The 57,671-nt window shown below is 39.0% G+C and carries 47 protein-coding genes, 2 pseudogenes and 1 riboswitch (2 of these 50 cut by a window edge); of the genes and pseudogenes, 22 read left to right on the top strand and 27 right to left on the bottom strand.

All coding sequences use genetic code 11. The features are described from left to right. On the top strand, positions 1-1,775 hold the 3' portion of the coding sequence (locus FC093_RS09400; protein ID WP_137261521.1) for a TIM-barrel domain-containing protein. Its footprint begins 1,096 nt before the window's first position; 1,775 of the gene's 2,871 nt are visible here — the last part of the coding sequence; its start codon lies beyond the left edge, outside the window; its stop codon occupies positions 1,773-1,775. Between the two features lie 97 nt (positions 1,776-1,872). Here FC093_RS09400 and ligD read toward each other — a convergent pair whose 3' ends face one another. From ligD to miaB, 11 genes and pseudogenes are all read right to left on the bottom strand, one after another. Further along, positions 1,873-3,720 (bottom strand): DNA ligase D, encoded by a 1,848-nt coding sequence (gene ligD, locus FC093_RS09405; protein WP_137261522.1) that lies wholly within the window; start codon positions 3,718-3,720, stop codon positions 1,873-1,875. A 17-nt stretch (positions 3,721-3,737) separates the two neighbouring features. Beyond that, entirely contained in the window at positions 3,738-4,412 is a 675-nt protein-coding gene (locus tag FC093_RS24220; protein WP_240743252.1) for a DNA polymerase ligase N-terminal domain-containing protein, read from the bottom strand. Then, complete coding sequence (ku, locus tag FC093_RS09415) at positions 4,409-5,182, bottom strand: non-homologous end joining protein Ku (RefSeq protein ID WP_137261523.1); 774 nt, start codon at positions 5,180-5,182, stop codon at positions 4,409-4,411. The genes FC093_RS24220 and ku overlap by 4 nt, the downstream gene beginning before the upstream one ends. Positions 5,183-5,512: 330 nt before the next feature. Beyond that, complete coding sequence (secG, locus tag FC093_RS09420; protein WP_137261524.1) at positions 5,513-5,860, bottom strand: preprotein translocase subunit SecG; 348 nt, start codon at positions 5,858-5,860, stop codon at positions 5,513-5,515. Next, complete coding sequence (locus tag FC093_RS09425; protein WP_137261525.1) at positions 5,860-6,801, bottom strand: hypothetical protein; 942 nt, start codon at positions 6,799-6,801, stop codon at positions 5,860-5,862. The genes secG and FC093_RS09425 overlap by 1 nt, the downstream gene beginning before the upstream one ends. A 20-nt stretch (positions 6,802-6,821) precedes the next feature. Beyond that, positions 6,822-7,346 (bottom strand): LptE family protein, encoded by a 525-nt coding sequence (locus FC093_RS09430; protein ID WP_240743253.1) that lies wholly within the window; start codon positions 7,344-7,346, stop codon positions 6,822-6,824. Between the two features lie 79 nt (positions 7,347-7,425). Further along, a complete protein-coding gene (locus FC093_RS09435; protein ID WP_137261526.1) occupies positions 7,426-8,703 on the bottom strand; it encodes a sigma-54 interaction domain-containing protein in 1,278 nt (425 codons plus the stop codon). A 136-nt stretch (positions 8,704-8,839) separates the two neighbouring features. Next, positions 8,840-9,034, bottom strand: a complete 195-nt coding sequence (locus FC093_RS24590) for a DNA polymerase beta superfamily protein (protein ID WP_137261527.1) — start codon at positions 9,032-9,034, stop codon at positions 8,840-8,842. Next, positions 9,009-9,158, bottom strand: a pseudogene (locus FC093_RS24595) (DNA polymerase beta superfamily protein); the annotation flags it as partial. The pseudogene FC093_RS24595 and the gene FC093_RS24590, both read right to left, overlap by 26 nt. Positions 9,159-9,187: 29 nt before the next feature. Continuing rightward, positions 9,188-9,346: pseudogene (locus FC093_RS24600) on the bottom strand (DNA polymerase beta superfamily protein); the annotation flags it as partial. Positions 9,347-9,494: 148 nt separating this feature from the next. Further along, complete coding sequence (gene miaB, locus FC093_RS09455) at positions 9,495-10,946, bottom strand: tRNA (N6-isopentenyl adenosine(37)-C2)-methylthiotransferase MiaB (RefSeq protein ID WP_137261529.1); 1,452 nt, start codon at positions 10,944-10,946, stop codon at positions 9,495-9,497. Positions 10,947-11,070: 124 nt separating this feature from the next. On the opposite strand from miaB, the gene FC093_RS09460 reads away from it, so the two are divergent. Further along, the gene (locus FC093_RS09460; protein WP_137261530.1) at positions 11,071-12,018 is read left to right on the top strand and encodes a DUF3078 domain-containing protein; all 948 of its coding nucleotides are present in this window, start codon (positions 11,071-11,073) and stop codon (positions 12,016-12,018) included. Positions 12,019-12,088: 70 nt separating this feature from the next. Here FC093_RS09460 and FC093_RS09465 read toward each other — a convergent pair whose 3' ends face one another. Beyond that, positions 12,089-12,610 carry a hypothetical protein gene (locus FC093_RS09465; RefSeq protein ID WP_137261531.1) on the bottom strand — a complete coding sequence of 174 codons (522 nt, stop codon included), beginning with the start codon at positions 12,608-12,610 and terminating at the stop codon, positions 12,089-12,091. A 401-nt stretch (positions 12,611-13,011) separates the two neighbouring features. Continuing rightward, positions 13,012-13,791, bottom strand: coding sequence for a (Fe-S)-binding protein (locus tag FC093_RS09470; protein WP_137261532.1), 780 nt, complete (start codon positions 13,789-13,791; stop codon positions 13,012-13,014). Positions 13,792-14,724: 933 nt separating this feature from the next. On the opposite strand from FC093_RS09470, the gene FC093_RS09475 reads away from it, so the two are divergent. Together FC093_RS09475 and FC093_RS09480 are read left to right on the top strand one after the other, a co-directional pair. Continuing rightward, positions 14,725-14,916: a hypothetical protein gene (locus FC093_RS09475; protein WP_170971042.1), complete on the top strand. Its 192-nt coding sequence runs from the start codon at positions 14,725-14,727 to the stop codon at positions 14,914-14,916. A gap of 209 nt (positions 14,917-15,125) precedes the next feature. After that, entirely contained in the window at positions 15,126-16,712 is a 1,587-nt protein-coding gene (locus FC093_RS09480) for a peptide chain release factor 3 (RefSeq protein WP_137261534.1), read from the top strand. A gap of 89 nt (positions 16,713-16,801) precedes the next feature. Here FC093_RS09480 and FC093_RS09485 read toward each other — a convergent pair whose 3' ends face one another. Continuing rightward, positions 16,802-17,629: a LamG domain-containing protein gene (locus tag FC093_RS09485; protein ID WP_137261535.1), complete on the bottom strand. Its 828-nt coding sequence runs from the start codon at positions 17,627-17,629 to the stop codon at positions 16,802-16,804. Positions 17,630-17,652: 23 nt separating this feature from the next. Beyond that, positions 17,653-18,999 (bottom strand): adenylosuccinate lyase, encoded by a 1,347-nt coding sequence (gene purB, locus FC093_RS09490; protein WP_137261536.1) that lies wholly within the window; start codon positions 18,997-18,999, stop codon positions 17,653-17,655. Between the two features lie 109 nt (positions 19,000-19,108). On the opposite strand from purB, the gene FC093_RS09495 reads away from it, so the two are divergent. The 7 genes from FC093_RS09495 to FC093_RS09525 all read left to right on the top strand — a co-directional run bounded on the left by FC093_RS09495 (position 19,109) and on the right by FC093_RS09525 (position 30,551). Further along, entirely contained in the window at positions 19,109-19,852 is a 744-nt protein-coding gene (locus FC093_RS09495; protein WP_137261537.1) for a menaquinone biosynthetic enzyme MqnA/MqnD family protein, read from the top strand. Positions 19,853-20,326: 474 nt separating this feature from the next. Further along, complete coding sequence (locus tag FC093_RS09500; protein WP_137261538.1) at positions 20,327-25,264, top strand: T9SS type B sorting domain-containing protein; 4,938 nt, start codon at positions 20,327-20,329, stop codon at positions 25,262-25,264. Between the two features lie 130 nt (positions 25,265-25,394). Further along, positions 25,395-26,150, top strand: coding sequence for a class I SAM-dependent methyltransferase (locus FC093_RS09505; RefSeq protein ID WP_137261539.1), 756 nt, complete (start codon positions 25,395-25,397; stop codon positions 26,148-26,150). Positions 26,151-26,206: 56 nt separating this feature from the next. Continuing rightward, the gene (locus FC093_RS09510) at positions 26,207-27,214 is read left to right on the top strand and encodes a TIGR00180 family glycosyltransferase (RefSeq protein WP_137261540.1); all 1,008 of its coding nucleotides are present in this window, start codon (positions 26,207-26,209) and stop codon (positions 27,212-27,214) included. A 39-nt stretch (positions 27,215-27,253) separates the two neighbouring features. Then, entirely contained in the window at positions 27,254-28,477 is a 1,224-nt protein-coding gene (locus FC093_RS09515) for a class I SAM-dependent methyltransferase (protein WP_137261541.1), read from the top strand. Positions 28,478-28,561: 84 nt separating this feature from the next. Beyond that, positions 28,562-29,491, top strand: coding sequence for a glycosyltransferase family 2 protein (locus FC093_RS09520; RefSeq protein WP_137261542.1), 930 nt, complete (start codon positions 28,562-28,564; stop codon positions 29,489-29,491). Positions 29,492-29,627: 136 nt separating this feature from the next. Beyond that, positions 29,628-30,551 carry a PKD domain-containing protein gene (locus FC093_RS09525; RefSeq protein WP_137261543.1) on the top strand — a complete coding sequence of 308 codons (924 nt, stop codon included), beginning with the start codon at positions 29,628-29,630 and terminating at the stop codon, positions 30,549-30,551. Between the two features lie 67 nt (positions 30,552-30,618). Here FC093_RS09525 and FC093_RS09530 read toward each other — a convergent pair whose 3' ends face one another. The 4 genes from FC093_RS09530 to FC093_RS09545 are packed head-to-tail and all read right to left on the bottom strand — an operon-like array spanning position 30,619 to position 36,207. Further along, positions 30,619-31,782, bottom strand: coding sequence for a glycosyltransferase family 4 protein (locus FC093_RS09530; protein WP_170971043.1), 1,164 nt, complete (start codon positions 31,780-31,782; stop codon positions 30,619-30,621). Between the two features lie 4 nt (positions 31,783-31,786). Beyond that, on the bottom strand, positions 31,787-32,485 hold the full coding sequence (locus FC093_RS09535) for an NAD-dependent epimerase/dehydratase family protein (RefSeq protein WP_137261545.1): 699 nt from the start codon (positions 32,483-32,485) through the stop codon (positions 31,787-31,789). Between the two features lie 59 nt (positions 32,486-32,544). Next, positions 32,545-33,681, bottom strand: a complete 1,137-nt coding sequence (locus tag FC093_RS09540) for a glycosyltransferase family 4 protein (protein ID WP_137261546.1) — start codon at positions 33,679-33,681, stop codon at positions 32,545-32,547. Between the two features lie 27 nt (positions 33,682-33,708). Beyond that, positions 33,709-36,207 carry a YfhO family protein gene (locus FC093_RS09545; RefSeq protein WP_137261547.1) on the bottom strand — a complete coding sequence of 833 codons (2,499 nt, stop codon included), beginning with the start codon at positions 36,205-36,207 and terminating at the stop codon, positions 33,709-33,711. Between the two features lie 146 nt (positions 36,208-36,353). Between FC093_RS09545 and FC093_RS09550 the strand changes: the two genes are divergently transcribed. Continuing rightward, positions 36,354-37,097, top strand: coding sequence for a DNRLRE domain-containing protein (locus FC093_RS09550; RefSeq protein WP_137261548.1), 744 nt, complete (start codon positions 36,354-36,356; stop codon positions 37,095-37,097). A 71-nt stretch (positions 37,098-37,168) separates the two neighbouring features. Here the strand turns inward: FC093_RS09550 and FC093_RS09555 are convergent, their stop codons facing one another. Continuing rightward, a complete protein-coding gene (locus FC093_RS09555) occupies positions 37,169-37,423 on the bottom strand; it encodes a hypothetical protein (protein ID WP_137261549.1) in 255 nt (84 codons plus the stop codon). A 53-nt stretch (positions 37,424-37,476) separates the two neighbouring features. Between FC093_RS09555 and FC093_RS09560 the strand changes: the two genes are divergently transcribed. Continuing rightward, entirely contained in the window at positions 37,477-38,289 is an 813-nt protein-coding gene (locus FC093_RS09560) for a queuosine precursor transporter (RefSeq protein WP_137261550.1), read from the top strand. Between the two features lie 291 nt (positions 38,290-38,580). On the opposite strand, the gene FC093_RS09565 is transcribed toward FC093_RS09560, so the two are convergent. Next, positions 38,581-39,297: a class I SAM-dependent methyltransferase gene (locus tag FC093_RS09565; protein ID WP_137261551.1), complete on the bottom strand. Its 717-nt coding sequence runs from the start codon at positions 39,295-39,297 to the stop codon at positions 38,581-38,583. Positions 39,298-39,630: 333 nt separating this feature from the next. Here FC093_RS09565 and FC093_RS09570 point away from each other — a divergent pair, with 333 nt between their 5' ends. The 4 genes from FC093_RS09570 to FC093_RS09585 all read left to right on the top strand — a co-directional run bounded on the left by FC093_RS09570 (position 39,631) and on the right by FC093_RS09585 (position 43,506). Continuing rightward, complete coding sequence (locus FC093_RS09570; protein ID WP_137261552.1) at positions 39,631-41,163, top strand: hypothetical protein; 1,533 nt, start codon at positions 39,631-39,633, stop codon at positions 41,161-41,163. A 9-nt stretch (positions 41,164-41,172) separates the two neighbouring features. Then, entirely contained in the window at positions 41,173-42,153 is a 981-nt protein-coding gene (locus FC093_RS09575; RefSeq protein ID WP_137261553.1) for a DUF6427 family protein, read from the top strand. 126 nt (positions 42,154-42,279) lie between these two features. Next, the gene (purQ, locus tag FC093_RS09580) at positions 42,280-42,960 is read left to right on the top strand and encodes a phosphoribosylformylglycinamidine synthase subunit PurQ (RefSeq protein ID WP_137261554.1); all 681 of its coding nucleotides are present in this window, start codon (positions 42,280-42,282) and stop codon (positions 42,958-42,960) included. Positions 42,961-43,053: 93 nt separating this feature from the next. Continuing rightward, positions 43,054-43,506 (top strand): protein-disulfide reductase DsbD domain-containing protein, encoded by a 453-nt coding sequence (locus tag FC093_RS09585; protein WP_170971044.1) that lies wholly within the window; start codon positions 43,054-43,056, stop codon positions 43,504-43,506. Positions 43,507-43,589: 83 nt separating this feature from the next. On the opposite strand, the gene FC093_RS09590 is transcribed toward FC093_RS09585, so the two are convergent. From FC093_RS09590 to FC093_RS09615, 6 genes are all read right to left on the bottom strand, one after another. Continuing rightward, entirely contained in the window at positions 43,590-45,026 is a 1,437-nt protein-coding gene (locus tag FC093_RS09590) for a TolC family protein (RefSeq protein WP_137261556.1), read from the bottom strand. 64 nt (positions 45,027-45,090) lie between these two features. Beyond that, on the bottom strand, positions 45,091-45,783 hold the full coding sequence (locus tag FC093_RS09595; RefSeq protein ID WP_137261557.1) for an ABC transporter ATP-binding protein: 693 nt from the start codon (positions 45,781-45,783) through the stop codon (positions 45,091-45,093). A 452-nt stretch (positions 45,784-46,235) separates the two neighbouring features. Continuing rightward, positions 46,236-46,658: a DUF6934 family protein gene (locus tag FC093_RS09600; RefSeq protein WP_137261558.1), complete on the bottom strand. Its 423-nt coding sequence runs from the start codon at positions 46,656-46,658 to the stop codon at positions 46,236-46,238. Between the two features lie 51 nt (positions 46,659-46,709). Beyond that, positions 46,710-47,891, bottom strand: coding sequence for a type 1 periplasmic-binding domain-containing protein (locus tag FC093_RS09605; protein WP_137261559.1), 1,182 nt, complete (start codon positions 47,889-47,891; stop codon positions 46,710-46,712). A gap of 45 nt (positions 47,892-47,936) precedes the next feature. Further along, positions 47,937-49,472: a glutamine-hydrolyzing GMP synthase gene (guaA, locus tag FC093_RS09610; RefSeq protein ID WP_137261560.1), complete on the bottom strand. Its 1,536-nt coding sequence runs from the start codon at positions 49,470-49,472 to the stop codon at positions 47,937-47,939. Between the two features lie 395 nt (positions 49,473-49,867). Beyond that, positions 49,868-50,473 (bottom strand): superoxide dismutase family protein, encoded by a 606-nt coding sequence (locus FC093_RS09615; protein WP_137261561.1) that lies wholly within the window; start codon positions 50,471-50,473, stop codon positions 49,868-49,870. A 489-nt stretch (positions 50,474-50,962) separates the two neighbouring features. Here FC093_RS09615 and FC093_RS09620 point away from each other — a divergent pair, with 489 nt between their 5' ends. From FC093_RS09620 to FC093_RS09640, 5 genes are all read left to right on the top strand, one after another. Beyond that, complete coding sequence (locus FC093_RS09620) at positions 50,963-51,904, top strand: ABC transporter ATP-binding protein (protein ID WP_240743254.1); 942 nt, start codon at positions 50,963-50,965, stop codon at positions 51,902-51,904. 22 nt (positions 51,905-51,926) lie between these two features. Beyond that, positions 51,927-53,261 (top strand): ABC transporter permease, encoded by a 1,335-nt coding sequence (locus FC093_RS09625; protein WP_137261562.1) that lies wholly within the window; start codon positions 51,927-51,929, stop codon positions 53,259-53,261. A gap of 172 nt (positions 53,262-53,433) precedes the next feature. Next, positions 53,434-53,627: riboswitch (cobalamin riboswitch) on the top strand. A gap of 114 nt (positions 53,628-53,741) precedes the next feature. Continuing rightward, complete coding sequence (locus FC093_RS09630) at positions 53,742-54,713, top strand: ribonucleoside-diphosphate reductase small subunit (protein ID WP_137261563.1); 972 nt, start codon at positions 53,742-53,744, stop codon at positions 54,711-54,713. A gap of 33 nt (positions 54,714-54,746) precedes the next feature. Next, on the top strand, positions 54,747-57,137 hold the full coding sequence (locus FC093_RS09635) for a ribonucleoside-diphosphate reductase subunit alpha (RefSeq protein ID WP_137261564.1): 2,391 nt from the start codon (positions 54,747-54,749) through the stop codon (positions 57,135-57,137). Between the two features lie 211 nt (positions 57,138-57,348). Next, positions 57,349-57,671, top strand: the 5' portion of a protein-coding gene (locus FC093_RS09640; protein WP_137261565.1) for a nucleoside deaminase. Its footprint extends 151 nt past the window's final position; 323 of the gene's 474 nt are visible here — the first part of the coding sequence; the start codon lies at positions 57,349-57,351; its stop codon lies beyond the right edge, outside the window.

A 57,671-nucleotide genomic window follows, 5' to 3' on the forward strand; every position in this document is an offset into this window, starting at 1 on the left:
CAGCGAAAAACACCTTCGGCTTTTCATCGGAAGCCGGCAAACAAATGGACTATTATTTTGTGTATGGCCAGAATATGGATTCGGTTATTACCGGCTATCGCCTGCTCACCGGCAAGGCTACGATTGTGCCTAAGTGGGCAATGGGTTTTTGGCAAAGCCGCGAGCGATACAAAACCGAAGAAGAGATCTTGAATACGATTGCTGAGTTTAGAAAACGCCGGATTCCGATAGATAATATTGTACAGGACTGGAGCTATTGGAAGCAGGAAGAATGGGGCAGCCAGCAATTTGATGAATCGCGCTTTCCGAGTCCTGACAGCATGATTGCGCAACTGCATAATAAATACCACGCGCACTTTATGATTTCGGTGTGGCCTAAGTTTTACGAAGGCATTCCCAACTATACAGCAATGAATGAAAAAGGTTATTTATACAAAAGAAATGTAGCCGATCGCCAGCGTGACTGGATTGCACAAGGGTATGTTTCTACTTTTTACGATGCTTTCAATCCGGCTGCACGTTCGGCATTCTGGAGTTTAATTAATAAAAATCTATATAGCAAAGGCATTGATGCCTGGTGGATGGATGCGAGCGAACCGGATATTTTGTCGAATGTGTCGCCCGAAAAAAGAATACTGGAAATGACACCCGTGTCTTTAGGTCCGGCTGCCGAATACCTGAATGCGTACCCGCTGGAAAATGCAAAAGGTATTTTTGAAGGACAACGTTCTGTTGATCCGAATAAGCGGGTGTTTTTATTAACGCGTTCAGGCTTTGCTGGTTCGCAACATTATGCTGCGGCAATCTGGAGCGGCGACATTGCTGCCCGCTGGAGCGATATGAAGGCGCAGATTTCGGCTGGTATCAATTTCTCCATGTCGGGCATTCCTTACTGGACAATGGATATCGGTGGTTTTGCCGTAGAAAGAAGATATGAGCACCCGAATGCTACCGATTTAAAAGAATGGCAGGAGTTGCAAACACGCTGGTACCAGTTTGGCACTTTTTGCCCGCTGTTCCGGTCGCACGGGCAATATCCTTACCGCGAAATATTTAATATTGCTGATGAAGAAAGTACGGCTTATCAAAGCATGTTGTATTACGATAAATTGCGCTATCGTTTGATGCCTTACATCTATTCATTAGCCGGTGCAACGCATTATAAAGATTATACTATCATGCGTGGGCTAGTAATGGATTTTGCAAAAGATACCGCTGTTACCAACATTGGCGATCAGTTTATGTTTGGTCCTGCTTTACTCATCAATCCGGTTTATACATATAATGCAACAAACCGTAAATTGTATTTGCCAGCAGGGCAAGGCTGGTACGATATATATTCTTCTAAATATTACACCGGCGGACAATGGATAACTGCCGATGCGCCGTATGAAAGAATGCCCTTGTTTGTAAAAGAAGGTTCCATTGTACCAACCGGTCCGGCATTGCAATACACCAGCGAAAAGAAAGCAGACCCAATTACGCTGTTTGTTTACACCGGTAAAGATGGCTCGTTCAGTTTGTATGAAGATGGCGATACCACGTATGATTATGAAAAAGGCGCTTATTCCATCATTCCATTTACCTACAACGAAGCTACAAAAACATTAACCATCGGCAAGCGCGAAGGTACGTATGATGGCATGCTTACGAACAGAACTTGCAATGTGGTTTGGATAAATAAAAACAGCAATCGGGCACTTGACTTTGATAAAAAGCCGGATGCAAGTGTTCAATATAACGGGAATACGGTGAGTCTTAAGATGAGGAAGTAAGAAAATAAACAACAAGCTGCAAGTAAAAGCTCCGGCTGTAAAAGTCCGGAGCTTTTATATTTGCGAAACTTCGCGCCTTCGCGGTTAAAATTCCATTCTATAATTTCTCTATCTTCTTTATGCAACCTTCCAGGTTGATGCCCTTTCCGAGAACAGGCTTAAATAAATCGCCTTTTTGCTCAATGCGCTGCAACGCATTTTTAATAGTAAAATCAGCTATTTGCAAGCCCGGCTTAACTTCCCTCCACTCCAACGGCATACTTACAGTAGCACCCGGCTTTGGACGTGCGCTGTACGGTGCAGCTAAAGTTTGTCCTTTTTTGTTTTGCAAAAAATCAATGTATAGTTTATCATGCCGTTTGTTTAACGAGCGTTCTACCGTTGCAATTTCAGGTATTTGCTGTGCGGCCAGGTTGGCTATCAGTTCAGCAAATAAGCGGCTTTCATCATACGTATATTTTGCATGGAGTGGAATATAAATGTGCAATCCCGTAGAACCCGATGTTTTGCAATAAGCAGCTGCACCCACTTTATCAGTAAGCTCTTTTATTATATTGGCTGTTGTGATCACCTCTTCAAAACTATTCTTCTCCGAAGGATCCAGATCAAGCACTACATAATCAGGATTATCTAAATGATTGATGGTAGAATTCCAAGGGTTAATTTCTATACAACCTAAATTGGCCATGTACAGCAACGTATCTTTATCATTACATAACAAATACTCAATTTCTTTTTCATTATTGTCTGCCGGAAGTATGATTGTTTTTGCCCAATCCGGTGCAATCTCTTTTACATCTTTTTGAAAAAAGCTTTGTCCGGCAATGCCGTTGGGAGTGCGCTTCATGCTTTGCGGGCGGTTGCGGAGATAAGGAATGATGTAATCATAAACCGCATTGTAATAGTTAATCAAATCGCCCTTGGTTATTTGCTCGTCCGGCCAATAGATTTTGTCCAAATGCGTTAGCTCCACTTTTGTCTTAACAGGCGGTGTGACCGTTGCATGTTCTGCAGGTGTACTTTGTTTATCGTTTTTATTTGCTGCAGAAGTGTTGCCTTTTTTCATATCTTCTGTGGTTTTATCTTCTCGTAAACCCTGAAACACCGGATGCCGCACAATGCCTTCGCGCGTCAACTCGCTGTAGCGGATGTTAGCTACAAAATGTGGCTTTAGCCATATAACGCCATTGTTTACCGGCACCCATTTGCCAAAAGGATTTTCATGAGTAATATATGATTGAAATTTATTGAATAATTCTTTCAGTAAAGCTTTATCAAAACCGGTTCCTGAATGTCCGACATAGACTAATTTTCCATTCTCATATTTACCAAGCACCACAGCACCAAAAAATTGGCGTGCGCCCTTCGGCGCTGTGTAGCCTGCAATCACTACTTCTTCTGTACGTTGATGTTTTATTTTCAGCCAATTGTTAGTACGCGTGCCCGGTATATAAACGCTCGTTTTCAGTTTGGCTATCATGCCTTCCATGTTGCGCTGCTGCATTACCGTAAAGAATGCTTCGCCATCATTTTCCACATGATCGCAATAACGGATAACATCACTTTCGGGCAACACTTTTTTTAGCAAAGCTTTGCGTTCAAGCAATGGCAAGTCCATCACTTCTTTGCCTTTGTACTGCAAAATATCAAACACATAATAGTACATCGGCAGGTGCTCATAATGACTATAATACTGCAGCTTTTGAAAATTGGGATTGCCGTTTTCATCAAACACTACAATTTCACCATCCAATACCATTTTGGTTGTAATAGCACGTACCGCATTATAAATTTTAGGATATTTTTCTTCAAAAGAAACTGCATTGCGCGAGTACAGCAATGGATGCTTTAAACCACATTTGGCAATAGCACGATAGCCATCCCATTTTATTTCGAATATCCATTGATTATTAGAGAAAGGCAATCGTGTTTCACCAGCCAGCATGGGCGTTATCGCATTCTCTACAATGCTTTTTTTTTACTTTCAACCTTCAAGGCCGGGGCTTCGATTCTTTTGGGTGAAGCAGTTTTGGCTGGTTTTTTTTGGGGCGAAATGGCTTTTACCTTTTTTGCTCCGGAAGCATTTAATTGTTGGTTGATAGGAGAAGAGGCATCTGTATCATCTTCGCTGTTGTAAGGCATATCCGATGCAAATGCATCTTTTTCTTTTATCAGCATCCAGGCGTTGGGCGCACCTTTTTTCATCTTTATTAAAGCAAACCTGCCTTGCAGTTTATTACCGTGCAAAATGAATTTTAATGCACCTTTTTGAATGGCGTGCAATCCATCGCCATCATTTTCGGGCGAGAGTTCATACGTACCTTTATCCCAGATTTCTACAATGCCGGCGCCATAATTTCCTTCGGGAATAATCCCCTGAAAATTGGCATAATCAACCGGATGGTCTTCTACCATCATTGCCAACCGCTTATCTTTTGGATACAACGATGGACCTTTCGGTACAGCCCAGCTTTTTAAAACACCCTCCATTTCCAGGCGAAAGTCGTAGTGCAGGCGGGTGGCGCTGTGGCGCTGTATTACGAAAATGTGTTTGCCTTTCTTCTTGGTTTGGGCAGTTACAGGCTCGGGCGTATTGCCAAAATTGCGTTTCTTTTTGTACTCTGCCAGGCTCATCATGATGCTTGTTTACGTTTAGAAAGAGAGGCTTTTAATTGCGCCATTATATCGGTGGTTGGTTCAGATACTACTTGCATTTTAGGCTTTGGCAGTTTGGTGCCCTCTGCTTTAGCTTTGATAACTTCCATCAGTTTATCGGTGTAAGTATCTCTGTATGCCGAAATATTAAATGGCTCTTCCATCTGTTCAATCAACGCCATTGCCATTTTTAGCTCGCCCGCTTTTACAGGCTCGTTTTGCGGAATGTCTAACTCTTTGGTATCACGTATCTCTTCCTGAAATCGGATGCTTTGCAGCATAATGGCATTCTTATATGGCTTCATCACCGCCAAATGCTCTTTATTCCGCAGCACGAAAGAGCCTACACCCACCATTTTCGTTCTTTCCAAAGCCTCGCGCAGTAGAGCATACATCTTTTCGCCTTCTTTATCCGGCTCTACATAGTAAGGCGTTTCATAAAAAATACTGTCAATTTCGGCTTCTTTTACAAACTGGAAAATTTCGATATGCTTTGTTTTTTCGGGCATTGCATTTTCAAAATCTTCATCACTCAGCTCTACATATTTGCCTTCATAATCGTAAGCTTTTACAATATTATCCCAGTCCACTTCTTTGCCGGTATTTTCGTTTACCCGTTTAAAATGAATGTGTGCTTTGTCTTTCTTATCCAGCATATCGAGGTTGAGCGTGCTGTCTTGTACGGCGCTGTACAATTTAATGGGAATATTGACCAAGCCAAAACCTATAGCACCTGTCCAGATGGAGCGCATACGATAAAATTTATACAGGAATTTTATCAACTATTGCACCAGAATGATTGTTAATTATGCTTGTATGCGGGGGAAGAAGTAGTAAAGTTAAAACACCAGGCGATACTCTTTATTTTTATAGAACAGGCTGAAGAAAAGGCTTGAGCTTTTAAGAAGCGAGTACGTGCGTTTTAAACCAGAGGTAAATGTAGTTAAGCATGGAGGAACACAAAGAAAAAGGTTCCAAACCTTTCAAAAGTTCGGAACCGAAAATCGTATTTTAATTACTCTTGATTTCCTTCAATCAGGCGGATCAGAATATAATCAGTAAATTCCCTATCCAAAAAGATACTATTTCTTAGTTGTATCAGTAGCCTGCGGTAAAACCGGCGTAGTCATAGGCGCTGTTTTTTGCTGTGCAGGTGTATTGGTGTTGATGTTATTCAACATATTATCATTAGCACTACTGCTGCCGCCCTGGAAAAACAAAACCGATACGACACACAACAAAGCAATAAGTCCGGCAAACAGCCATGTACCTTTTTCCAGTACGTCGGTAGTTTGTTTTACACCCATAAACTGGTTACCCATACCGCCAAAAGTGCCCGACAAACCACCGCCTTTAGGGTTTTGCACCAGTATAATCAAACCTAATATCACACACACAATCACGATAAGTATAAAGAATAAAGTAGGCATTATAACGCTTTTAATTGATTGATTTTCGCCGCAAAATAAGCAGTTTTAGCGGGATTAAGCAAACTTAATTTTTCATAAACTTCTATTGCTTTGTCCAGTTTGCCTTGTTTTACCAGCACTTCGGCCATGGCTTCGGTATCTACCGCTTCGGGCTGGTTGGAGTTATCGGCAATAGATTGCACATAATTTTCCATATCGGGGTCGCTGCCCAAATCGGTTGGGTAGTTGCTGATGCGCTTCATTTGCTTGAGCCAATCAGTAAAAGTGTGCACTTTTTTGGTAAATGCATCCAGCACCTGCGTATCCACTTTAATACCCTGCGAGGCAAAATAATCTATTGTATGGTAAGGCTCGGTGCTGATAGGTACATCGGTTTCTTCCTGCACCGGTGCTTTAAACGCTTCTACCTGCTGCTGCAATACATCAGCAATTTTTGCAGCAGCATTGGCTGCATTCTCGTCAATATTTTCTAATTCTTCTTCATCTAATGGCGGCAGTTCCGGTTCGTCTTTTACATCATTCATTTGCAATGCAAAATCATTCAACACATCTTCTGCCGGTAAAGTAATGAGATTGGCATTTTCTAATAGCTCTTCTTCAGATTTATTTTTTCTTACTATCGCTATATCGGCAATATCAATACTATTCGCTTTAACTGTTATCGCCAACTTATCAGTTTCATCAGCGATCATTAACTTATCCTCTTTGCAATATAATTGTCCTTGCAACCATTTAATATTCTGAAAAAAAACAGCACAATGCTGTAGCTGAGCGTCAAATTGACCGGGCTGCTGCTGTCTTATTTTTTTTGTTAATAATAATTGTGCAAGCGAAAAATAGGGATATTGAAGCGTAATGGCTCTCCACTCATCAACTGTCGTTTCCTGCAATGACGGTTTGCCGGTAAGTGATTGAACAAGATTGTTTTCTGCAGCATTCATGCGATGAAAATACTATAGTACTACCAGTTAGAAAAAATATGATTGAAAATTTGATCGGTAAGATTCTTCATGATGTCGGGAAATAAGGTATTAACTGCCTGATCTAAAGATTGCGTTGCTGCAAAAGGAAAGTCGCCACTTACATCAAACTCATCTGTTTTGTTTTGCAGCGTATTTCTAAAAACAATATGTACGCCAACAGTAAGCTGGTTTTGGCTGGCTTGCCTGCCCGAAATACCTACATACGACACCGAATAGTTGGTAACGGCACCGCTGATTTGGTAATGTGCATCGTCGCTGGTGGTGCGGGTAAGCTTTGTTTGATTGGAAATTTTTTGCTGCAACGCTTCGGTAAGCCGCGGACTTAACTGCGGATTGACAATACGCGCTTTGTTTTCGATATAACTTATCTTAACGGTTTTTACTTCGGGTGGAATGCTTACATCTTTAAATGTATAAATGCCGCAAGAGGAAAAAAGCAAGATGCAAGGAACAAGAAACAAAAGGCAAACAAAGCACAAGTTATTGATTGTAAGTGTTCTCATACTTTCATTTACCTTTTTTTGTTTGTTATTTTTTATGCCTTTTAGCCTGCTGCCTGCAGCTAATAAATTGTAGCTTTTCTTAATCATTAATATCATATTCTTTTAGCTTGCGATATAAAGTACGCTCGCTGATGCCCAAATCGGAAGCGGCATCTTTTCGCTTGCCTTTATGTTTTTTCAGCGCTTTGATAATGAGTTCTTTTTCTTTGTCCATTATATTTAGCGTTTCTTCCACTTCTTCATGCTGGTGAATATCACCATCAGAATAAATAACCGGATGTGCACTATGTGCTACCTGCTGCAAAACCGACGTAGGCTGCATAATGGCCGGGGGCGGGTGATGCGCAACTTCATTAGGATGCCCGTTGTACTCGTGCAGCAACGTTTCTTTTGCATAATCAGATGCATGAGCAGTTAACGAAGGATTTTGCAAAATCTCTACAAACATCTTCTTCAATTCTGTTACATCCTTCTTCATATCGAAGAATAGTTTATAAAGGATTTCCCGCTCGTTGGCAAACTCGCTGGCCGTAGCCGAAGCTGGCGGCGTAGCAAGCACCGGCAGCCGATTCATTACCTTTTCGGGAAGAAATTTCCGGAGGTCGCCTGCCGATATATGCGGATCGGGCGAAAGCACCGAAATCTGCTCTGCAATATTCTTCAATTCCCTCACGTTGCCTGGCCAAGGATAGTTAATTAATAAATTTTTAGCTTCGTCATCCAACTGCACCACCGCTGTTTTGTAACGTTCGGCAAAATCGGTCACAAATTTTCTGAACAGCAATAAAATATCTTCCTTTCTATCGCGCAGGGCGGGCACACGTATAGGAACGGTGCTTAAGCGATAGTACAAATCTTCACGGAATTTGGCGTTTTGAGTAGAATCATAGAGGTCGCGGTTGGTAGCTGCAATCACGCGCACATCGGTCTTTTGCACTTTGGAAGAACCTACGCGGATGAACTCGCCGGTTTCCAGTACACGCAGCAATCTTGCCTGGGTGCCAATGGGCATTTCACCAATTTCATCCAGAAAGATAGTGCCACCGCTTACGGTTTCAAAATAACCCTTGCGGCTTTCTACGGCGCCGGTAAAAGACCCTTTTTCGTGACCAAACAATTCGGAGTCTATGGTACCTTCGGGTATAGCGCCGCAGTTAACGGCAATAAAGGGGTTGTGCTTGCGCGATGACAGCGCATGAATGATATGCGAAAAAGCTTCTTTGCCTACACCGCTTTCGCCTACTATCAGCACCGTTAAATCGGTAGCAGCTACCTGCACCGCCACATTCAATGCGTGATTAAGCGCGGGCGAATTGCCTATAATGCCAAATCGGTTTTTTATTGATTGTAAATCCATTTATACATTCTTATTCCAGACTTCAACAAGTGTTTTTCTACAAATTGTATTCAAATTCATTAAAGTCTGGTGTGTTTTTAAAAGCAAGTTTTTAGGTAATCCGTAAAGAAATTTACTTTCTTTTCAAATAAATTCATCAATGGTTGTAATTCTTATGCCGTATCAAACTCATCACCGTTTTTCTTTTGTGTAATAACTCCCTTATCGTGCCTTTTACTTCACCTTCAAGAATTATATCCAATTCCGTTGGTGCCATTGTATTTGTGCGCATTATCCATACGCAGGCAAGTAAAGGACCTAATACATACAAATACTTTTTTAAGCCGGACAAATTCCTTTTTTAAATATGCTTTATAATTTTCCTGTGCCATGTGCAAATAATGGTAAAGGCACGAGCTGGGATTGAAATATCGTTCTGCTGCATTTTTAAAAGATTTGCTGTAGATAAAGCTTATTTATAAACAATCAGGCTACGCAACCATTCTTACAGGCGTGGATTTGGTTTCCTAAATAATAGCGCTTTCTTTAATTCCCAACCAACAAGGACCATATCATCAGGTAACACTAATCCTTTGTTGTCCTTATGTTCTTCAACCGATACATACCAATCATAATTAGGAACATACATAAACCGAACATTCCAATCACTACTTTGATAAAAGACTTAGGCACAACTAACCCGATTCAACAACATAAAGAACTTTGATATTTCTTGTTTCTTCTAAAGTACGACGTTCAATTTTTCCAACCTACCATTTGAACAGGTAGGGTATAAATATCTGCCATACTTGCTATATTATTTGGCCCAGCAATGTAGCCTGTGTACAACTATTCACTTTTACCTGTACATAATCACCTTTCTTATAGCGGTGAGCCTCTTTGGGAAAAACCACTACTTTATTTTGCGTATTGCGGCCCATCCAGTCCATTTCGCTGCGCTTACTTTCGCCTTCTATCAATACGGTAAATACTTTGCCAATATCGCGCTGATTGCTTTCGAGCGATAAGCGGTTTTGGAGTTTTACAATTTCCTGCAAACGCCTTTTTTTCACTTCTTCGGGCACATCGTCTTTATAGCGGCGGGCTGCTAAAGTACCGGGGCGTTCGCTGTAGAAAAACATATAACTCATGTCGTACTTCGCAAACTCCATCATTAAAAGTGTATCCTGGTGTTCTTCTTCAGTTTCGGTACAAAAGCCGGCAATCACATCGCTGCTGATGCCGCAACCGGGAATAATGTTTCTTATCTGTTCCACTTTTGCCATGTACCATTCACGGGTATATGTACGATTCATTAATTGCAGAATGCGGGTATTGCCACTTTGTAACGGAAGGTGAATGTATTTACAGATGTTATCGTATTTCGCCATTGTGCGCAATACCTCTTCGGTAATATCTTTTGGATGAGACGTACTAAAGCGTACGCGCAATGTGGGATGAATTAGTGCTACCATTTCTAATAGTTTGGCAAAAGTAACTGCATTGGCAACTGCGCCGTTGAGCGCACTGCCGTTACTGACACTTTCATCTACCCAATAATAGCTGTCCACATTTTGCCCCAGCAGCGTTACTTCTCTATATCCTTTCTCAAACAAGTCCTGTGCTTCGCGAACAATAGAATGAGCATCGCGGCTGCGCTCTCTGCCACGCGTAAACGGCACTACGCAAAAGCTGCACATATTGTTGCAGCCACGCATAATAGATACAAATGCCGTAACGCCATTGCTGTCTAATCGTACCGGCGAAATATCGGCGTAGGTTTCTTCCCTGCTAAGTAAAACATTCACGCCTTTTTGCCCGGTTTCTGCTTCTTCTATCAGACCGGGAAGGCTGCGATACGCATCGGGGCCAATCACAATATCCACAAGCTTTTCTTCTTCCAGCAATTTTGCTTTCAGTCTTTCTGCCATGCAACCTAATACACCAATGAGCATACCGGGGTTTTGCTCTTTTACGCGCTTAAACTCCGTTAAACGTTTGCGAATGGTTTGTTCTGCCTTTTCGCGGATAGAACAGGTATTAATTAATACTACATCAGCTTCTTCGTAGTTTCGGGTGGCGCCAAAGCCCTCTTTATTTAATATAGAAGCTACAATTTCACTATCGCTGAAGTTCATCTGGCAGCCGTAGCTTTCTATATAAAATTTTTTTTCAAACCCATTTATATCATTGGCAAAAGGTGCATAGGCTTCGCCCTGCCTTAGTTCATCATGCACTTTTGTTTCCAGTTGCAAAGTCTCCATGCTGTATCCAAATATTTAAGTGGGCAAAAGTAAATAAAAAGGTTGGTGTCAGATTGACAGAACCTTAACAGTTGTTTTAAATAGTTGCAAAAGTATATTTGCGCTTCTTTGAGAAGATTGCAATATGAATAAATTCACACTTATTACCTTTTTATTTTTAGCAGTACATCAACTAACGATTGCACAGGATATTCCTGTAAAAGTACTGCCTAACGAAATTTTCAGGAACGTAAAGAAAGATGCAAACGACACTTCGCAATGGAAATGGAAACGCGGTGGTGTATTAAATGCCAACCTCGCACAAGGCTCGCTGAGCAACTGGAGTGCAGGCGGTGATAATTTTTCGCTGTCGTTCAATACGTATGTAAACTACTCGCTGTTTTACCGCAAAGGGAGACATTCGTGGGATAATTCTCTTGATTTTAACCTCGGCTTTGTGCAAACAACAAGTTTGGGCAGCCGCAAAAACGACGACAGGTACGATCTACTTTCTAAATACGGCTACAGTATAGATACATCTAAAAAATGGTATCTTTCTACACTGTTCGATTTCCGCTCTCAGTTGTTTGACGGGCGCACATACTACAGCAAAGACAGCAGTAGCCTTGCTTCTACATTTTTATCGCCAGCTTATTTAGTATTGTCTGTTGGTTTCGATTTTAAACCCAGACCCACATTTTCTTTTTTCCTTTCGCCGCTTACCAACCGTACTACTTTTGTTGCCAGCAACAAGCTTTCCAATCTGAGTTCTTTTGGAGTAAGTCCCGGTAACCATGCATACAACGAGGTGGGTGCTTTTGCTTCTATTAACTTTTTTACTGTTATTACTAAAGACATCAATTATAAAGGACGTCTTGATTTATTTTCAAATTATGGTTATAAGCCTCTTAACATTGATTTTTACATGACCAACGCTATTGCATTTAAAATTACCAAGTTTTTGGCGGCTACCTACAACCTCGATATGATTTATGACGATGATGTAAAATTTCCACCGCATGGAGCGCGTTTACAATTAAGAAGTCAGGTGGGCTTTGGTTTTACCATGCCTTTTGCACAGGAGAAACATTAGGAAGTTGAATATGGCAGATTGTATATCCGGAGGATCAATTATTTAATACATACATGTTGAATCTTATCTATTAAATACTCAAATTTTCCCGCACTTCTTTTCTTTTCGCCAGCCAGCTTTGTTTTACGGGAATAATCCAATCGTGCAATAACTGGTCTTTGGTGTTGACGAGATTATTGAAGTATAAAGTATCAGGTGTAATAAAATGGTGCTGCATTGCATAGCCTAATTGCGACATTGGAATAACCTGAATTTTATCTTTAATTACAAAAGCCAGCGTTTGCCGATCGAACATATTTACTTTAAACTGGCTTTCAATTTTCTTTACAATGCGCACCGAACTGTCGGTGCTGCAGCCACTCACGCCGGTATCGGTTTCATCGGCCATAAAGATCAGAAACTGGCCAAACAGTAAATTAGCATAGCCTTTTACAGGCACACCATGGCTGTTCCATTGTTCGAGAAATTCTTTCAACATATCTTCTATTTCAAGCGCTTCGCCGATGCTGAATAAACGATTACTTTGATACACCCACACACGGGAAGTTGGATGAAAGTCTTCAGGAAGATATTGTGCGTATTCTACATTCATAATTTGTTGCCGATTTTTGTTATTAAGCGTCTGTTGATAATTAAATCAATATTGGAAGGGTGGTGAATATTACCACAGGCGATCACTTTTGTTCTTTGTTGTAACCCGCCATTTTACCTTTTTCTTCCCGCCTTTGCGGGACAGGCATTGAAAGAAAAACTAACAAAAAAGTTCAAAGAAAACATGGTTGCTCCGCGCATTTTTTTGAGCAATCGCCTCCACTTACTCTAAATTGTATGCTTAATGTTTAAATAATGGATTGGATTACATTAACCTTTATCTTATCATCTTTCCTCTTTCTTGCCAGCGGCCCATCCTTAAACCTTAAGCATTTCTTCATAAATTTTAAACTTGGCGAAACCGTTAACTTTTGAACTTATAACCTTAGACTTTAAACATTCTCATTCCATACTCATTGCTACCAACTCTGCTATGTCCAGTACCTTTATATCTCCTTCTCTCTCTGCATTTTTTATACCATCGGTAAGCATGGTGTTGCAATAAGGACAGGCAGCAGCAATTACAGTAGCGCCGGTGCCCAATGCTTCCTGCGTACGTTCAATGTTTATTCTTTTATTGCCAGGCTCATCTTCTTTAAAATATTGTGCACCGCCGGCGCCACAACACAAGCCCTTGCTGCCACATCTTTTCATCTCTACCAGTTCGGCATCGAGTGTTTCCAGCACTTTGCGGGGCGCTTCGTAAATATTGTTGCTTCTGCCCAGGTAGCAACTATCGTGGTAAGTGATTCTTTTGCCCTTGAAAGTACCGCCTTCTTTCAGTTTTATTTTTCCTTCATCTATCAGGCTTTGCAAAAAGGTAGTGTGATGTATTACTTCGTAATGGCCACCCAATTCGGGATATTCGTTTTTTAGAATATTGAAGCAATGCGGGCACGCTGTAACAATTTTTTGTATGCCGTATCCATTTAATATTTGAATATTGTTGTAAGCCATCATCTGAAACAAAAACTCGTTACCTGCACGCCGCGCCGGATCGCCGGTGCAGGCCTCTTCTTTACCTAAAATGGCATATTTAATACCCACTTTGTTGAGAATGGCAGCAAATGCACGTGTTATTTTTTGTGCACGCTGGTCAAACGAGCCTGCACAACCTACCCAAAACAAAACATCGGGCGTTTCGCCATTCATCATCATTTCTGCCATGCTGGGTGCCATCATAATTTGTAACTTTTGGGTGTAAAAGTAAATGAAGAAGTGCAAAACAGTCTCAATTAGGTTGAATTACAGAAATACAGGCTTTGAGACCTGAGCTACAAGTTGCGACCGGACAAATCAAAAATAATATCGGTTGCGTCACTTCTCTTATAAATGTATATGAGTAAAACAGCATTATTAAGGTTAATGCTGTTTTCCGCAAAAAGGAAAATGGGAATAATGAACACGATTTAATTTTGTTCATCAATATATCAATATAATAAGGAACAGTGTACAGAAAAGTACTGCAAGTTGCTATAAGAATGTTTTGATATTTTGTTGAAACGAAATAATTATCTGATATTGATTTCATAAAATCTTCATGAGTAATTGTGTTGGCAGCATCCGCTTTCATTAGCGTTACCCTTTTTAGAGAAACTGATTGTTGCTATTGAGGAATTGTTTGCTCTGCAATTTCAACAGTGTCCACCTGCTGAAAAATCTTTTACAATTGCAGCAGCATATTTTTTTATTTTAATATAATAAGTGATATTGCCAGTGGGTATGTTTTATTAAAAATAAAGTAATGTGGCAATACTAATTTTTATTAACAAAACAATTGAAAAATAAGAACTTGGCTGTTTATTTGAGATGAAAAAAGTAAGCGCTCAAACCTTACATATAATAAACAGAAATAAAAGCTTAGTCACTGCCGTTGTTTAACAATGCTTGCTTCTTTTTTAATTATATATATGGTTAAAAGCAGCTTTTGCCTGCGAGAGGACATTTGTTTTCGGCGGAATTTTGTAATAGCAAAAGCAGATTGTTTGTTTATAATGTTTTTTATATAAGTAAGAGATAAAATAGATGATAATACTTGAATGTATTGCTGAAATGCTATAAAAAATAACTTAGTATAGGAGAAGAAATAAGCTAAAACTTTTGCCAGTGAAAAAAATGAGCGTAGTAACATCTTTAAAGCATCAACAGCCAAGTTTTATGGCAATAGAGAAAGAGAAAACAGGTGGTGAGGAGCTAAGCGCAGCGAAGAGAAAGAAGTGGAAGGTAGATAAAATTGTTTTATTAACCTGGATTGCTATAATTGTATTAACTATTGTATTCTGGTATATGATACTGAAGTTGCTATAAGCAAATAGTGCAACAATTAAGTGCATCAAACTTCAACAATTGTATATGCCAATATCGTACTTTCACAATTGCCTTTTGAGCGAGAACCATACTCACCCGTCAGCGAATGCAGTTTTAACTTCCTGCCACATTTATTAATATTTACTTATACTCTAAGGCTTTTATTACCAAGCCCTTTGTTGTACCTTTGCCGCCCTTAGAAAAAGAGCATGAAATACGAAAAGGAAATAAACCGGCGAAAAACCTTTGCCATTATCTCGCACCCCGATGCCGGTAAAACTACATTGACAGAAAAGTTTTTGTTGTTTGGCGGCGCCATACAGGTAGCTGGTGCGGTTAAAAGCAATAAAATAAAAAAGCATGCTACGAGCGATTTTATGGAAATAGAGCGGCAGCGCGGTATTTCGGTAGCCACGAGCGTGATGACTTTTGAATACAATGGTTTCTTAATCAACTTATTAGATACGCCTGGACACAAAGACTTTGCAGAAGATACGTACCGCACATTGACGGCTGTGGACAGCGTAGTGCTGGTGGTGGACAGTGTAAATGGGGTGGAAGAGCAAACCAGACGGTTGATGGAAGTATGCCGGATGCGGAGCACGCCTGTGATTGTATTTATTAATAAGCTGGATCGGGATGGAAAAAACCGTTTTGATCTTTTAGAAGAAATAGAAAAAGAGCTCAACATCAGCCTGCACCCGATGACTTGGCCGATAAACAGTGGTAAAGATTTTAAAGGGGTATATAATCTGCACGATAAAAGCCTTCGCATTTTTACCGCTAACACAAAAGCCGATGAGGAAGACGTAATTGCAATTAGCGATTTAAGTAATCCGGTGGTAGATGAAAAATTGGGAGCCCGCGATGCTGCTACCTTGCGTGAAAATGTGGAATTGGTAGATGGTGTGTATGGCGAATTGAACGTAGAGGATTACCTGGCGGGAAAAGTAGCGCCAGTGTTTTTTGGAAGCGCAGTGAATAACTTTGGTGTAAAGGAAATGCTGGACACTTTTATACGCATTGCACCAATACCAAAAGATAGAGAAACAAACAAGCGGGAAATAAGTGTGGATGAAGATAAATTTAGTGGCTTTGTTTTTAAAATTCATGCTAATCTCGACCCCAAGCACCGCGACCGTATTGCTTTTTTGCGTGTTTGCAGTGGTAAATTTGAACGCAATACCTATTATCATCATGTACGGCTCGATAAAGATGTGCGCTTTAGCAACCCATACAGCTTTATGGCGCGTAGCAAAGACGTAATTGAAGATGCGTACCCCGGCGATGTAGTGGGCTTGTTTGATACCGGAAACTTTAAAATTGGCGATACGCTTACAGAAGGTGAAGATTTATATTTTACAGGTATTCCGTCTTTTTCGCCCGAAATTTTTAAGGAACTGGTGAACAAAGACCCGATGAAAACAAAGCAACTGGAAAAAGGTATTAGTCAGTTGACTGATGAGGGAGTGGCGCAATTATTTACACAATTTGGTGGTAATAAAAAGATTATTGGTTGTGTAGGCGATCTGCAGTTTGAGGTGATTCAGTATCGCTTGTTGCACGAATATGGTGCCGCTTGCGAGTTTCGCACGCTACCATTTTACAAAGCCTGCTGGCTTACCAGTAAAGACCCGAAAAAATTAGAAGAGTTTTTACGCTTCAAGCAGCAGAATTCGGCGGAAGACAAGGATGGTAACCCTGTTTATTTAGCACAAAGTGAATGGTTTTTAAATACCGAAATACAAAACAACCCCGATATACAATTTCACTTTACGAGTGAGGTGTTGAAGTAAGGGAATATTATTGGATTGCTGTAAATAAAGGCGCATGACTATTGAAAGCCATGCGCCTTTATTTGTTTGAATCTATTTTACTTAATTACTTATTGAGGTAATGTAGTTTGAGAAAGGAACTGTACTTCATCATCTTCCAAAGACCTGCTGTAAATCCTTAATTCATCCATTTTTCCTGAGAAGAAATGTGGATCATTCTGCCACCAAATACCTAAATTGAAAGTTGCACTGGGACATTGTTTAATAACTTTCTTATCAACTTGCTTAGTTCCTATCAGTACTCCATTAATGTAAAACTTTTGAACTCCCTGAATGAATGTAATAGTCACGAAATACCAAGCATCCGTATGTAGTTTCTTATGAGCATAGAGGAAAGTAGAAGGATTTACATGGTTTGTACATATATTATCATCTAAAGAAACATCAAAAGCTACATTTGTTTCCTGGTCACTATCCTGATTGGCATCGTCAAAGCCCACTCCGAATGATGCACCTTGTGCATTAGACAAATCTGCCTTATGAAAAATTTCGCCACCTAACGTATTTGATTGCATTAAAAAACTTACAGAAAAATCACCTTCCGGAAATTCCTTTCCTTTTTCTATCACTGCATAGTTAGATTGTCCATTAAAAGACAGTGCACTGTTTTCATTTCCGAAAATGTCGTAGCTGAGTTGAATATTATTATAACCGGTTATATCTCTACCATTACCACTTTTGTCCTTCATGTTTCCATTAAAGTTATAGTAAGCCCAAAGATCTCTCATAACACTTAATTGTAGTATTGAGTCTGCTTGTAATCTCACTGTATCAAAAATGGTTACTAACGAATCTCTGATAGTTTGAGGGGAAGATATATCTTGTTGGCAACCAATTAAAAGGGTAAAAGGAAGAGCAAAGAGAACCAAATATTTCATAAGCGTTTATTTTTACAAATATATTAATATCCAACATATATTCCGGTGTATTTATCAGGAGATAAAGAATATATTTCCTTTTTTACTTCATCACTAACTGCTAATCCTTCTACAAATTGCTGAATGGTTTCTTTGCTGATATGCGCATTGCCGCGTGTTAAGTCTTTCAAAGCTTCATAAGGATTTGGATAGTTTTCCCTGCGTAATATTGTTTGAATAGCTTCTGCAATAACAGCCCAATTATTATCTAAATCTTCCCGCAATTTGCTTTCATTTAACACCAGTTTATTTAATCCTTTTTTCAACGATTGGATGGCAATAATGATATGAGCAACCGGCATACCTAGATTGCGCAAAACAGTGGAGTCGGTGAGATCCCGCTGCATGCGGCTGATGGGCAACTTGGCGGAAAGATGCTCCAGTAAAGCATTTGCCAAACCAAAATTGCCTTCTGCATTTTCAAAATCTATAGGGTTTACTTTGTGCGGCATTGCCGAAGAGCCCACTTCGCCCTTCTTTGTTTTTTGTTTAAAATAGTCCATGCTGATGTAGGTCCACGTATCACGACACAAATCAATCAGAATGTTGTTGATTCGTTTCATAGCATCGCAATGGGCAGCGAGATTGTCATAATGCTCTATTTGTGTGGTAAACTGCATACGTTTTAATTGCAGCTTATCATTTACAAATTCGTTGGCGAAGGCGATCCAATTATATGTAGGAAAGGCTACTGTATGTGCATTGAAATTGCCGGTGGCACCACCGAATTTTGCTGCAAAAGGAATGTAGGTAAATAGCTCCAACTGGTTATTCAGCCGCTCAACAAATACCATTATTTCCTTACCCAAAACTGTTGGCGAAGCTGGTTGACCATGCGTACGTGCCAGCATAGGAATTGCTTTCCATTGCTGTGCAAACTGATGAATAATGCTTTTGAGTTCTTGTACAAGCGGCAGGTATTCTTTTTCAATACACAGTTTCCAGCTAAGCGGGATGGCGGTATTATTGATGTCCTGCGAAGTAAGACCAAAATGTATCCATTCTTTTATACTGCCTGCGCCAACATTTTCCAACGCTTCTTTTAAGAAATATTCTACAGCCTTCACATCGTGGTTAGTAATGGCTTCAATTTCTTTAACCTTTAATGCGTGCTCAGGGGAAAAGTGAGCAGCTAAACTTTCTAAATGTTCGCGTGCAGTGTCTGGCAGTTCAAAAAAGTTTTTATCTGCCAAAAACAAAAAATATTGTATCTCAACAAATACCCTGTATTTGATAAGTGCATACTCCGAAAAATAATCTGCAAGCTGCGTTACCTGGTGTCTGTAGCGTCCATCAATAGGGGAGATGGCAGTAAGGTTGTTCAATTTCATTTAAAAATGATGTTGTAGCATAAAGCAATCATTATAGAAAGCTCAAAAACATTTCGTTTTGCTTTCCTTACGATGCGAATGCTTTTCTTTGCAGGCAAAAATAATTTAATTGGATAAGATTAATGTAGGCGCGGTAAGTTATTTAAACACAAAACCGCTATTGTATGGAATTGTTCGTTCAAAAGCATTACTGGAACAGGTAGAATTGGTGATTGATTATCCTTCTAAAATTGCGGATATGCTGGTACAGGGCAGCTTGGATGTAGGGCTAATTCCGGTAGCAGCCATTCCGCAATTAAAGGAGTGGCATATTATAAGTGATTATTGCATTGGTGCAGAAAGTGCCGTAGCTTCGGTTTGCTTGTTCAGCGAGGTGCCGCTTGATAAGATAGAGCGAGTACTGCTCGATTATCAAAGTAAAACGTCTGTAAATCTGTGCAAGGTATTATTGAAACATTACTGGAAAATCAATCCGGCCATGGAAGATGCAAAGGAAGATTTTAGAGAGCATATACAAGGCACCACTGCCGGCGTAGTTATAGGCGACCGGGCTTTGGAGCAGCGCTTAGCATCGCCCTATATTTATGATCTGGCAGCAGCCTGGCAGCAGTTTACAGGCTTGCCGTTTGTATTTGCGGCTTGGATTGCCAATAAGAAGTTACCCGAAAGTTTTTGCAAATTGTTTAATGAGGCTAATGCAGTTGGCTTGAATGAACTTGAAAAAGTAGTAGCGGAAAATCCATATACCATATACGATTTACACACTTATTTTGGCAAAAATATCAGCTATCGCCTGACAGAAACAAAAAAAAGGGGATTAGAGAAGTTTTTGCAGTTATTGAAGTATGTATAATAAAGGCTTTTCCCGACAACTCATAATTGTATTTTTGAATATACCTGTGTCATAGTGAACATTTGAAATGGCACTTACAGTGCGCATTATAGTTAGATGATGGATAGAATTCTCTATCTTTATCCATTCTTTTGTGCAAGCTCTTTCTATGTGCTGCTATTTGCCTGATATATTCCTTTTTCCCCGGAGCAAGATATAAAAAACGGAGGATGGGCGAAGGATGAACGGAGCATAACAAGCTTTAGATAACATTTTCGATAAAGTATAATAGCCTTTAGCTGAATATATTAAACAGCGAAAGCTGCCTTGGCCATTGCTGCCTTTTTTCATTGCTACAAAAGCTACTCATTTGATATTAAAGCTTTCCATTTATCTTCTATATAAGATAAACTACATAACAATTAAGCTTAATTAAATGCTGCACTTCATACATAAGTGTTTATTTTGGGAAAATAAAACGGAATTGCTAAAAAAATGAGCCTTAGATCCAATCTGCTAGTCGCCCTTTTATCCTTTTTTTCATTTAATGTGTATGCGCAATATGCAGGTTTAAATAGCACTTTATATAATGGAATAACCCGGCAAGGCCAGAACAAAAATATCAAAGCACCTGATAATTCGATAGTCTATAATACTGCCGGTTACACTGAATCAGAAACTAACTCTCAAAATTTACGAGGTGGCGATAATCCTAATCTTTGCACCGGCAGTTTGGGCGATCCGATTGTAAACATTACTTTTAGCAGCGGTGATAATCCTGGTAAACCTTTACAAACTTTAGTTCCCGGTGCCAGTACAACCTATAACTATGTGCCAGTATTTGGAAACCCCGCATCACCTATTATTTACGATGGCAGTTATACAATTACTAATAATACTGTTGCGCAAGCTCCGTGGTATAGCGGTATGCAAGATCATACGCAAAACGATGTAAATGGTTATATGGCTTTTTTTAATTCCAGCGCAACGCCCGGCGAGTTTTATAAACAAACTATTACAGGCTTATGCGGCAATACAAAATATGAATTTGCAGCCTGGATTGCAAATGTGTTGAACCCTTCTGTAATGAGGGGGCAAAACCCTGATATCACTTTTTTAATTGAGGATGTGAATGGTTATAAAATTGCCTCTTTTGCAACAGGTGCTATCCAACAGGAGAATGTATTTACCTGGAATAAATACGGCTTCTTTTTTCAAATGCCGCAAGGAACAAACAATGTTGTTTTAAAAATAATCAATTCAAATCCCGGTGGTGAAAATTTTCCGGGAAATGATTTTGCTTTAGATGATATTACATTCAGAGCCTGCGGACCACAATTAGGTGCTTCATTTGATGCAAATACTTTTCAGGACAAATTGAGTATTTGTGCCGGCAAACCTTTTACTTTATATGGCGATGTTACTACACAAGGTCAGCAGTATGATTATTTATGGCAAATGAGCAATGATGAAGGACAAACCTGGAACGATCTTCCTAATTCTGATGCATTATCAATCAACTTAGTTGCTCCAAATAATGGTAATGGAAAAAAATTGTTATACCGAATGTTGAGTGCTGAACCGGGCAATATCAGTTCAAAAAATTGTAGGGTTGTTTCCAATGTAGCCACGCTTGATATATTAGCTTCATGCGGTAATAATGATCCTTGTTCCAACTGGCTGTATATTAATACTGATGATGGCGCTTTCCAAGTTGGTGACCTTGACGTGCCTGGCACAAAGATTACTGTGGAAGCTACTTTTAACAGAACGCAGCCACGTTCACAATCCAATGAATTGTATGCAGGTGATCTTGTTTCTAAACATAAAGAACTTGAAAATGTCAATTATTTGCTCCGGCCGAATACTGCAGAAATCACTACTGATCAGGGCTATTTCAGAACGCCGGATATTTGTGATATTGAGCTAAATAAAACTTATCATGTAGCTATGACGTATGATGGAACAACATTAAAATTTTACCGCAATGGCTTTTTGATGAGCTCAGTGCCGGCTTCAGGCAAGTTGTTTCAGAATGATTTCATAACCACTATTGGCAATTTTGCACCACAGCCAGGCTTTCAAACTGAAGGGCTTTTAGGCTACATTAATGAAGTAAGAATATGGAATACAGTTCGTACGCAGGCTGAGTTAAATACTTATTTGAATAAACCTTTACCAAATTCTGCGACGCAGTCCGGACTACTCGCTTACTATACTTTTGATGATTTAAACAATAAACAGGGCAATGCAAAATGGAATGGCACATTGGTGAATGGCGCTGCAATAAACGAATTGAATCCAACCTGTAACAGTTATGCTAAAGATTCCTGCAATAAAGTTATAGAGCCACCTGTGGTAATTCCTTCTTTCACATCGCCTGATACAGTATGCGTAAATACCTCTGTACAGGTAACCAATACATCTACAGGTGCAAGCAATTTTTACTGGAGCTTTTGTACCGCTGATATTAACCAAACACCTACCGGTAATAATCTTGGGAATATCAATAATACCTTTAGTTTACCTGTATATTCCGATATCATTAATGTAAATGGCAATTATTATGTGTTTGTAGTTAATAATTATCCGGGCAGCTTGGTAAGGCTCGATTATGGTAACAGTCTATTAAATAATCCGGTTACTATAAACTTAGGTAATCTGGGGGTTATTCCTAATAATGCTGAGGGCATACAGCTTATTAGCAATAATGGTAAATATTATGCAATTATTGTAGGCGGCGATCCGCAATCAGGAGTAGAATCTTTTATTCTGAAAATTGATTTTGGAAGTGATATTACCAATTCAATACCTGATGTATTTAACTGGGGCAACTTAGGTGATTTATCGTATCCCCACGATTTATACATGTTTAGCGAAAATGGTACATGGTATGGCTTTACTACTAATTTTTACACCAACACCATCACTAAATTTAATTTTGGTAATGACTTCAATGCTACACCGGTAGCTACAAACATTGGTAATATTGGTAATCTTAATTCTCCTGTTGGTATTTTTGCAATGAATGATGCTGGTCAATATCATGCGTTTATCACTAATACAGCAAGTAATACTTTAACCAGGCTGGATTTTGGCAATTCATTACTAAATAATCCTTCAGGAACAAACCTGGGGAATTTGAACAACACCTTGCATAAATGCTGGGACATTTATATCATTAAATATTGTGATGAAATTAAAGGCTTTATAGTAAACGGCGATGATAGTTACAACGACATGGTTAGCCTGGATTTCCCTGATAATGACCTCACCAACGTTCCGGTTGCTCAATCATTAGGTAATATAGGCAATTTAAGTTTTCCGCATTCTATCTCTAAATTATTCCGGGCAGATTCAGACGTATATTCCTTTATTCCAAATGCCCACAATAATACATTGACACGAATTAAGTTTCCTGGTTGTACCTCAGCGAGTGTTGCCAGCTCTATTGCTCAAACACCGCCTCCATTTTCTTATACTACACCCGGCACTTACAACATCACCTTATCTGTAGATGAAGGGCTTGCCACACAATCTTCCACCTGCCGGCAAGTGGTGGTTGTTGCACCACCAGCACCGCATCCAATCTTAGATACAGCTTTTTGCGAAGGTGGAAATATCAGTCTGGTAAGCCTTTCAGCAGGCAATAATTACATATGGAATACCGGTGCTACTACAAGCAATATAACTGTATCTGATATTGGTAAGTATTGGGTAACAACCGATGCCTATGGGTGCCTGTCAACAGATAGTTTTCATGTATCTAAAACAACTTCACCCGTAGTCAAATTAGGAAATGATACTGCTTTATGCAAAGGCGATTCTTTGACAGTTTTTGCAAGAAATCCGGGCAGTACTTATTTATGGCAAAATGGCTCTACAACAGACAGTTTGAAGATTACTAAAGACGGTGTTTATTCAGTGACTGTTACTAATGCGAAAGGTTGTATTGGTAAAGACACCATCAACATTAATGCATTGCTTTCTCCGGTGCTGTCTGGCTTGCAAGACAAAATAATTTGCAGAGATGATATAGCGCAATTATCTGTAACTGCTTCCGGCAATAATAATTCCTTTGCCTGGCAGCCCGATGCCACTTTGTCTGCATTGGACATTGCCAATCCTACGGCTGCTCCACCGGATACAACAAAGTATTACGTGTCTGTAAAAAATGAAGATGGATGTATTACAAAAGATAGTGTACGTGTAAACGTTTTAGCACGTCCAACCGTTGCTGTTCGCAGCGATACTACTGTTTGCAGCGGTGAAGAAGTGTTATTGACATCCACTGCATCCAATGCCACTGTTTTTAAATGGCTTCCTGTTCAAAACTTAAGTAACGCTGCAATTCTGAGTCCGGTTGCAAAACCTGATGTTAGCACCAAATACAGCATTGCTGCCGGTAATGGTGTATGCAATGCAACAGATGAAATTACCATTCATGTTAAACAGTTACCTGTCATAGCAGCGGGCAACGACACTACTATTTGTGGCTCCGTTACAGCGCAACTTTCTGCAACCGGCGCAGATGCGTACAACTGGTTTCCTGTTGTTGGTTTAAATAATACAACTATTCAAAACCCTGTTGCTTCGCCTGTGCAAACAACCATGTATCACGTAAAAGGAACGGGCGATAATGGTTGTGTGAATGAAGATAGTGTAAAAATAACAGTAACTGCATTGCCTCAATTTGCTATTAATCCATCTAAAAGCGAAGTTTGTTTGGGCGATTCGGTACTGATAACTTCTTCTGGTGGAGATGTTTATACATGGGATGTATCGCCCGATATTTTACAGCCTTATCAGGCATCTACCTATATCAAACCAACTACCAATGGTGTTTACAGTGTGATTGTTACAAACAACACCTGCAAAGTATCGAGCACATTATCTACCACCTTGTCGATAGCTCAAAAACCCGTTATTCAGGTAAGCCGCTCCAACGATATTGATTGCGCCGTAAATAGTGCTACGCTTAGTGCAACCGGAGCAAGCATTTATAGCTGGACGCCAGCTTCTACATTAACGCATCCTAATACTGCATCGCCTTTGGCAATGCCCAGGCAAACCACTGTTTATCATGTAAAAGCAACCGGTACAAATGGATGTGTGGCTGAAGATTCCATAACAGTAGAAGTGAAGGTTGCCAATAGTGAAAACGCTTATCAGATGGCTTCTGCCTTTACACCTAACAACGACGGTATTAATGATTGTTTTGGTGTAAAAAAATGGAGTATTGTCAGGCAACTCGATTTCTCGATATATGATCGCTGGGGAGTCTTGATTTTTCACAGCAACAACGCTGCAGACTGTTGGAATGGTACTTACAAAGGTCTGCCACAATCAACCGGCGCTTATATTTATGTAATTAAGGCAAGAACTTTTTGTGGAAATATCTATAAAAAAGGAACGGTTGTGCTGATAAGATAGATTTTGATAAGAAACAATTGTACGAAAAAGAGGTGGATTTTAGCATTATAGCATGAATTTATCAAAAATAAGTGAGTATTCTCCGTTGCTCGTCTTATAATTGCCATGTTTTTACTAAACCGGAGTACAAATGAAATCATTAAGAGAAATATTTGATAATCATAATGGCAGATTGATACATAAGTGGGATCACTATATTGAGATATATGATCAGTATTTTTCTAAGTTCCGCGATCGTGAGATTAATATTCTAGAAATTGGCTTATCTCAGGGAGGATCAATAGATATGTGGAAAGAATACTTTGGCTCCAAAGCCAATATATTTGGTATTGATATTAATCCTGACAGTAAAACATTTGAAGAAGAAAAAGTAAAAGTCTTTATAGGTAGTCAGGATGATAAAAAATTTCTAAACGATGTAAGAAAAAAACTTCCACCACTTGATATTTTAATTGATGATGGCGGTCACACCATGAAACAACAAATTTTTACATTTGAGGCATTGTTTGACATTGTGAAGCCAGATGGTATTTATTTATGTGAGGATGTTCAAACTTCCTATTGGAAGTTATATCATGGAAAATACAAACGTAGTAGTACGTTTATAGAATACTCAAAAAATTTCATAGATCAAATGCATGCATGGTTTAGCGAGGAACCAAACAAATTTAAAGTTGATTATCTAACCCGAAATATCAAGGCTATTCACTATTATACTAACATGGTTTTTATTGAGAAGGAAAACATGACAGAGCCATTTGAGGTAAAGAAAGGAACTGTTACGGTAGGCTTCCAGGGTGAAACAGGTGCTGATGCATTGAATTTACCTTTAAAAACAAAAGTGATGCGAAAACTGAAAAAAATAAAAAATAGACTAAAAAGGTAAGTCAATACCAAACAATAAAAAAGTAAGAAGTTACTGTTTTATCAAAAATATACCTCATGATTGACAAGGTAACACTCATCCTTATACTGCATAACAGACATAAAAATCTTGATCGTCTTTTGGAGTATTATGATGAATATAATTTTCCTATTTTAATAGCAGATAGTTCTGTGCAAGAACATCAATTTACCAAAAAAAAATCTAATTGGACTTATAGCTACACCCCAGGTGTATCGTTTCCTAAAAAGATAGAAATTGTGCTTGCTCAGGTGACAACTCCTTATGTAGTAATGTGTGCAGATGATGATTTTATTATTCCAAAAAGCATTCTGGCATGTGTTAGTTTTTTAGAAGAAAACAAGGATTATGCAATAGCACAAGGCTTGAGTATAAGGTATGAAAAAGAAAGTTTAGCACGAGGCAATATTGAACTAGGCGCTATTTATGGCCATATAAAATGTATAGAACCGGACGAGCCATTACAAAGGTTGTATAATATGTTTGAAAACTATCGTGCCGTAGTATATGCAGTATTTAGAACATATGTGTTACAGCAATCATATCAAGGAGCAGGTAGCCAAATCAAAAATCTCTTTCTAAATGAATATATAACTGCATTTATACCTATTCTGTATGGAAAGTGTAAAGAAATTCCTATACTATACCAGGTAAGAGAGTACGCACTTGATTCTGATGATAAAACAGCGATAGATATTGACGCATTACTTCGTGAAAAGCAGTATGCAAATGAAGTGAACGTGTTCAAGAGTTTCATTTCAACAAAAATGGCAGCTATTCTAATGATCAGCCACAAGAAAGCAGAAGATATAGTTGATAAAATTATTCAAGACTTCGCTAGTAAAATACACATTGCCCGTACAACAATTTCTCCAAAAAAGCGAATAGGTAATCTAATAAGACATTTGCCTATTGTAGGGCCATGGATGATACAAAAAAATCGTTCAATAGAAAATGCTAAACGGTTGAATGCTTACATAGATATACATAAAGAAAAGAAGGAAATTGATGTAGTTTCAAAGCTGTTAATTAAATACAATAAATAAAGTACAAATATTCTTTTAAGCTAAAATATCAATACTTATATGAGATGCAGATTTTGTTCGAAAACAATTCATAATATATTTATAGACCTTGGCAGTACTGCTGTTTCCAATGCTTTCTTAACCAAAGAAAACCTGAATGATAGAGAATGTTTGTATCCTTTAAAGGTGTTGGTATGTGATAACTGTTTTTTAGTACAGGTGGATGAATATCAAAAAAGAGAAGAAATTTTTTCACCGGATTATGTCTATTTCTCTTCTGTGTCAGAGTATTGGCTGGCACATTCAAAGAAATATGTAGAAAAAATCACCCCACGTTTTAATCTAAACACTAATTCTTTAGTAGTTGAAATAGCATCAAATGATGGTTACTTACTGCAATACTTTCAGGAGAAAAATATTCCTGTGTTAGGTATAGAACCCACAGCCAGCACTGCGCAGATTGCTATAAACAAAGGCATTGATACAATTATTGAATTTTTTGATGAAAACTTAGCCCTAAAATTATCTGAATTAAGAAAGGCTGATCTAATACTTGGTAACAATGTATTGGCACATGTGCCCGATTTAAATTCCTTTGTAAGAGGATTGAAAATTCTGTTGAAGCCTGTAGGTGTTATGACGTTTGAGTTTCCACATTTAATGAAACTGATTGAAAAGACAGAATTTGATACTATTTATCATGAGCATTTTTCTTATTTCTCATTTTACTTCATAAACAAGCTTTTCGATTTTCATGGCTTTAAAATATTCGATGTAGAGCAGTTAGAAACACATGGTGGTTCACTAAGGATATATGTAAAGCATAGAGAGAATGAGAACGAACCAGTATTGGAAAGTGTTCAGCAATTATTGGATACAGAACTTACAGCCGGTGTAAATAAGATAAGCAGCTACAAAGGATTTAATGAACGGGCAAATAATGCTAAATACAAATTTCTTTCATACATTATAGGAGAGCGCATGAAAGGTAAAAAAATTATTGCTTTTGGCGCTGCTGCAAAGGGGAATACGTTTCTCAATTACTGTGGTATTAAGCCTGATATTATCGAATGTGTTGTAGATGATACTCCCTCTAAACAAGGTAAGTTTTTGCCTCAAAGCCATATACCAGTTGTTTCACGAGACTATTTTGTTGATAACAAACCTGATATTATCATCATTCTTCCTTGGAATTTTAAAAAGGAAATTATTGAAAAACTCGCATTTACTAAAAGTTGGGGTACTCAGTTAGTTACATATATTCCTGATATTGAAATTAATTAAGCGTGTTATACAAGTTGTTACTCTAATACATACTTTAGCTACTAATATTCAGCTTCATCCCACTAATCTCAACAATCGTTCACTTTGCTAATTTCCATTTGCATACCGGCATACAAACGAACAGCTTACTTAAAACGGCTGCTCCATTCGATTGCCATACAAACCTTCAAAGATCTTGAAGTAATTGTATCGGACGATAGCCCGGATAATAGCGTGCAGATTGTATGCGAGGAATATCAAGGTAAATTCAAATTATTATACTATAAAAACGAAGTTGCCTTGGGCACGCCGGCGAACTGGAACTTTGGCATCTCCAAAGCAAGTGGCGAGTGGATAAAACTCATGCACGATGATGATTGGTTTGCAAACGAAAATGCACTGGCTATGTTTGCAGAACATACCAATAAGAGCAAGCTTATTTTTTCTGCTTACACCAACCATTACGAAAATGGCACTATTCAAGAAGTGTACTTGCGGCATTTTTGGAGCAAAAAAATAACCAAAGAGCCTGCAATATTAATCGCTGAAAATGTGATTGGACCGCCAAGTGTAACCCTCATTCACAGCAGTATAAAAGAACAATATGATGAACGCCTACCGTGGCGGGTGGATATAGAATTTTATTACCGTATTTTGAAACAAACCGGCAGTTATTACTATATCAATCAGCCGTTAGTTAATGTTGGCATCAGCGAGTCGCAGGTTACACAGTCCTGTCTTTACAAGCCCGAAGTGGAACTGCCTGAGGGTTATATTTTATTGCAAAAGCAAGGGATACAACCATTATTACGCCATATTTTGGTGTATGATGCCTGGTGGCGTTTGCTGCGAAACATGAATATTACTACGCAAAAACAATTGGAACAATATGGAAATAAAAATTGGCCGGCAGTTATCATTAATATGGTAAATGATCTAGACAAGGTACCACGGACTTTGCTCAACATAGGTGCTTTTTCCAAAATACTGATGACAATTTCTTATCTTAAAAATAAAAAATTGGTTGAGTTTTAAATAGAAGGCCGCTAATTTTATAATTGCAGATAATTGGAATTTATAGTAACTATAAACTTATATTGTATAAAAAAGATATTAAAGTTTTGCTCATATAATTTTTTTCCATTTTCTTTGTAACGCCAAAACAGTTAACATGCATAAAGGATTTGTTTTTAGCTTTCTCATGCTCTTAGGTATTCTCACTTTATTAAGTTGTCAAAAATACGAAAACAATAATGTACCTATTGCAGACGCAGGAACACCCGTAACCATACAGTTGCCAGAAGATTCCACAATATTGCAAGGTTCTGGTTCGGATAAAGATGGATCAATTGTAGGTTATAGTTGGAGTGAATTATCCGGACCTAATGCTGCTTTAATTCTTACTGATGGTGCTGCAACTACAACAGTTAAACGTCTTTCAACAGGTACTTATGTGTTTCAATTAATGGTAGTTGATAATGAAGGTGCTACCGGTATTGATACTGTATCTGTAAACGTATTACCCCCCAAAATAAAAATTGTGACACTGTTAAATAGCACGAAGAGTGGTAATGAGATGTATCTGTCGGGTAATGACTTTGATAATTATAGCGATCCTACCTCACCGGAACTGGACGCCTTTGCCTGGACAAGAAACGGTTTGCCGGATTATGGCAGGTCGCTGTTTAAATTTGATTTATCACAATTGCCTGCTAATGCGACTATTACTGCTGCTAAATTGACGCTCTATAGCAATCCTGCACCATTGAATGGAAATCTAATAGATGCTAATTCTGGTTCAAGTAATGCTATGTTTATACAACGGGTGGTTAGCAACTGGAGTACAAGTACCTCCTGGCAAACACAGCCTGCGACTGATTCCAATGACGAGATATTAATACCTCAGACCAATACATCTATGCTTGACTTAACAGATATAGATGTAACAGATATGGTGCAGAAAATGAAAACTTCGGGCAACTATGGTTTTATGATTCGCTTACAAAACGAAATAATGTACAATAGCAGAATATTTTGCTCTAGTAAATATACTGATGTATCAAAACATCCAAAATTGGAAATTACTTATTATTAAGTTTTATCCTTATAATAACAACAAATGCTGCCAACATTGGCAGCATTTGTTGTTATTACTTCATCTATTAGCAGAACCTTAGAACTTCCATGTATTCTCTACAAAAATTTCTATAATCAAACCTTTGTTTTGCTATTTCCCTGCTCCTTGCACCTAACACCCTTTTTAAATCCGGGTTTTCTACCAGTCGATTAATATAATTAACACCTTCCTGCACTATCTCCTCTTCATCTTTTGAACTTATTAAAAAACCATTTTGCTCATGAAAAATGTAATCGGGTATGCCATTTACATTAGTTGAAATAATGACTTTTCCATATGCCATCATTTCCATTATAACAACAGGTAAACCTTCAAAGGCAGAGGTGAGTATCAGTACATCCGACTCTTCGTAAATAAGACGTAAAAGTGCATCATCCTTTACATTACCATAAAACTTACAATATGGATATTTATCAACGTCAATTACCCTTTCTACATCACCAACAAAACTGAATAAAACCGGTGCCTGTTGCAGATGAAGTTGTTCGGCAATAGCAGCTATCAAATAAACTCTCTTTTGCGGTGAGCCTCTACCAATAAATACTACCTGCAACCGATTGTTTTCAATTGTCTTATATGCAGGTATCTCAATCGCGTTTTCAATAAATGTAAGTTTCTTAAAATAGCTGCTATTCAATTTATTTTTTTTATATTGAAGTTCTACATCTTTTTTCAGCCTTTCGGTACTAAAAACACGAACATCTATTTTATCAATAAAGCCAATAGAGTACTCCAGCCATGTAGCTAAATGACATACCTCTACACACCAGGCACTTTTTTTTAAATGTGGTATAATCTTGTAAAAGAATATAACTTCTCCACCAAGTACAACAGGATTTTCTACCGCATTAATCCATGATGCTATTACACCTCGGTAAAAAAAATTGACAAAGTGATATAACTTATTATCTATTTTCCTATGCAAGTCTATAATTGGAACGCCCGTTTGTTTAAACCTTTCTTTAAATAGGTTGTTATTAGGTTTTTTCGAAAAGAAAATAATTGGAGAATAGGTTTTCAAGCAATTAGTTATGTCAATATTCACCTTTGGTGAACCGCCAATGTCTCCGTTAGGAAAAAATAAAAAGACTTTGTGTTGTGTTTTTAATTTGAAAATCTTGCCATACAACTTACCGGCTATCACAAAAGGCATCATCAATACATATTCTAATGCCAGCTTTCTTTTCATTGATTTATAACGCATTCCTTGGAAAATATTTTTCGAGTAATTGCCAAAGATAATTTTTGGTAAATGAAATAGATAATTGTTTATAGATGGGTATTATTGCAGATACATCAATTTCGGGGATAGATCTTTTGTCTGTTAACGTGTATGTGGCTTTGGTATGTAGGTATTGTTCTAATGTTTTTACAATAAAAAGAACGGAATAGTTGTGAGGATTAGCAACGTTTACAATGCTGTTTTCAAAAAGCTTGTTTCGTAAAATATGATTGCATACGCTATGCATATCATCTATGTCAATTAAATTCCGCTCAGCATTAACCCATATATCAAATGGAGTGTTTGTTTTAATATGATCTATAAAAAAATTAAAAAAAGTATGATGGTTGGTAGTAAAACCTATTGGATTGGAGACTCGAAAAATGATGAAACCACCGCTGTGTGCTGCCACTAATTTTTCCATGTGCAGCTTGTGTTTTACATACAGGGACTTGCCTAAATAATTATCGTAAATGCTGCAGGTACTAAAATATACAATTTTCTTATCTGCATTATTTATCGAAACTTCCTGCAGCAAATTTACTTCCCGCTGAAACGCGTGTTCTTCTTTGGTAGAAGAATTAGATACTCCTGCTGCATAAATCAGATATTGTTTATCATCAATATAATTTTTGAAACGTTTACCAATAAGTCCTGAGCCTACAACCATAAAACGCTATTTATGCTGCGAATGATTAATAATGAAGAAATAATAAAGATATATGCTGGTTAGATGAGGCTTTCGATTGCTTTTGCCGCACGTTTAGCAATATTACCCCAGTAAAAATGCTCAAAAAAGAGTTCACTTGTTGGCACGTCAGTATCAACTTGTACTATAGCCCGTGCAAATTCTACCCAATCATAATTTTCCACAATTTTCATTTTATTTACTGCACAATCAGGTGGTATCCCAACGGCACCGCTTACTGTACTCACCACACTATTGCCATACGCCAACGCTTCTACCAACTTTGTTTTTATACCTCCGCCTTCAATCACCGGATTGATAAAAATATCTGCCGCTAAAAAATATAGGCTTATATCAGATACGAAGCCCGCAAATATTATGTTTCTATCCTTCCATGCTATCAAATCACCATAATGTGCAGGCAAATCTTTACCACAAATAATTACTTTGTAAATAAAATTATTTGCTTTCTCCAATTGTGGGTTGATGTAGGTAAGAATTGCTTTTACAGCATTTAGATTGGGTTTATAATTCAATGCTCCATTAAATAAGATTATTATTTCATTAGCTGCAATATGATGCAACGCATTAATTGTTTGTCTTGCACGTTTTCTTGCTGTCAGAGAAGGGGCACTCGGTATTTCAATTCCGTACGTAATAGTAAAGCTTTTTTGAGGTTGTAGATGGAAGTGCGTTTCCGCATATTGCTTGTCTTCGTTCGTTATAAAAAAACTGATATTTGCTTGCCGGTGGACATATCCTTCGTATTGAAGCAATAAACGCCACCACCATTTGCCTGCACTCTTAAAACGTAACCCTTCAATATTATGAGAATGGATAATCAATTGTATGTTAGTAAATTTCTTTAACAGGATACCCAACCACCCCATATATGGATGCTCAACAATAACATGTGAAATTTTATGGGTTACAACTATCCTCCGTAAAATAAAAAAGTAGAATGGATTGATGTACCGCAGTTTGCTGTTATTAAATACTTTCAACAGCTTATAATCTTTAGCCGATTGCTCATCATTATTTCTTGTAGAAGCTACTATTATATTTTCCTCAGTACCTAAATATTTATAAAACAAATCAATATTCTTATGCCCACCTGTATAAGCAGGGAGAAAAGTATAAGGAGCAATACCTAAAATATTAATTGTTTTATTATGCAAACGGGAGAATTAAAATGAATCTTAAGATTAAGTAGTTGTTGTATTTTGTGTATGCTGATTTTTGCGCCACCAATATAGTAAAGCAGCAATGATACATAACCACAATGCAATGCTTGCTATATAAACAAGCGTCTGACCAGTGTAATAAGAGGATGGTTCAAACTTAAACTCGATCGAGTGCTTTCCCGCCGGTATGCTTAAGCCTCTTAATGCATAATTCACTTTACAATAATCCACTTTTTTCCCGTCTATATATGCATTCCAGCCCGCTGGGTAATATATCTCGCTAAATACTGCAAAGCGATTTGTGTTGCTTTGAGAAGTATATTTAATATCATCAGGATCGTAAGATAGCAACTGAATAGTGGCACTGCTATCTGTTGCAGATGCATTATTAATCAAACTCTTAAAGCTATTTTCTACAATTGCAGTTTGAGCCGGATCGAAATTATCCAGCGCCTTCATTTCTTCTGCCGGTCCATTTACAAACTTTATATCACGTACAAACCAGCAGGCTCCCAGAGCACTAGCATTGCGCTGCACGGTAGCTTGTGCAGCTGCCTGTGCCTGATTTTGTTGTTGTGGCGGTATGATGAAATACTTTGTGTCTAACATGTTTAAAACATGCATGTTTCCTTTTGAAATCTGGTTTTCAATTAGGTCCTGATAAATACTGAGCTTCGCAGGGTGGTATCCGCCGATACACCTTAGATAATAAGCTGTAAGTGATTCCTGAAAGCGGTCCGGAGCGAGATTATACACCCGATAATGCGGACTTGTATCCTTCATAATCTGTTGTTCGGCTATAGTAGGGCTAAAATTTACCTGATAATTATCCGGCTCTTCATAGTTGCTTGCATTTAAGTATTTGCTGTCAACAGCAAGCAAATCTCCGGTGTTTACAATAAGTAACAGGATTATTAAATAGACTGGTTTTACCAGCTTTCTTGCATATAAAAAAAGAGCGGCTAAGGTAACCAGTGCAAAGATAAAAGCACGGGCAAGGTCTGCTCCAAACATTGCTTTTCTGTCGGCGAGCAAACCATTAAAAACGACAGTGGATATATCCTGATTATTTCCTGTTATTTGTGAAAGCATTGATTTAATACTATCATCATTCGGGCTTAAGTAATCGTTACCAATATAAATCAGCAGTAAGACAGCAAATAATGCTCCCACTGCATATAATATCTTTTTAAAACTTTTCTGCAATTGCTCAGGAGTATCTATAATGAATATTTTTTGCAGACAAAGTACAGCCAATATAGGGAATAATAGTTGAGGTATTACGAGTGCCATAGAAGGCGCACGAAATTTATTGTACAAAGGCAGATACTTAAAAAGCAGTTCGTTAAAGCTCAAAAAATAGCTACCCCACGCCATGAATATAGAAAAAGCAGCAGCAGCCAATATCCACCATTTGTGCTCATTTTTTACTACTACCAACCCTATTACAAACAATACGCAAATAATAGCACCAAGATAAACAGGTCCGGCTGGTCCTCCAATACCGCCCCAATATTTTGGTAAATACTGTACTAGCTGTACAGCATTTTCTTCTGGCACACCTCTGGCTGTTAAAGCGCTTACTATGTTGGAATTTTCATTCAGTCTCTCACCACCACTGCCGCCAAATGCATTTGGTAACATTAGGTTAGCAGCTTCTATTTTACCTAAGCTATAAGAAAATGCGTAATCTAAGTCCAAACCTGTTGTCTTTACATCTTTCAGTGTAGTACCAGTATTCTCAAGTGTTTTGCCGCCTCGTATTGTATATTTGGAGTACTCTGCTGTAGTAAGTAAGGTGATTGCTGCATTACCAACCCCAATACCCCCACCTATAAGCGCAAGGCTCAAAGCAATAGCCATATGCTTCCACTGTGCACTTTGTACCCATTTTATAATGTATGCCAGCGTCATAAAGCCGGCAACAATAATAAAGTAATAATTTATTTGCGGATGGTTAGCACTTATCTCCATAGTTGCAAACAATGCAGTTAGGCACAAGCCAATTACATATCTCCTCTCATACAATAATATTAAACCGGCAAGAAGTGCTGGCATGTAAGCAATGGCCATCATTTTAGACTCGTGGCCTACCGAAATAATAACAGGATCGTAGGAACAATACGCAAAAGCAAGGCTGCCTAAAATACCAATAATATAGTTGGTGCCAAGCGTAACGCACAGTATATAAAAGCAAATACAAGCAAGAAAAAAATAACTAATTGGCTTGGGCAATCCTAATGTGAACACCTTGTTGAAATCAATTAAAAAACTTTTGCCATACAAATAAACCTGATAATTGGGCATGCCGCTAAAAAGATGTGTATTCCATAGTGGAAAATGCCCATGTTGTTCTTTATAATCAAAGGCGCTCTGGGCCATACCCCGCCAGTGCACAATATCTGTTTGTTCCAGTACTTGGCCTTGCAGCGCAGGCTTACAATATACCATTGCCACAACTAAAAAAATAATTATTGCAATAAGGTGTGGCAAAAGTTTCTTCCAGGAGAAGTTTTTCATTCATTCAGTTTATGATGACGGCAAACCTACATGAAGTGCAGTAATTGTCAAAGCGCGATGAGATGGCTAAAAATATTTATAAAAAAATTATAAGTAAATACTAGAATATAATTTTAATACTATTATTTTGGTGCAAAATCAAAAAAATGAAGCTGCTTTTCAAACCCTCACCAGTGCTTGCTGGCATCGCCCTCTCTGTTGCTCTTTTTTCTTCGTGTACTAAAGAAGGTGTACAAAATACACCGGTTATCAATTCCACCAATAGCTTTATTGATAATGAAGAGATGACACTAATGCAGGTAAGTGGTAACCTTAAATTAATAATACATCCTGGTCCTAATAGCGGGCAGGACGTATATGCTGACCAATGGGGTGCCACCGGAAGTGGCAATCAGAATCATGTGCCCGAATTACCTGTTAATTCGTGGGATTACGGTGGTGGTATTACTACGCGGTCATTTATCAAATTTCCCCAGTTGAAAAATGTACCAATAAATGCACGCGTGGTAAGTGCAAAGTTATTTTTGTACACTGCAGAAAATTTCCTGAACCATCCGCAAGGCAACACTGGTGATAACAGATGCGCCGTACAACGTATTATTAGTCACAACTGGAGAGAAGCTGGTTTAACCTGGGATAATCAGCCAGAGGCCACAACAGAAAACCAGGCGATCATACAGGCTTCGGACCAAGCTACGCAACAATTTAATTATAATCCGATAGTAGATGTAACAGCTATGGTACAACAAATGGTTGCACATCCTGAAACAAATTATGGCTTCAAATTGAAAATACTAAATGAAGTACCTGATGCAGCAGTTAACTTTGCAAGCTCCGAAGCCGCTTCACCTTCCTTCCGTCCAAAACTTGCAGTTACTTACCGTTATTAAACGTTTATTTATCTTTTTGTGTAAAGGGCTTGTAAAAGCCCTTTTTTATTTTCAATATCACTGTTGAAAATTTAATGGTATTTTTCGCCAAAAAATATGCGCTGGCTGTTGTTTCTGGCAAGAGTGGCTTTTATATGCAACGTATTGTTCCTGCTTTGCGTGATAATTTTGTTTACAGAAGACTTTATAAGAATTGAGTTTTTCAAAGCCATTATTATTGTGCTCGGTTGGGTTTTTGCTTTTCCGGTGAATTTTGTAGTGAATGCTACCGAAATAGCATTGGTTCTTTCGCGCAAGCCATCACCTACATTTAACTGGTTACGCATTTTCAACTTTGTTGCGTTTATTTTACAGATTCTACTACACTTTTTTATACCACATGATACATTCCATTCTTAAAGACAAACCCACCAAACTATTCATCGGTATTACGGCTTTCTTTGTTGCTAATGCACTCATTGCCGAGTGTATCGGCACCAAGATTTTTTCGCTCGAGAAGATACTGGGCGTTGCACCTGCCAACCTCACCTTATTTGGACAAAGCGGCTTATCGTACAATCTTACCTGCGGCGTACTGCTGTGGCCACTTGAGTTTATACTCACCGATATTGTAAATGAATATTACGGCCCCAAAGCGGTACGCCGTATCTCTTATACGGCAGTGGCGCTTATTGGGTATGCTTTCCTGATGTTTTACAGCAGCATTCACCTACCACCGGCCGATTTTTGGCTTTCATCCAAGGAACAGGACGGTATTGGCAATATGCAAACGGCTTTTAACGGTATTTTCGGGCAGGGCATGTGGATTATTTTGGGAAGTTTGGTCGCTTTTCTCGTGAGCCAGATAGTGGATGTAACCATTTTTCATCGTATTAAAAAAGTAACCGGCGATAAGAAAATCTGGCTGCGTGCTACCGGCTCTACGCTGGTGTCGCAACTAATAGACAGCTTCATTGTGCTGACAATTGCCTTCCGCTGGGGTAGTAACTGGAGCTGGCCACAAGTAATAGCCGTATGTATTTTAAATTATACTTACAAATGCTTTATGGCTATTGTGCTTACGCCGCTCATTTATGTGGCCGAGGGCTGGATTGAAAAATATGTAGGTCATCAAACGGCGGCAAAAATGAAACAGTATGCTATGGGCAAAATGGCAGAAGACCCAACAGTGAATATTCCTGCAGCTGGGTGATTTGGGTAATTGAGATAATGATGTTGCCTGATGAATGCTGCAACAATGTTTGCTGATGAGTGACTGAGGAGACTAATTTTGCTCAATAGAATGCTGCTCAATTACGGTACTTGAAAAATGTGCTTGTTTATTGTTGAGCAGATTCATTCTACAATCACTCCTTGCCTTAGCATGGCATAGGCAAAAGTTTGGCTTCCAATTTTAGAAGAAAAAATAATTGCTAAAATAAGTAGTAAATACTATCGGGAATTTAATAAATCAATAATTCAGCTTTCCTATTTACACATTTTATCAAATTATCCTAAAAGCAGTAAAGTAATAGTTGTTAGCTGCACCAATCAATTCAAAATCCATTAGATATGCCTGCTGAAAATCATATAATGCCTTGAATTCATGCGTTGGCACAGCAAACTCATCGAAGAAAATTATATCGCCTTTCTTTAAAAAAGGTGCTATGCGGGTAAGCGCGTACAACGTTGCAGAATACAAATCTGCATCCATCATCACTATATTTCTTTGCTGATGGTTCCATTTTGATAAAAAGCCAGGCAGTGTTTGCTGAAACAAACCCTGGTAAAATTTAACTCTGCTATCATTTATTTGTGGAACCTGGTTGTTGGTATTAAATACACCCTTTTTGTACACACCAAAATCTTCGGGCAAACCCGTAAACGTATCAAAACCATAAAATCTGCTTTCGGGATGGGCATTTTGCTGCACAAACCAGCGGAATGAGTGTCCATCGGCTACGCCAAACTCTAGGTAATTGATTGCAATATTTGATAGGGATTCATGCCCGATAATCCATTTATAAAAAGCATACCGTTTACTATAATCCCATTTGCCCGGAAAATCGTTGTAAGCAACTTTCTTGTTTTTACTTGCCCATAAAGAAAATCTAGTAAGATAAAAAAGGTTCAAAAAAAGTCTGGAGAATAGATTGAAAATCACATGTAAACGTAAATATACAAAGGTGCTCTTGGTGTAGCGGATAAGAAAAAGTTTCATTTAAAGCAGGGTTTCAAAATACAAACTTATAATAATAATTATAGCTTGATAGCGAAGTGACCATATCAATAATATAAAATCAACAAAATTAGGTATTGCAACTTTGAATAATGAAAAATTTAATTTTACGCTCTACGACTTACATTTATTAACCGCGTTTTGCTCAAAAAAAATATTCCTACCCTCACGGTACATACCTATAAAAATTGTATGGCAGCTTTAAACTTTTTGATAAAAATCTTTACTAATAATCTTAACATTACCATTATATTGCTGCACAGTAATAATACGTTGAAACCTTACATTTGTTAGTCATAAAAATTCTTTATTCTAATGCATAAAAAGCTTTGTTTTTTGATTGCTGCAGTGTGTGCTTTTGCTGTTACAAGCCTGTATGCTCAAACCATTGTATATTCCGAGCCGGACAGGAGTGATGCACGTGGGCTTAACTTTGAGATTATCGGTAAAATGAATAATCATTATCTTATTTATAAAAACATGCGCAACGATAATCATGTTTCTATATACGATAATGATATGCAATTGGTAACCAACGAAAAACTATCATTTTTACCCGATAAGATTATTAACTCTGATATTCTCGCATACAGAAATTTCTTTTACTTTTTTTATCAGTACCAGCATCGTAATGTAGTGTATGCCATGGCTGCAAAACTGGATGCCGATGCAAAAATTATAGGCGAGCCGCAAACGCTGGATACTACGCAGGTTAATTTTTTAGCCAACAACAAAGTGTACTCGTATATGGTAAGTGAAGACAAGCAGAAGATTGGGTTTGTAAAAATTAATACTAAAAACGAAAACAATTATTTTGTAACCTCCGTTATTTTCGATGACAGCCTTACACCGCTCAGCAAATCGTATATGAGCGTGGATATGCCGGAGCGCAATAGTTTTTTAACCGAGTTTACTATAGATAATGATGGCGATATTGCATTTGTGCGGGCAGCGGGCGGCGCGCAAAAAGACAACATTGTAAGCCTCTCGCTGATCTCCAAAAGAATGAACGATAACTTACCAAGAGTTCACGAACTGCCGCTCAATAAGATATACCTTGATGATGTGCGGGTAAAAGTAGATAATGATAATAAAAATTATCTCGTTACTTCTTTTTACACCAAAGCCCGCCGTGGCAATGTAGATGGTTTGTACGCTACTTTATACGATAAAACAAACGATAGCCTTATCAATACTACCTACACTACCTTTAGCGATGAATTGCGAAATAGTGTAAAAAGTAATGGTAACCCGCGCTTTGCCTTCAACGATTTCTTTTTGCAAAATATCGTAATGCGGAAGGATGGTGGATATGTAATAGCAGCAGAGTCGGTGTATTCTTCCTCACGCGGCAACCAGTACAATCGCTGGGATTATTTCAACAGTTATCCGTTTTATTCTCCCTCTGCTGCATACTATTATTATTCTTACAGCAATCCGTTTGGCTACTATTATCCCTGGAGCCGGGGTGGTTATGGCTTTCAAAACACGCGCTATTTTGCCGATAATATTGCTTTACTATCGTTCGATTCTACCGGCAATTTAACGTGGTCTAATGTGATCCACAAGTCGCAGTACGACGATAATACCGATAATTTTATTGGTTATACTACTATGAACACTGGCAGCGAAGTACATTTTTTGTACAATGAAACCGTGCGGAAAAATGTATTGCTTTCCGACCAGAGCATTACGCCCGATGGTCAGCTTACCCATAGCCCTACACTGCACAATCTCGACAGAGGTTACGAGTTTATGCCACGATTGGGCAAACAGGTGGGTGCAAAACAAATGATAATTCCATGCGCTTACAGGAATTATATTTGCTTTGCAAAAGTTGACTTTTAAACCAAGCCTGTGGTATCCATATTTCGGGAAAAATCTACTGCGAGTGTTTTTTGGCTCATACTGTTAAGCATTGTAGCACATGGTCATTTTCTGGTTCATCCGCCAGCAGTAATCGTTGCAGGCGGGTCAGCTGCTTTCTTCCGCTTTATGACGCCGCTTGCCGCCTTGCCAGATTTTGCGTTGATAATGCTATACCATGCTATTATTATCGTACAGGCGCTGCGCTTCAATACCGTACTCAACAACTTAAGAATGTTCCCAAAGCAGTACTTTATTACTGCTTTGTGTTACATTTTGCTTTCCGCTTTATACCCTGCGTGGGGCAATATTACACCGGCTTTGCTGGTTAATTTTTTAATCATCTGGGTATTTTCGTTATTATCCAGGCTATACGTTACCAACAGTGCCAAGCCAATTATTTACAACATTGGCTTTATCACCAGTGTGATTAGCATCCTGTATTTTCCGGCTGCTTTTCTGGTTATTGTGGCGTTTATTGCAGTAGGAAGCCTGCGTGCTTTTCGTACCAACGAGTGGATAGTGCTTTTGCTGGGCATACTTACGCCGCCTTATTTTATTGTTGTTATATCATTCCTTACCAATCATTTACACGCTATTCATACTTATCTGCCGCCGGTGCAGCTTCATGGCTTCAGTATAAAACAAAATATACCCATGATTGTTACTGCTGTTACAGGTTTGTATGTAGTTGCTGATGGCTTCCTCATGTGGAGCGCCAATTCGGGTAAAGCCGTAATGCAGGTACGCCGTTCCTGGGGCATTTTACTGATGCTATTTTTACTAAGTATTCCGCTTCTCTTCCTGCTACAGGAAGGCAACTTTGGCTACCTGGTTTTGGGCTTACTGCCGGCTGCTGCTATAGCCAGCAACACATTTATTTATAGCAAAAGCAATTTGTACCAAACTATTCTTTTCTGGATATTAATTACGGTGATAATTTATAATAATTGGTTTTGGTTAAAAACTTAAACGCTGCTTTAACGAGCGGCGGTTTAACTTTGCATCTCATTTATTCTCAAACATTCCCGCCTTTTACAGATAACGTGCAGCAGGTAAAACAACAGGCGGCTTAATTTAAAAACAAATTTATACATAATGAAATTTGGTGTTGTTGTTTTTCCGGGCTCCAATTGCGACCGCGATATGCAAAATGCGCTGCAGCACGACATGAATAAAGAAGTAATTATGCTGTGGCACAAAGACAAAGACCTCAGTATGTTTACTACTGATGATTGTATTGTACTGCCCGGCGGATTTTCGTACGGTGATTACCTGCGCTGCGGTGCTATTGCGCGCTTTAGTCCCATGATGCAAAGTGTGGTTGAGTTTGCAAATAAGGGCGGCAAAGTATTGGGTGTGTGCAATGGTTTCCAGATTTTGTGCGAGGCAGGCTTATTGCCAGGCGCGTTGCTGCGCAATGGGCATCAGCAGTTTGTGTGCAAAAACGTGTTTATAAAAGGGGCTGATTCGGAGGTATTAAAAATTCCGGTAGCACATGGCGAGGGCCGTTTTTATGCCGAGGATGTGGTGCTGGACGAGCTGGAGAAAAATGATCAGGTTGTCTTTAGATATTGTAATGAAAAGGGAGAAGTGGGCAGCGTAAATGATGTGGATCTTGCTTTGTACAATCCGAATGGCGCTGTGCGCAACATTGCCTGCATTAAAAACGAAACGGGCAATGTGTTTGGTATGATGCCACACCCCGAAAGAGCTACTTCGGTGGCATTGGGTAATGTGGATGGATTGAAAGTATTTGATCTGTTAGGATTAAATTAGGGAAATAAAAAAACACAGATTTTTCTGATGTGGTTTGGATTGAAGATTACGCTAAGAAAGTACTGATTGTACTGATTGATGAAAATAAACAATATGAAAAAAATTATCTTATTTTTTGCCTTGATAATAGCTGCAATTGCAGTGCAGGCGCAAACAGTAAATCCGGTGAAATGGTCGTATGCAGCTAAGAAAGTGAGCGACAAAGTATATCAGTTGGTGATTACGGCAACATTGCCATCGCCCTGGCATATCTATTCGCAATATACACCCGATGGTGGGCCGAAGCCAACAAAGATTGTTTATACCAAAAACCCATTGCTGGTAATTAACGGTGTACCCAAAGAGAATGGTTCACTTAAAACGGTGCACGATGACAACTTTGGAGTAGATGTAAAATACTTTGGCGAAAAAGTAGAATTTGTACAAACTGTTCAGCTAAAAACGGCTGCCAAAACCAGTGTAACCGGCACAATAAACTATATGGTGTGCAACGATAAAGAATGCCTGCCGCCTACGAAGCAACCTTTTGAAATAAAATTACAGTAAGTCATACAGTTTACTTTACATAAGGAAACAGCCCCCGATTGTGCAAATCGGGGCTGTTTGGTTTTATTATACTTATTCCTTAATTAAAAGAGCGGTTTAGATTGATAATAATCTAAAATTTTAGATCTTAAAATATAGTCGTAACGCGCAGATATTAAATTTGTCCTTGCCTTATCCACATTACTTTTTACTATCAGGTATTCTACAGAGGTAAACACCCCTTCATTAAACTTAATCTCGGCCGAACGGAACGACTCTTCAAAAGCTTTTACCTGCTGCTCTACCGTGGTATAGGTTTTAAAGGCAGCCTGCATATTTACATATGCCTGTTCTATAGCCTGCTTTAATTGCAGTTTGGTGGTTTGTTCTTCAAACGAAGTTTGCTTTTCGGTAATCTCTGCCTGCTTTACGCGGCTCTTTATTTGCAAGCCATTGAGTAACGGAATGGAAACGGTAAGATTGATGTATGAATTAAAGTTGTTTTTCCATTGGTTACCATAGCCAATTTTTGACTCTGCAAATGTGGGTTGCGGTGCATATACAGGTACTTTTTTATTATCTACCATTACATAGCTATCTGTAGGCGCATCCATAGAGGAAACTAATTGCTGAATACTGCCCGTGCTGGAATAATTGGTGCCCACGCCGCCATTCAAATAAATACGTGGATACAACTGCCCCTTAGCTGCTTTGATGCCGGCAACAGCACTGCTGTGGTGCAGTTCGGCAGCTTTTACAATCGCCAGGTTTTTGGATGCCTGTGCGTAAATATCATTTACCGCTCCTTCATACAGTACCGGTGTTGCTTCGTCATATACCCGAGCCAATACAATGTCTTCGCTATAAGAAATATTCATTAACTGAGCTAAGGTGAGCTTAGCCGTTTCCAGTGCATTTTTCGTAGTTACTACATTCAGTTCATCGGTGCTCAACTGACCTTTCATATCGTACAAAGTAGCAGGAGCAATAGCGCCTTCTTTATTCATTATCTCCAAGCGCTCTACCTGCTTGCGTGTTACGTCGGCCTGCTGGTTGGCAAGCGTAAGCTGATCCTGGTTGCTAAGCACAGACAGGTAAGCCAATATTACATTGATGGTGATGTAATCACGCTGCTGTTGTGCATCCATTTTGCCGGCTTCGAAGTTCAGCGAGTATTGTTTGATAGAATTTTGTACGCTAAAACCATTGAAAAGTGTAGCCGATCCATCCAGTCCATAATTAGCATAGTTTACACTTTGGTTGATATAGGTGTTGGTGTATGGATTAATATTGCGGCCCTGGTTGTTGCCATGAATGATGGCAGCATTCAGGTTGGGCAATAATTGTCCTTTAGCTAATTGCAGGTTTACCTTGTCACTTTGCATGGCGTACTCACTGCGTTTTACATCAATGTTATTAGCAACTGCCGTTTCAATACATTCTTTTAAGGTGAGTGGCGCATTTTGCCCTGTAGAATCCTGGGCAAAACTTTGAGAAAATAATAACCATAAACCTGCTGCCGCCAGCATTACTTTTTTCATAACAAATCAATTATTTATACCTGATAAAAACATTGCAATAAACAGCAATGCGAAAAATGTATTTTTAAGAATGTTGTAAAGAAGGGGTTTCTATTTTTTCAATTCTGCCGTCCATCAGGTGAATGATGCGGCTGCCGTACGCAGCATTTTTTTCGCTGTGTGTTACCTGTATAATAGTTACACCATCTTCTTTGTTTAGTTTGGTAAACAATTCCATGATTTCTTCGCCTTGCTTGGAGTTGAGATTGCCGGTTGGCTCATCGGCAAGGATTAGTTTGGGACTGGCAACGAGGGCACGTGCAATACCTACCAATTGTTGCTGCCCGCCCGAAAGTTGAGTGGGAAAAAGATCTTTTTTACCTACAATATTAAACCGGTCTAAAATATCTGCAACAATGGCTTTGCGTTCGCCGCTTTTGTGATTCTGGTAAATCAGTGGCGTTTCTATGTTTTCAAAAACAGTCAATTCATCTATCAGGTGATATGCCTGAAACACAAAGCCTATATGTGATTTATACAACTGCGAGCGTTGTTTTTCTTTTAATGAAAATACATCCTGGTCCATAAACATATAGGAACCTTCGGATGGTTGGTCAAGCATACCAATGATGTTTAGCAGCGTTGATTTGCCCGAGCCCGAAGGACCCATAATGGACACGAACTCGCCTTCGCCAATAGAAAGATTAATGTCTTTTAAAATAAATGTATGATTGCCGCCGATGGTTATCCATTTGGATATGTGCTGAAGTTGTATCATGAGATGCTTGTTTTAAAATAGTTAGGAGCAGTTGTTCAACGGGTATGCCAATGTACCAAACCCTTTACTGGTAAGGATTTGAAGAGTTAGTACAAAAGCAGGTGTGCGAATTCGGACACTTATTGTACGAAATTAACAGGAAACATTTGATAGTGTTAATCTATATGAGCTGCTAATGAAGCGAAATTCGTCAGACAGCGTAGCATAAAACTTAATATAATGGGTAGTGCCGGTGTTGCAAGTCTCAGTCAAATTTAGAAATACCAAATTTTTTCAGTATAAAATTGGCTCTGTCCACTTTGTCCTTAAATAAAAGCTGGTCGTCATACTTACCTTGTAACGAGAGCTTTATTGTACAGTCTTTTTGAGTCTTTTTAACTGCTGTCTTTGTTTTTTAATCTTCATAGTCTCACAAATTTAATGTTTTTGCCGCACAGAAAAAGCATGATAGATTATGCTTTGCGAAATGGTTCGCAATCCATGTCTGTCAGCCCGTGTACAGAAAAATCTTGCTTAATAGTAACAAGATTATTAGTGATGCACATGCGGTAAAGTCTTGTCCGGGGGGGTGTACTTCCGGATGCAATAACAACTGCATCTGGATTGTGATCAGTAAACAGGTAAAGTGTCCTGATTATGGTAGTTAATACTTTCTGATTGTCATTATTGTTGGTAACACTTAGGTCGCTGATGGAGCCCGAAACAGGCTCTTTATCGCTAAAGCCAAGATCGTAAATACCTTTTACATCGCTTTTACGATAACAGACAGCTTTGTGATGGCGCCTTTTGGTGCCGATGCTAATAAACTTAAAATTTAAAAAGTCTGGTGAACTGTCAATGTGATAGCAGTTGTGAAGCGTATAAAACAGGAACACCTGCTTTTAGCCAATTCTTAAAGAGCTTGCGCATTGCCACAATAAATCTCTCTAACGCGCTAACTCAACAACTGATACTACCAATCCATTTACTTTTTTTACAAAATACAGGTTTTGATTTTCCAAATATGATGGCACAAAAGAGGTATCGGTCATCATTACCGGGCGGATGGAAAAGTTGTTGGAGACTACATATTTGTTCTCGGATAAATGATTGATAAAATCATATTTATAATCTAAGAGCAAATGCGTAAAATGGTACATGGCTTCGTAGCCTTTATATACCATATCGCTCGGGCGCGTAAAAAATTTATCGCGGTAAGACTGGCTGATGTTGTAGCCAATGCTATCACTGCGTGAGTAGTTGTAAGGGGTGGAATAAATAATTTCAAGGCTGTTACAATCAAGCTTGTTAAGCTCGCGAATTCCATCCCAGTTGGGCATGCCTATCAGTGTGGTTTTGTATTGCGGATTTTCGCAAAGTGCCTTGGCAATGGTTCCTGTAAAGGTAGGGTTAAGCGAGCCACACACCAGCACGTTTGTTCTGGTGCTATCTAAATACGGTATCAGATTATTAATACTTACTTCCTCATTATTCAATGTGAGCGTGCGGTACGTAAGATTAAAAGCACCCGGATTATTGGCTTTAAAATCTGCCAGCACCCTGTTTTCCAGTGGCTCATTGCGTGTAATAAACACCGGTTTTGCACCCGCATAATTTTGCTGTACATACCTGAACACACCATTAACGTGTGTTTTTAAAGTAGAATTGAGCAAAATAAAAAACGGATTATCCGTTACATTAGCATCGTTTGGGTAAGTGGCAGAAACCACCGGAATATTGTAGTAAAAAGAGAAGTCGGAGACTGCTTTTTGCTCATCGGTATTATTAAGCGAAGCAATGATAAGCGAAAAGTTCTGGAAAGACATGCTTCTGAGAATAGCATTAATATCAGTATCTTTCTTTTTAGTATCATACACCCACACTTCTATGTTGGCATGTTCTTTTTGTAAAGTATCTACTGCCAGCATTACACCATTATAAAAATCCAGTCCTGTTAAAATATACTGTGGAATAAATTTATTGCCTAACTGATAGGTATAATCACTAAAGGCAGAATCGAGATACAGCGGAGCCAGCACAGCTATCTTTTGCCGTGCAGGTGGCTGCGCAATAATGTGATCACTAAAAACAATCAGTACAGCAAAAAGAACGATAAACTTTTGTTTCATTAGCATGTACAAATAATAAAAAAATTTTGCTAATAAAAGCAAAAATTATTCCCACTCAATAGTTGCAGGTGGCTTGCTGCTGATGTCGTACACTACGCGGTTAATGCCGCGCACATTATTTATAATTTCGTTAGATACATGTGCCAGGAATTCGTAGGGGAGATGTGCCCAATCCGCCGTCATACCATCTACAGAAGTTACGGCACGTAAGGCAACGGTATATTCATACGTTCTTTCATCGCCCATTACACCTACGCTTTTTACCGGCAATAATATGGCGCCAGCCTGCCATATTGTATCGTATAAGGAATATTCTTTTAAAGCTTTGATGTAAATGTCATCTGCTTGTTGCAATAAGGCTACTTTTTCTTCAGTTATGTCGCCCAAAATACGGATGGCTAAACCGGGTCCGGGAAACGGATGCCGCTGAATCATAGCCGCCGGAATACCTAATTCCAAACCTACTTTGCGCACTTCGTCTTTAAACAAAAAACGTAATGGCTCCACCAGTTGCAGGTGCATTTTCTCGGGCAAGCCGCCCACATTATGATGCGATTTGATAGTAACAGAAGGACCATGAACACTTACACTTTCTATTACGTCGGGGTAAATAGTACCCTGTCCCAAAAACTGCGCTTCCGGTATTTTGGCAGCTTCCTGCTGAAACACTTCAATGAACAATCTGCCAATGGTTTTGCGCTTGGCTTCAGGATCGGTTTTACCTTTTAATTCATCATAAAACAATTGTTTTGCATCAATACCCGTTACATTCAGCCCAATATTTTTATAGGTATTCAACACCTGCTCAAACTCGTCTTTGCGCAGCACGCCATTATCTACAAAAATGCCATGCAACCGGTCTCCGATAGCACGGCTAATAAGTGTTGCGGCTACGCTGCTGTCCACCCCGCCACTTAAAGCCATAATCACGTGCGCATCACCTATCTGCAGTTTTAATTGTTCAATAGTTTCCTGAACAAAAGATGCAGGCGTCCAATTTTGCGAGCAGTGGCACACATTTACCAAAAAGTTTTTCAAAATCTTTTTGCCTTCGCTGGAATGATATACTTCTGGGTGAAACTGCAGGCCATACAGCGGGCGTGTATCGTGTGTCTTTTGCTTGAATGCAGCTACAGGAATGCTTTCTGTAGTGGCTAAAACTTCAAAGGTAACCGGCAACTCGCTGATGGAATCGCTGTGGCTCATCCACACCTGTGAGTTATCGGTTACATTTTGCAATAGGGCATCCGGCTGTCGAATGTGCAGTTTGGCACGGCCGTACTCGCGTTTGTTGGATTTACCTACTTGTCCGCCGTACAGTTTTGCGGTAAGCTGCGCGCCATAGCAAATGCCCAGTACCGGCACATCTTTTACAAACTCCGGCACTTCTGCCAGCGGCGCATTTGTATCATTCACGCTAAATGGCGAGCCGCTGAGGATAATGCCTTTAAGCGATGCATCAATGGTGAACGGCTTGAGGTACGGAATAATTTCACAATAAACATTGGCCTCGCGTACCGCGCGTGCAATTAATTGAGTGTACTGACTTCCAAAGTCTAGTATAAGAATTTTTTCGGTCATTTGGCGCGAAGGTAATGATTTGTAAATCTTGATGAATTTGGTTTATTGATCGTGATGGAGCTGATATAAAACAGTTCATACTGATGTGAAGAAATTGCTATACTTTCTTTTTAAACTATAACCGGCAATTCTAATTCATGTATTTTTCTCGTACGATAAGTGTACTCAACTAACGGATAATGCAACTTTTTGCTTTATTCGTACCAATCATCTATTTGAACAGGATTCATTTAATACCTGAATGCTTCTTCTTTTAACGGTTTAACGCCTTTACCGGTGTTCTTCACCGGCAAATAGGTATCAGTTTGGTGAAGAACACCGGCAAAGGCGAAAAAACAGAAAAGCCTTTGAATGAACAAAGGCTTTTCTGTTTATATGCTAAATTGCTTTTTACTTTATTTAATAACACCGCAGCCAATTCTGGAACCCGCATTGCCTGATGGCTGAGACTTATAATCGTCCACTCCGCTATGTACAATAATTGCCCTGTTTAATACACTGCTGGTAGTATCTGAACCAAGTGTCCATAAATCGGTAGTCATTTCCATAGTGCCTTTACCTTGTGCATCTAATTTCACATTGCCTATATCGCCCAGGTGAAAGCTATCCACGCCCCATTTGCCATGCGGCGCATGTGTTGGATTCCAGTGGCCATGAGAGGCATTACCATTATCACCACAATCCGGATGCTCATGTAAATGAACCGCTACCGTTTTGTTTGCCATTTTAGGTATAGTTAAATCAAGCATCATTTTTACCTTTCCATTATCAGCATCAAAAGTAGCCTTACCATCAACGGTAGTATCGGCTTTAGTGCCGGTTATCACAGCTTCCGCATGTGTAGCAGGGGCTGAAGATGTACTCATTGTATCTGTTGACATAGCAGTGGACGCAGAATCGCCGGTGTTTTCTGTTGACGCTGAACCTCCGCAGGAAATAATGGCTGATGCTGTAATTACTAACAAACACATCAATACGTGTTTAAGTTGCAAATGTTTCATAGTAGAGATTTTTTTAAAATGATCATTACTATATACAAATATCCTGCTTTCCTGCTAATATTAAAGAACTTTCATTTTGTATGCTGCAAGTCTCCTTTATATGCTTACCTAATAGCGGTATTCCGGGTCGGGTGTATAATGATCCTGTTTTAGTATAAAACAATTATTTTTTTTGCACAATGTATGCTCTCAAGGCATTGTATAGCAAAAGACATTGCAGGGAAGACAGTTTTATTTCAATTGTATAGTATGAGATAATTTCTTAAACTCTTGAATGCTTGTCTGTAAATCACTTTTTGAGATTCCTTGTATTATTGTTGCTTTGTTACCTTTAGTTACAACGCACTCATTTATAACAGTGTTTTTGCCATCCATTTTTCATAACCTATCGACCAACATATACATCTGCTTAGTTTACCATTCATATAAATTATCAATAAAAGTACCTTTACCATTTTCTGTCAATTATATTTGATATACTAAATGCACATGACAATGACTATTCTTAGTTTGGAGCATATCAAGAAATACTATGCTACACAAAAGGCGGTAGATGACATTTCTTTCTCTATTGAGCAAGGCAGTATTTTTGGTTTGCTGGGTCCTAATGGCGCCGGAAAGACTACGTTGCTGCGCATGATAACGGGCATCTTTTATCCTGATGAAGGCACTATTACTTTTGATGGTAAACGCTTTGATCCCCTGAATGATATTTCCAAAATCGGCTACATGCCCGAGGAGCGTGGCTTGTACAAGAAAATGAAAATAGGCGAGCAGGCGCTTTACCTCGCGCAGTTAAAAGGATTGAGTCGCCATGATGCGATGCAAAAAATAAAATACTGGTTTGAAAAGCTGGAAATGCAAAGCTGGTGGAACAAAAAAATTGAGGATTTAAGTAAGGGTATGAGTCAGAAACTACAGTTTGTAACCACCGTATTGCACGAGCCTAAACTCATTATTCTCGATGAACCCTTTAGCGGTTTGGACCCGCTGAATGCCAACCTGATAAAAGATGAAATTTTTAATCTGGCGCAGCGCGGCAGCACCATTATTTTCAGCACGCACCGCATGGAACAGGTAGAAGAAATATGCAATCATATTGTACTGGTGAATTTGGGTAAAAAAATACTGGACGGCACAGTAAAAGGTGTAAAGCAGGATTTCAAAGATAATGAATTTAGTATACAACTTGCCGAAGCACCACTATCTATTGCAAGCGATGCTTTTGATGTTGTTCATAGTGATGACAATCACAAACTGACAGTGAAAATTAAAAATGGTTACCGCAGCAACGATGTGTTGTTGTATTTTTTGCAGCAAGGCATTACTATCGAATCGTTTAGCGAGATCTTGCCCTCACTTAATGAAATATTTATCCGGCAGGTAGAAGGTACGCATGCCGTTACCCGTTCATTCCAAAAAATTGCTTAACCTTTTACCCAAAACTATTTGTATGAACAAAACCTCCCTCATTATCCAGCGTGAATACATCAGCCGTGTGCGCAACAAAACGTTCATAATTACCACTATACTTATGCCTTTGCTGTTTGTGCTGCTCATTGCAGGCTCTACTTATCTTAGCATTAAGGGTAAGGAGAACCTGAATATTGCCGTAATAGATAACAGTGGTTACTTTAAAGATAATCTGGAAAACAGCAGCAATATAGCTTTTAGTTTTCCTGCCGGTGTGGATACAAATAATTATATCAGTAAAGGGTATTCGGCTATTTTAATAATGCCACAATCAACCGGTAATAATGGCAATAATTATTTACTTCGCTCCAAAAAAAGCATTGGCATCGGCTCTAAAGAAACGATTGAAAACAAGATAGATGCAGCTATTGAAACTAAAATGCTGCAGGATGCCGGCATACAAAAAAGTCAGCTTGACTCCATACACTCGCAGTCGCAGGATGCTACGTTGAGTACGGTGGAAGAAGGCGATAACAATAGTACCAGAGAAAGCAACCAATGGCTGGCGTATGGCATTGGTTATGGCAGCGGCTTCCTTATTTATTTGACCATGCTTATTTATGGTATGATGGTATTGCGTGGTGTAATGGAAGAAAAAACCAACCGCATTGCCGAAGTGATTGTATCGAGCGTAAAGCCTTTTCAGTTAATGATGGGTAAAATCATTGGTATTGGCGCTGTGGGGCTTACGCAATTTTTGATATGGATTGTATTTATATTCCTGATCATGTTTGGCGTGCATTTGTTTGTATCGCCCGAAACGATGCAGCAGGTACAAGCAATGCAGCAAAGCGGTACTATGCCCGGCGCTGCAAGCAGCATCAATGCCAGCCAAAGCGCACAAACCATATATAATATTCAGCACATGGCGGACACGGTCAACTGGGGTTTGATTGTGGGTTGTTTTATATTCTACTTTTTGGGTGGTTATCTGTTTTATGCTTCACTTTTTGCGGCTATTGGCAGCGTGGTAGAAGATGTGCAAAACTCGCAAAGCCTTACGCTGCCTATTACTATGCCCATCATTTTTTCATTTATTGTAATGGCCAATGCAGTGCAAAATCCAGACTCCGGACTGGCAGTTTGGTGCAGTTTTATTCCGTTTAGCTCACCTATGGTAATGATGGCGCGCATTGCGTATGGTGTGCCTGGCACCGTGCCTTACTGGCAACTTATTGTGAGCATGTTAATGCTGGTAGCAGGTTTTTTATTTACTACCTGGCTGGCAGGCAAAATATACCGCACCGGTATTTTGCTGTATGGCAAAAAACCTACATGGGCACAAATGATGAAATGGGCATTCAGAAGAGCATAAAAGCATAATATAAAATAATATGAAAATGGCATACCGTACCGGCACATGGCCTTTTTAGCCGGTACGATTTAATAAATATTGCTGAAGATTCAGCAATATTTACTTCTATTCCCTTCAACAGTTTTCAACATCCGGTGCATAACAACGCCAGCGCCTTTCCATTTTAAGCTATTATTTTACACCCGATTTTGGTTGATAATACCATTTGGTATTTCATTAAAAGGGAATCCCGTGAAAATCGGGAACTATCCCCGTAGCTGTAAGCACCATTAGCAAGTTGTTTAATCTTCATGCCACTGTTTAAAAAACGGGAAGGCCTAAAACAACGGTGCAAGTCAGAAGACCTGCCAGAACCAGACAAAAAGTTACAATGCTTTCGGAGGAAAGGCATGGTACTGATGGGTTTTGCTGCGTGCACCAGCCTTTACTTTCAGCACTATACTTTTCCTCTGCAGGTAAAAATTTTTAAATTTTATTACCATGCAAGACAATCACGAAATGCTTCTTAAAGAAAACAAAGACCGGTTTGTTATTCTCCCTATCAATTACCCCAAAGTGTGGGAATATTACAAACGCCACGAAGCCAGCTTTTGGACTGCTGAGGAAATAGACCTTAGCGGCGATTTAAAAGACTGGGCATCGCTTAATGATGGTGAACGCCATTTTATTGCGCATGTGCTGGCATTTTTTGCAGCCAGCGACGGCATTGTAAACGAGAACCTTGCCGTAAACTTTATGAGCGAAGTACAACTACCCGAAGCAAGATGCTTTTACGGTTTTCAGATTATGATGGAAAACATACACAGCGAAACCTATGCACTGTTGATTGACACCTATATTAAAGACCCGCAGGAAAAACATACACTCTTTCACGCAATAGATACTGTACCTGCTGTGAAGAAGAAAGCAGAATGGGCTTTACGCTGGATTGAAAATGGAAATTTTGCGCAGCGGTTAGTAGCTTTTGCGGCGGTAGAAGGCATCTTTTTTAGCGGCAGCTTTTGTTCCATTTTTTGGCTGAAAAAAAGAGGTTTAATGCCGGGACTTACTTTCAGCAATGAATTAATCAGCCGCGACGAAGGATTGCATTGTGAGTTTGCCTGCTTGCTGTATAGTATGTTGAGCAATAAATTATCTGAAGAAGAAGTAAAAGCTATTATAGGTGATGCGGTAGCCATTGAAAAAGAATTTATTACCGAAGCATTACCTGTTGACCTGATTGGCATGAATGCAAAACTGATGCAACAATATATCGAGTTTGTAGCAGACAGATGGTTAATGGAATTGGGCTATTCAAAACTATTCAACAGCAACAATCCATTCGATTTTATGGAAATGATTTCGCTGCAAGGTAAGACCAACTTCTTTGAAAAAAGAGTAGGCGATTATCAGAAAGCCGGTGTGATGGCCAATAAAGAGGCGCAGGTTTTTTCGACAGAGGAAGATTTTTAATACTTATTTACTAACCTGAAAAATGCTAATACCATGTTTGTAATAAAAAGAAACGGCAAGCGGGAATCTGTAAAATTTGATAAAGTAACAGCCCGCATAGAAAAGCTGTCTTACAGCTTAAGTCCGTTAATAAATGTACATGAAGTAGCCAAGAAAACCATTGAAGGCATTTACGATGGTGTGCCTACCACCCAACTGGATAATCTTGCTGCAGAAACAGCGGCATCATTAACCACTGTTCATCCGGATTATGCAATACTGGCATCGAGAATAGCGGTGAGTAATTTGCATAAAAATACAACCAAATGCTTTTCTGCTACTATGCGAAAGCTGCATGGTTATACCGATAAAAAAACCCGAAAAAAGCTGCCGCTCATTGCAGATGATGTAATGCAGATAATAGAAGAACATGCAGACTTGCTGGACAGCACCATCATCTATGACCGCGACTATGGGTTTGATTATTTTGGATTTAAAACATTGGAAAAATCTTACCTGCTGCGCATGGACGATAAAATTGCAGAACGCCCGCAGCACATGTATATGCGGGTGGCCGTAGGCATTCACAAAAACGATATAGACGAGGTAATTAAAACGTATCATTTATTAAGTGAGCGCTGGTTTACACATGCAACACCTACTTTATTTAATGCAGGCACGCCCAAGCCGCAAATGAGCAGTTGCTTTTTATTATCTATGAAAGAAGATAGCATCAGCGGTATTTACGATACGCTGAAACAAACAGCCATGATCTCGCAGAGTGCCGGCGGCATTGGTTTGGCTATTCACAACATCAGAGCAACAGGAAGTTATATTGGCGGCACCAACGGAACAAGTAATGGCCTCGTTCCTATGCTTCGGGTGTTTAACGATACGGCAAGATATGTGGATCAGGGTGGCGGAAAACGCAAAGGCGCATTTGCCGTTTATCTGGAACCCTGGCATGCCGATGTGTTTGAATTTTTAGATTTAAGGAAAAATCATGGCAAAGAAGAATTAAGGGCGAGGGATTTATTTTATGCTTTGTGGATTCCTGATTTGTTTATGAAAAGGGTGGAAGAAGATGGAAACTGGAGTTTGTTTTGTCCTAACGAAGCACCGGGACTCAGTGAATGCTGGGGCGAGCAATTTGAAAAATTGTATGAACAGTACGAAGCTATTAGCAAAGCACGAAAAACCATTAAAGCACAGGAGTTATGGTTTGCCATTTTGCAATCGCAAATTGAAACGGGTACGCCGTATATGTTGTATAAAGATGCAGCCAACAGCAAAAGCAATCAGCAAAATATAGGTACCATCAAAAGCAGCAATTTATGTACAGAAATAATGGAATATACCAGTCCTGATGAAGTGGCAGTTTGCAACCTGGCTTCTATTGCTTTACCGAGGTTTGTTATGGATGGCAGGTTTGACCATGATAGATTATTTGAGGTCACTTATCAGATAACGAAAAACTTAAATAAAATTATTGACAACAATTATTATCCGGTAGCAGAAGCAAGCGCATCCAACTTAAAGCATCGTCCAATTGGCATAGGCGTGCAGGGGCTTGCAGACGTATTCATTTTATTGCGTTTGCCATTTGAGAGCGATTTAGCAAAGATGCTGAACAAAAATATTTTTGAAACCATCTACTTTGCCGCAATGACTGCCAGTAAAGATTTAGCCAAAGCAAACGGCGCTTATGCATCATTCGCAGGTTCACCGGTTTCAAAAGGCATTTTCCAGTTTGATATGTGGGGAGTACATCCATCCGACCGTTGGGACTGGGCAACGCTGAAAGCGGAAGTAAAACAATATGGTATAAGAAATTCTTTACTGCTTGCACCTATGCCTACTGCATCCACTTCACAAATATTAGGCAACAACGAATGTTTTGAACCTTACACATCCAATATTTATACAAGAAGGGTTTTAAGTGGTGAGTTTATAGTAGTAAACAAACACCTGTTGAAAGATCTTATTGAATTGGGCTTGTGGAATAATGATATAAAAAACAGCATTATTGCTGCAAATGGTTCTATTCAGCATATTGCTGAAATTCCAGCGGAAATAAAAGCATTGTATAAAACTGTATGGGAAATAAAGCAACGCCATATTATTGATATGGCAGCAGACAGAGGCGCATTTATTTGCCAATCGCAGTCATTGAGTTTATTTGTTGATCATCCAACCACATCCAAACTTACTTCTATGCACTTTTATGCATGGAAAAAAGGATTAAAAACAGGTATGTATTACCTGCGTACACAGGCTGCTACGCAAGCGGTTCAGTTTACGGTAGATAAAAAAAGGAGTAAAATAATAGAAACTTCAACTTTAAAAACAGAACCTGAAAAAAATGCTTCCAACAGTGTAGAGTACATACAAACAGATGGTGCTACATGTAGTATGCAGGATGGATGTATAAGCTGCGGCTCATAAGTCTGGCAATCGTAAACCAATTGCTGGTTTGGTGATGATAGTTGTAATAATTTTTACCAAGCAGATTCCTTAAAAACAGTTGGCATTAGTATTGAATACATGTGCGTATAAAATGATTGAAACAAGCATTTTTATGGAGTAGTACAACTGCCTTTCAGACAGTTGTACTACTCCAATTTTCTACTTTCGATACTAAACATTCAACTATCTAATGAGCGATCATCAACATTTTATAAACGCAGCGGTACGTATGTCGCAGCAAGGAATGCGCAATAATGAGGGCGGACCATTTGGCTGTGTAATTGTGAAAGACGGCGAAATTGTAGGCAAAGGCAATAATCGCGTTTTAGCCGATAATGATCCCACTGCACACGCTGAAGTTGTTGCCATCCGCGATGCCTGTAAAAATTTGCACACTTTTCAGTTAACCGGTTGTGACGTATATACTTCGTGCGAGCCCTGCCCGATGTGTATGGGCGCCATCTATTGGGCTCGGCCGCGGGCCGTTTATTATGCCAATACACGTCAGCAGGC

The sequence above is a fragment of the Ilyomonas limi genome (assembly GCF_005233845.1).
In the GTDB taxonomy this organism is placed as follows: domain Bacteria; phylum Bacteroidota; class Bacteroidia; order Chitinophagales; family Chitinophagaceae; genus Ilyomonas; species Ilyomonas limi.

Coding starts and splice junctions, on each gene's coding strand:
- ligD (WP_137261522.1), bottom strand. CDS start 3,720: ATGCTGGCTGGTGAAACACGATTGCCTTTCTCTAATAATCAATGGATA.
- FC093_RS24220 (WP_240743252.1), bottom strand. CDS start 4,412: ATGATGAGCCTGGCAGAGTACAAAAAGAAACGCAATTTTGGCAATACG.
- ku (WP_137261523.1), bottom strand. CDS start 5,182: ATGCGCTCCATCTGGACAGGTGCTATAGGTTTTGGCTTGGTCAATATT.
- secG (WP_137261524.1), bottom strand. CDS start 5,860: ATGCCTACTTTATTCTTTATACTTATCGTGATTGTGTGTGTGATATTA.
- FC093_RS09425 (WP_137261525.1), bottom strand. CDS start 6,801: ATGAATGCTGCAGAAAACAATCTTGTTCAATCACTTACCGGCAAACCG.
- FC093_RS09430 (WP_240743253.1), bottom strand. CDS start 7,346: ATGAGAACACTTACAATCAATAACTTGTGCTTTGTTTGCCTTTTGTTT.
- FC093_RS09435 (WP_137261526.1), bottom strand. CDS start 8,703: ATGGATTTACAATCAATAAAAAACCGATTTGGCATTATAGGCAATTCG.
- miaB (WP_137261529.1), bottom strand. CDS start 10,946: ATGGAGACTTTGCAACTGGAAACAAAAGTGCATGATGAACTAAGGCAG.
- FC093_RS09460 (WP_137261530.1), top strand. CDS start 11,071: ATGAATAAATTCACACTTATTACCTTTTTATTTTTAGCAGTACATCAA.
- FC093_RS09465 (WP_137261531.1), bottom strand. CDS start 12,610: ATGAATGTAGAATACGCACAATATCTTCCTGAAGACTTTCATCCAACT.
- FC093_RS09470 (WP_137261532.1), bottom strand. CDS start 13,791: ATGATGGCACCCAGCATGGCAGAAATGATGATGAATGGCGAAACGCCC.
- FC093_RS09475 (WP_170971042.1), top strand. CDS start 14,725: ATGAGCGTAGTAACATCTTTAAAGCATCAACAGCCAAGTTTTATGGCA.
- FC093_RS09480 (WP_137261534.1), top strand. CDS start 15,126: ATGAAATACGAAAAGGAAATAAACCGGCGAAAAACCTTTGCCATTATC.
- FC093_RS09485 (WP_137261535.1), bottom strand. CDS start 17,629: ATGAAATATTTGGTTCTCTTTGCTCTTCCTTTTACCCTTTTAATTGGT.
- purB (WP_137261536.1), bottom strand. CDS start 18,999: ATGAAATTGAACAACCTTACTGCCATCTCCCCTATTGATGGACGCTAC.
- FC093_RS09500 (WP_137261538.1), top strand. CDS start 20,327: ATGAGCCTTAGATCCAATCTGCTAGTCGCCCTTTTATCCTTTTTTTCA.
- FC093_RS09505 (WP_137261539.1), top strand. CDS start 25,395: ATGAAATCATTAAGAGAAATATTTGATAATCATAATGGCAGATTGATA.
- FC093_RS09510 (WP_137261540.1), top strand. CDS start 26,207: ATGATTGACAAGGTAACACTCATCCTTATACTGCATAACAGACATAAA.
- FC093_RS09515 (WP_137261541.1), top strand. CDS start 27,254: ATGAGATGCAGATTTTGTTCGAAAACAATTCATAATATATTTATAGAC.
- FC093_RS09525 (WP_137261543.1), top strand. CDS start 29,628: ATGCATAAAGGATTTGTTTTTAGCTTTCTCATGCTCTTAGGTATTCTC.
- FC093_RS09530 (WP_170971043.1), bottom strand. CDS start 31,782: ATGAAAAGAAAGCTGGCATTAGAATATGTATTGATGATGCCTTTTGTG.
- FC093_RS09535 (WP_137261545.1), bottom strand. CDS start 32,485: ATGGTTGTAGGCTCAGGACTTATTGGTAAACGTTTCAAAAATTATATT.
- FC093_RS09545 (WP_137261547.1), bottom strand. CDS start 36,207: ATGAAAAACTTCTCCTGGAAGAAACTTTTGCCACACCTTATTGCAATA.
- FC093_RS09550 (WP_137261548.1), top strand. CDS start 36,354: ATGAAGCTGCTTTTCAAACCCTCACCAGTGCTTGCTGGCATCGCCCTC.
- FC093_RS09555 (WP_137261549.1), bottom strand. CDS start 37,423: ATGCGTAACCAGTTAAATGTAGGTGATGGCTTGCGCGAAAGAACCAAT.
- FC093_RS09560 (WP_137261550.1), top strand. CDS start 37,477: ATGATACATTCCATTCTTAAAGACAAACCCACCAAACTATTCATCGGT.
- FC093_RS09565 (WP_137261551.1), bottom strand. CDS start 39,297: ATGAAACTTTTTCTTATCCGCTACACCAAGAGCACCTTTGTATATTTA.
- FC093_RS09570 (WP_137261552.1), top strand. CDS start 39,631: ATGCATAAAAAGCTTTGTTTTTTGATTGCTGCAGTGTGTGCTTTTGCT.
- purQ (WP_137261554.1), top strand. CDS start 42,280: ATGAAATTTGGTGTTGTTGTTTTTCCGGGCTCCAATTGCGACCGCGAT.
- FC093_RS09585 (WP_170971044.1), top strand. CDS start 43,054: ATGAAAAAAATTATCTTATTTTTTGCCTTGATAATAGCTGCAATTGCA.
- FC093_RS09590 (WP_137261556.1), bottom strand. CDS start 45,026: ATGAAAAAAGTAATGCTGGCGGCAGCAGGTTTATGGTTATTATTTTCT.
- FC093_RS09595 (WP_137261557.1), bottom strand. CDS start 45,783: ATGATACAACTTCAGCACATATCCAAATGGATAACCATCGGCGGCAAT.
- FC093_RS09605 (WP_137261559.1), bottom strand. CDS start 47,891: ATGAAACAAAAGTTTATCGTTCTTTTTGCTGTACTGATTGTTTTTAGT.
- guaA (WP_137261560.1), bottom strand. CDS start 49,472: ATGACCGAAAAAATTCTTATACTAGACTTTGGAAGTCAGTACACTCAA.
- FC093_RS09615 (WP_137261561.1), bottom strand. CDS start 50,473: ATGAAACATTTGCAACTTAAACACGTATTGATGTGTTTGTTAGTAATT.
- FC093_RS09620 (WP_240743254.1), top strand. CDS start 50,963: ATGACAATGACTATTCTTAGTTTGGAGCATATCAAGAAATACTATGCT.
- FC093_RS09625 (WP_137261562.1), top strand. CDS start 51,927: ATGAACAAAACCTCCCTCATTATCCAGCGTGAATACATCAGCCGTGTG.
- FC093_RS09630 (WP_137261563.1), top strand. CDS start 53,742: ATGCAAGACAATCACGAAATGCTTCTTAAAGAAAACAAAGACCGGTTT.
- FC093_RS09635 (WP_137261564.1), top strand. CDS start 54,747: ATGTTTGTAATAAAAAGAAACGGCAAGCGGGAATCTGTAAAATTTGAT.